General features: G+C 38.1%; 65 protein-coding genes and 1 pseudogene (1 of these 66 cut by a window edge). 51 read left to right on the plus strand and 15 right to left on the minus strand.

Annotated elements, in window-relative coordinates; all coding sequences use genetic code 11:
* Positions 1-188: 188 nt before the first annotated feature.
* From V6255_RS19250 to V6255_RS19255, 5 genes and pseudogenes are all read left to right on the plus strand, one after another.
* Positions 189-318: pseudogene (locus V6255_RS19250) on the plus strand (type I restriction endonuclease); the annotation flags it as partial.
* 114 nt (positions 319-432) lie between these two features.
* Positions 433-2,199: a hypothetical protein gene (locus V6255_RS00005; protein ID WP_341626313.1), complete on the plus strand. Its 1,767-nt coding sequence runs from the start codon at positions 433-435 to the stop codon at positions 2,197-2,199.
* Positions 2,199-2,897, plus strand: a complete 699-nt coding sequence (locus V6255_RS00010) for an OmpA family protein (RefSeq protein ID WP_341626314.1) — start codon at positions 2,199-2,201, stop codon at positions 2,895-2,897. Before V6255_RS00005 ends, V6255_RS00010 begins: the two co-directional genes overlap by 1 nt.
* The gene (locus V6255_RS00015; RefSeq protein ID WP_341626315.1) at positions 2,897-4,045 is read left to right on the plus strand and encodes an HNH endonuclease signature motif containing protein; all 1,149 of its coding nucleotides are present in this window, start codon (positions 2,897-2,899) and stop codon (positions 4,043-4,045) included. The genes V6255_RS00010 and V6255_RS00015 overlap by 1 nt, the downstream gene beginning before the upstream one ends.
* Before the next feature lie 39 nt (positions 4,046-4,084).
* Entirely contained in the window at positions 4,085-4,243 is a 159-nt protein-coding gene (locus V6255_RS19255; RefSeq protein ID WP_425355893.1) for a phytase, read from the plus strand.
* 133 nt (positions 4,244-4,376) lie between these two features.
* Here the strand turns inward: V6255_RS19255 and V6255_RS00020 are convergent, their stop codons facing one another.
* Positions 4,377-5,633 carry an adenylosuccinate synthase gene (locus V6255_RS00020; protein ID WP_341626316.1) on the minus strand — a complete coding sequence of 419 codons (1,257 nt, stop codon included), beginning with the start codon at positions 5,631-5,633 and terminating at the stop codon, positions 4,377-4,379.
* 133 nt (positions 5,634-5,766) lie between these two features.
* Here V6255_RS00020 and V6255_RS00025 point away from each other — a divergent pair, with 133 nt between their 5' ends.
* Entirely contained in the window at positions 5,767-6,657 is an 891-nt protein-coding gene (locus tag V6255_RS00025; protein WP_341626317.1) for a LysR family transcriptional regulator, read from the plus strand.
* Between the two features lie 62 nt (positions 6,658-6,719).
* Here the strand turns inward: V6255_RS00025 and V6255_RS00030 are convergent, their stop codons facing one another.
* Positions 6,720-7,685 carry a cache domain-containing protein gene (locus V6255_RS00030; protein WP_341626318.1) on the minus strand — a complete coding sequence of 322 codons (966 nt, stop codon included), beginning with the start codon at positions 7,683-7,685 and terminating at the stop codon, positions 6,720-6,722.
* 341 nt (positions 7,686-8,026) lie between these two features.
* Between V6255_RS00030 and msrA the strand changes: the two genes are divergently transcribed.
* On the plus strand, positions 8,027-8,617 hold the full coding sequence (gene msrA / locus V6255_RS00035) for a peptide-methionine (S)-S-oxide reductase MsrA (protein WP_341626319.1): 591 nt from the start codon (positions 8,027-8,029) through the stop codon (positions 8,615-8,617).
* A 430-nt stretch (positions 8,618-9,047) separates the two neighbouring features.
* The gene (locus V6255_RS00040) at positions 9,048-9,851 is read left to right on the plus strand and encodes a MetQ/NlpA family ABC transporter substrate-binding protein (RefSeq protein WP_341626320.1); all 804 of its coding nucleotides are present in this window, start codon (positions 9,048-9,050) and stop codon (positions 9,849-9,851) included.
* Between the two features lie 94 nt (positions 9,852-9,945).
* Here the strand turns inward: V6255_RS00040 and V6255_RS00045 are convergent, their stop codons facing one another.
* The 3 genes from V6255_RS00045 to V6255_RS00055 form a co-directional block, all read right to left on the minus strand.
* Entirely contained in the window at positions 9,946-11,181 is a 1,236-nt protein-coding gene (locus tag V6255_RS00045; RefSeq protein WP_341626505.1) for an L-lactate MFS transporter, read from the minus strand.
* Positions 11,182-11,347: 166 nt separating this feature from the next.
* Complete coding sequence (locus V6255_RS00050) at positions 11,348-12,073, minus strand: LytTR family DNA-binding domain-containing protein (protein ID WP_341626321.1); 726 nt, start codon at positions 12,071-12,073, stop codon at positions 11,348-11,350.
* Positions 12,067-13,746: a LytS/YhcK type 5TM receptor domain-containing protein gene (locus tag V6255_RS00055; protein WP_341626322.1), complete on the minus strand. Its 1,680-nt coding sequence runs from the start codon at positions 13,744-13,746 to the stop codon at positions 12,067-12,069. The genes V6255_RS00050 and V6255_RS00055 overlap by 7 nt, the downstream gene beginning before the upstream one ends.
* 322 nt (positions 13,747-14,068) lie before the next feature.
* Here V6255_RS00055 and V6255_RS00060 point away from each other — a divergent pair, with 322 nt between their 5' ends.
* Together V6255_RS00060 and V6255_RS00065 are read left to right on the plus strand one after the other, a co-directional pair.
* Positions 14,069-14,440 carry a hypothetical protein gene (locus tag V6255_RS00060; RefSeq protein ID WP_341626323.1) on the plus strand — a complete coding sequence of 124 codons (372 nt, stop codon included), beginning with the start codon at positions 14,069-14,071 and terminating at the stop codon, positions 14,438-14,440.
* 48 nt (positions 14,441-14,488) lie between these two features.
* Positions 14,489-14,800 carry a cupin gene (locus tag V6255_RS00065; protein WP_341626324.1) on the plus strand — a complete coding sequence of 104 codons (312 nt, stop codon included), beginning with the start codon at positions 14,489-14,491 and terminating at the stop codon, positions 14,798-14,800.
* A gap of 29 nt (positions 14,801-14,829) precedes the next feature.
* On the opposite strand, the gene V6255_RS00070 is transcribed toward V6255_RS00065, so the two are convergent.
* Entirely contained in the window at positions 14,830-15,048 is a 219-nt protein-coding gene (locus V6255_RS00070; protein ID WP_341626325.1) for a hypothetical protein, read from the minus strand.
* Positions 15,049-15,131: 83 nt separating this feature from the next.
* Between V6255_RS00070 and V6255_RS00075 the strand changes: the two genes are divergently transcribed.
* Positions 15,132-16,010, plus strand: coding sequence for a DMT family transporter (locus V6255_RS00075; protein ID WP_341626326.1), 879 nt, complete (start codon positions 15,132-15,134; stop codon positions 16,008-16,010).
* Positions 16,011-16,143: 133 nt separating this feature from the next.
* Positions 16,144-16,674, plus strand: coding sequence for a hypothetical protein (locus tag V6255_RS00080; RefSeq protein ID WP_341626327.1), 531 nt, complete (start codon positions 16,144-16,146; stop codon positions 16,672-16,674).
* A 112-nt stretch (positions 16,675-16,786) separates the two neighbouring features.
* Here V6255_RS00080 and V6255_RS00085 read toward each other — a convergent pair whose 3' ends face one another.
* The 4 genes from V6255_RS00085 to V6255_RS00100 all read right to left on the minus strand — a co-directional run bounded on the left by V6255_RS00085 (position 16,787) and on the right by V6255_RS00100 (position 19,947).
* The gene (locus tag V6255_RS00085) at positions 16,787-17,563 is read right to left on the minus strand and encodes a hydratase (RefSeq protein ID WP_341626328.1); all 777 of its coding nucleotides are present in this window, start codon (positions 17,561-17,563) and stop codon (positions 16,787-16,789) included.
* 514 nt (positions 17,564-18,077) lie between these two features.
* Positions 18,078-18,491, minus strand: coding sequence for a biopolymer transporter ExbD (locus V6255_RS00090; protein WP_341626329.1), 414 nt, complete (start codon positions 18,489-18,491; stop codon positions 18,078-18,080).
* Positions 18,488-19,171, minus strand: coding sequence for a MotA/TolQ/ExbB proton channel family protein (locus V6255_RS00095; protein ID WP_341626330.1), 684 nt, complete (start codon positions 19,169-19,171; stop codon positions 18,488-18,490). The genes V6255_RS00090 and V6255_RS00095 overlap by 4 nt, the downstream gene beginning before the upstream one ends.
* A 2-nt stretch (positions 19,172-19,173) precedes the next feature.
* Positions 19,174-19,947 (minus strand): energy transducer TonB, encoded by a 774-nt coding sequence (locus V6255_RS00100; protein WP_341626331.1) that lies wholly within the window; start codon positions 19,945-19,947, stop codon positions 19,174-19,176.
* 329 nt (positions 19,948-20,276) lie between these two features.
* Here V6255_RS00100 and V6255_RS00105 point away from each other — a divergent pair, with 329 nt between their 5' ends.
* From V6255_RS00105 to V6255_RS00125, 5 genes are all read left to right on the plus strand, one after another.
* Entirely contained in the window at positions 20,277-20,813 is a 537-nt protein-coding gene (locus tag V6255_RS00105) for a pyridoxamine 5'-phosphate oxidase family protein (protein ID WP_341626332.1), read from the plus strand.
* A 149-nt stretch (positions 20,814-20,962) separates the two neighbouring features.
* Positions 20,963-22,165 (plus strand): SAM-dependent methyltransferase, encoded by a 1,203-nt coding sequence (locus V6255_RS00110; RefSeq protein ID WP_341626333.1) that lies wholly within the window; start codon positions 20,963-20,965, stop codon positions 22,163-22,165.
* 416 nt (positions 22,166-22,581) lie between these two features.
* Complete coding sequence (locus V6255_RS00115; protein WP_341626334.1) at positions 22,582-23,871, plus strand: thiolase family protein; 1,290 nt, start codon at positions 22,582-22,584, stop codon at positions 23,869-23,871.
* Positions 23,871-26,000: a 3-hydroxyacyl-CoA dehydrogenase NAD-binding domain-containing protein gene (locus tag V6255_RS00120; RefSeq protein WP_341626335.1), complete on the plus strand. Its 2,130-nt coding sequence runs from the start codon at positions 23,871-23,873 to the stop codon at positions 25,998-26,000. The genes V6255_RS00115 and V6255_RS00120 overlap by 1 nt, the downstream gene beginning before the upstream one ends.
* A 48-nt stretch (positions 26,001-26,048) precedes the next feature.
* Positions 26,049-27,938, plus strand: coding sequence for an acyl-CoA dehydrogenase family protein (locus tag V6255_RS00125; protein WP_341626336.1), 1,890 nt, complete (start codon positions 26,049-26,051; stop codon positions 27,936-27,938).
* Positions 27,939-28,098: 160 nt separating this feature from the next.
* Here the strand turns inward: V6255_RS00125 and V6255_RS00130 are convergent, their stop codons facing one another.
* The 3 genes from V6255_RS00130 to V6255_RS00140 are packed head-to-tail and all read right to left on the minus strand — an operon-like array spanning position 28,099 to position 31,185.
* The gene (locus tag V6255_RS00130; RefSeq protein WP_298939400.1) at positions 28,099-28,422 is read right to left on the minus strand and encodes an MGMT family protein; all 324 of its coding nucleotides are present in this window, start codon (positions 28,420-28,422) and stop codon (positions 28,099-28,101) included.
* Entirely contained in the window at positions 28,409-29,101 is a 693-nt protein-coding gene (locus V6255_RS00135; protein WP_298939401.1) for a pseudouridine synthase, read from the minus strand. Before V6255_RS00135 ends, V6255_RS00130 begins: the two co-directional genes overlap by 14 nt.
* Positions 29,101-31,185 (minus strand): GNAT family N-acetyltransferase, encoded by a 2,085-nt coding sequence (locus tag V6255_RS00140; RefSeq protein WP_341626337.1) that lies wholly within the window; start codon positions 31,183-31,185, stop codon positions 29,101-29,103. Before V6255_RS00140 ends, V6255_RS00135 begins: the two co-directional genes overlap by 1 nt.
* Before the next feature lie 308 nt (positions 31,186-31,493).
* Between V6255_RS00140 and rpsJ the strand changes: the two genes are divergently transcribed.
* From rpsJ to rplQ, 28 genes are all read left to right on the plus strand, one after another.
* Positions 31,494-31,805: a 30S ribosomal protein S10 gene (gene rpsJ / locus V6255_RS00145; RefSeq protein ID WP_025563085.1), complete on the plus strand. Its 312-nt coding sequence runs from the start codon at positions 31,494-31,496 to the stop codon at positions 31,803-31,805.
* 15 nt (positions 31,806-31,820) lie between these two features.
* Positions 31,821-32,459 carry a 50S ribosomal protein L3 gene (rplC, locus tag V6255_RS00150; RefSeq protein WP_166372635.1) on the plus strand — a complete coding sequence of 213 codons (639 nt, stop codon included), beginning with the start codon at positions 31,821-31,823 and terminating at the stop codon, positions 32,457-32,459.
* 14 nt (positions 32,460-32,473) lie between these two features.
* Entirely contained in the window at positions 32,474-33,079 is a 606-nt protein-coding gene (gene rplD, locus V6255_RS00155) for a 50S ribosomal protein L4 (RefSeq protein ID WP_025563083.1), read from the plus strand.
* The gene (rplW, locus tag V6255_RS00160; RefSeq protein WP_025563082.1) at positions 33,076-33,375 is read left to right on the plus strand and encodes a 50S ribosomal protein L23; all 300 of its coding nucleotides are present in this window, start codon (positions 33,076-33,078) and stop codon (positions 33,373-33,375) included. The genes rplD and rplW overlap by 4 nt, the downstream gene beginning before the upstream one ends.
* 11 nt (positions 33,376-33,386) lie before the next feature.
* Positions 33,387-34,214, plus strand: a complete 828-nt coding sequence (gene rplB, locus V6255_RS00165) for a 50S ribosomal protein L2 (protein ID WP_025563081.1) — start codon at positions 33,387-33,389, stop codon at positions 34,212-34,214.
* A gap of 14 nt (positions 34,215-34,228) precedes the next feature.
* Complete coding sequence (gene rpsS / locus V6255_RS00170) at positions 34,229-34,504, plus strand: 30S ribosomal protein S19 (RefSeq protein ID WP_025563080.1); 276 nt, start codon at positions 34,229-34,231, stop codon at positions 34,502-34,504.
* Between the two features lie 8 nt (positions 34,505-34,512).
* Complete coding sequence (gene rplV / locus V6255_RS00175) at positions 34,513-34,848, plus strand: 50S ribosomal protein L22 (RefSeq protein WP_025563079.1); 336 nt, start codon at positions 34,513-34,515, stop codon at positions 34,846-34,848.
* Positions 34,849-34,851: 3 nt separating this feature from the next.
* On the plus strand, positions 34,852-35,541 hold the full coding sequence (gene rpsC, locus V6255_RS00180; RefSeq protein ID WP_025563078.1) for a 30S ribosomal protein S3: 690 nt from the start codon (positions 34,852-34,854) through the stop codon (positions 35,539-35,541).
* Positions 35,542-35,553: 12 nt separating this feature from the next.
* On the plus strand, positions 35,554-35,964 hold the full coding sequence (gene rplP / locus V6255_RS00185) for a 50S ribosomal protein L16 (protein WP_025563077.1): 411 nt from the start codon (positions 35,554-35,556) through the stop codon (positions 35,962-35,964).
* Positions 35,964-36,155 (plus strand): 50S ribosomal protein L29, encoded by a 192-nt coding sequence (gene rpmC, locus V6255_RS00190; RefSeq protein ID WP_025563076.1) that lies wholly within the window; start codon positions 35,964-35,966, stop codon positions 36,153-36,155. Before rplP ends, rpmC begins: the two co-directional genes overlap by 1 nt.
* Positions 36,155-36,406 carry a 30S ribosomal protein S17 gene (rpsQ, locus tag V6255_RS00195; protein ID WP_160064692.1) on the plus strand — a complete coding sequence of 84 codons (252 nt, stop codon included), beginning with the start codon at positions 36,155-36,157 and terminating at the stop codon, positions 36,404-36,406. The genes rpmC and rpsQ overlap by 1 nt, the downstream gene beginning before the upstream one ends.
* Before the next feature lie 175 nt (positions 36,407-36,581).
* Positions 36,582-36,950 (plus strand): 50S ribosomal protein L14, encoded by a 369-nt coding sequence (gene rplN / locus V6255_RS00200; RefSeq protein WP_025563074.1) that lies wholly within the window; start codon positions 36,582-36,584, stop codon positions 36,948-36,950.
* A 10-nt stretch (positions 36,951-36,960) separates the two neighbouring features.
* Complete coding sequence (rplX, locus tag V6255_RS00205) at positions 36,961-37,275, plus strand: 50S ribosomal protein L24 (RefSeq protein ID WP_341626338.1); 315 nt, start codon at positions 36,961-36,963, stop codon at positions 37,273-37,275.
* A 12-nt stretch (positions 37,276-37,287) separates the two neighbouring features.
* The gene (rplE, locus tag V6255_RS00210) at positions 37,288-37,827 is read left to right on the plus strand and encodes a 50S ribosomal protein L5 (RefSeq protein WP_025563072.1); all 540 of its coding nucleotides are present in this window, start codon (positions 37,288-37,290) and stop codon (positions 37,825-37,827) included.
* Positions 37,828-37,838: 11 nt separating this feature from the next.
* Complete coding sequence (gene rpsN, locus V6255_RS00215) at positions 37,839-38,144, plus strand: 30S ribosomal protein S14 (RefSeq protein WP_341626339.1); 306 nt, start codon at positions 37,839-37,841, stop codon at positions 38,142-38,144.
* Positions 38,145-38,169: 25 nt separating this feature from the next.
* On the plus strand, positions 38,170-38,562 hold the full coding sequence (rpsH, locus tag V6255_RS00220; RefSeq protein ID WP_025563070.1) for a 30S ribosomal protein S8: 393 nt from the start codon (positions 38,170-38,172) through the stop codon (positions 38,560-38,562).
* Between the two features lie 10 nt (positions 38,563-38,572).
* Positions 38,573-39,106 carry a 50S ribosomal protein L6 gene (rplF, locus tag V6255_RS00225; protein ID WP_298939406.1) on the plus strand — a complete coding sequence of 178 codons (534 nt, stop codon included), beginning with the start codon at positions 38,573-38,575 and terminating at the stop codon, positions 39,104-39,106.
* An 11-nt stretch (positions 39,107-39,117) separates the two neighbouring features.
* On the plus strand, positions 39,118-39,468 hold the full coding sequence (gene rplR, locus V6255_RS00230; protein ID WP_025563068.1) for a 50S ribosomal protein L18: 351 nt from the start codon (positions 39,118-39,120) through the stop codon (positions 39,466-39,468).
* Positions 39,469-39,479: 11 nt separating this feature from the next.
* A complete protein-coding gene (gene rpsE / locus V6255_RS00235) occupies positions 39,480-39,980 on the plus strand; it encodes a 30S ribosomal protein S5 (protein ID WP_025563067.1) in 501 nt (166 codons plus the stop codon).
* A 6-nt stretch (positions 39,981-39,986) separates the two neighbouring features.
* A complete protein-coding gene (gene rpmD, locus V6255_RS00240; protein ID WP_025563066.1) occupies positions 39,987-40,169 on the plus strand; it encodes a 50S ribosomal protein L30 in 183 nt (60 codons plus the stop codon).
* Between the two features lie 2 nt (positions 40,170-40,171).
* Positions 40,172-40,606 (plus strand): 50S ribosomal protein L15, encoded by a 435-nt coding sequence (gene rplO, locus V6255_RS00245; RefSeq protein ID WP_025563065.1) that lies wholly within the window; start codon positions 40,172-40,174, stop codon positions 40,604-40,606.
* A 6-nt stretch (positions 40,607-40,612) separates the two neighbouring features.
* Positions 40,613-41,941 carry a preprotein translocase subunit SecY gene (gene secY / locus V6255_RS00250; protein ID WP_025563064.1) on the plus strand — a complete coding sequence of 443 codons (1,329 nt, stop codon included), beginning with the start codon at positions 40,613-40,615 and terminating at the stop codon, positions 41,939-41,941.
* 35 nt (positions 41,942-41,976) lie between these two features.
* Positions 41,977-42,090, plus strand: a complete 114-nt coding sequence (gene rpmJ, locus V6255_RS00255) for a 50S ribosomal protein L36 (RefSeq protein ID WP_011770886.1) — start codon at positions 41,977-41,979, stop codon at positions 42,088-42,090.
* Positions 42,091-42,229: 139 nt separating this feature from the next.
* Positions 42,230-42,586: a 30S ribosomal protein S13 gene (gene rpsM / locus V6255_RS00260; protein ID WP_025565958.1), complete on the plus strand. Its 357-nt coding sequence runs from the start codon at positions 42,230-42,232 to the stop codon at positions 42,584-42,586.
* 11 nt (positions 42,587-42,597) lie between these two features.
* Complete coding sequence (gene rpsK, locus V6255_RS00265) at positions 42,598-42,987, plus strand: 30S ribosomal protein S11 (protein ID WP_019613697.1); 390 nt, start codon at positions 42,598-42,600, stop codon at positions 42,985-42,987.
* A 33-nt stretch (positions 42,988-43,020) separates the two neighbouring features.
* Entirely contained in the window at positions 43,021-43,641 is a 621-nt protein-coding gene (gene rpsD / locus V6255_RS00270) for a 30S ribosomal protein S4 (RefSeq protein ID WP_025565959.1), read from the plus strand.
* A gap of 25 nt (positions 43,642-43,666) precedes the next feature.
* Positions 43,667-44,653, plus strand: a complete 987-nt coding sequence (locus tag V6255_RS00275; protein ID WP_025565960.1) for a DNA-directed RNA polymerase subunit alpha — start codon at positions 43,667-43,669, stop codon at positions 44,651-44,653.
* A gap of 35 nt (positions 44,654-44,688) precedes the next feature.
* Complete coding sequence (rplQ, locus tag V6255_RS00280; RefSeq protein ID WP_137297931.1) at positions 44,689-45,069, plus strand: 50S ribosomal protein L17; 381 nt, start codon at positions 44,689-44,691, stop codon at positions 45,067-45,069.
* A 264-nt stretch (positions 45,070-45,333) separates the two neighbouring features.
* On the opposite strand, the gene oxyR is transcribed toward rplQ, so the two are convergent.
* A complete protein-coding gene (gene oxyR / locus V6255_RS00285; RefSeq protein WP_341626340.1) occupies positions 45,334-46,236 on the minus strand; it encodes a DNA-binding transcriptional regulator OxyR in 903 nt (300 codons plus the stop codon).
* A gap of 390 nt (positions 46,237-46,626) precedes the next feature.
* Here oxyR and V6255_RS00290 point away from each other — a divergent pair, with 390 nt between their 5' ends.
* The 5 genes from V6255_RS00290 to V6255_RS00310 all read left to right on the plus strand — a co-directional run bounded on the left by V6255_RS00290 (position 46,627) and on the right by V6255_RS00310 (position 54,108).
* A complete protein-coding gene (locus V6255_RS00290) occupies positions 46,627-49,629 on the plus strand; it encodes a hypothetical protein (RefSeq protein WP_341626341.1) in 3,003 nt (1,000 codons plus the stop codon).
* A 138-nt stretch (positions 49,630-49,767) separates the two neighbouring features.
* Positions 49,768-50,355: a superinfection exclusion B family protein gene (locus V6255_RS00295; protein ID WP_341626342.1), complete on the plus strand. Its 588-nt coding sequence runs from the start codon at positions 49,768-49,770 to the stop codon at positions 50,353-50,355.
* A 186-nt stretch (positions 50,356-50,541) separates the two neighbouring features.
* A complete protein-coding gene (gene trmH / locus V6255_RS00300) occupies positions 50,542-51,228 on the plus strand; it encodes a tRNA (guanosine(18)-2'-O)-methyltransferase TrmH (protein WP_160064678.1) in 687 nt (228 codons plus the stop codon).
* A 17-nt stretch (positions 51,229-51,245) separates the two neighbouring features.
* Positions 51,246-52,715 carry a DUF2868 domain-containing protein gene (locus tag V6255_RS00305; RefSeq protein WP_341626343.1) on the plus strand — a complete coding sequence of 490 codons (1,470 nt, stop codon included), beginning with the start codon at positions 51,246-51,248 and terminating at the stop codon, positions 52,713-52,715.
* Complete coding sequence (locus V6255_RS00310; protein ID WP_341626344.1) at positions 52,708-54,108, plus strand: GTPase/DUF3482 domain-containing protein; 1,401 nt, start codon at positions 52,708-52,710, stop codon at positions 54,106-54,108. The genes V6255_RS00305 and V6255_RS00310 overlap by 8 nt, the downstream gene beginning before the upstream one ends.
* Positions 54,109-54,120: 12 nt before the next feature.
* Here the strand turns inward: V6255_RS00310 and V6255_RS00315 are convergent, their stop codons facing one another.
* The gene (locus tag V6255_RS00315) at positions 54,121-54,984 is read right to left on the minus strand and encodes a phospholipase A (protein ID WP_341626345.1); all 864 of its coding nucleotides are present in this window, start codon (positions 54,982-54,984) and stop codon (positions 54,121-54,123) included.
* Between the two features lie 128 nt (positions 54,985-55,112).
* On the opposite strand from V6255_RS00315, the gene recG reads away from it, so the two are divergent.
* Positions 55,113-56,227 carry the 5' portion of an ATP-dependent DNA helicase RecG gene (gene recG / locus V6255_RS00320; RefSeq protein WP_341626346.1) on the plus strand. The gene runs 958 nt beyond the window's last position, so only the first 1,115 of its 2,073 coding nucleotides appear in the window; the start codon lies at positions 55,113-55,115; its stop codon lies beyond the right edge, outside the window.

The following is a 56,227-nucleotide window of genomic DNA, read 5'->3' on the forward strand; positions in this document are numbered from 1 at the left end:
TATATTTTATATTTTATATTTTATATTTTATATTTTATATTTTATATTTTATATTTTATATTATGTTTTGATGTTTTTGTGCCTCCTGCTAATCTTCATTTATGAAGGAGGCTTATTAATTTGTGATTCAGAAAGACCTTGATGAGCAACGAGCAAGGGTTACAGAAACGGACATTATTACATTTATCATGCCAGCCATTAAAAAAGCAGATTTCAATGATATGACGTAAATTCACTCAGAAGTGAAATTGCGTGATTGTAAAGTGATTGTGCGTGGCCAATAGCATGCATAAAACGGTTAAGTCTGCTGTCATCGTGCGACCAATTCAAAGCCTATTTAAATTAAGCCCAAACCACTCAACCACACCTGACTGTCGCCATCGTCGAACAGGCTATTTTACATCAAGCCTTAACCTATAAAGAAAGAAGTATATGGACATATTAGAAAGTTTATTACGTAGTTTAGATACACAATTGACAAGTAGTGTGATTTTAGTATTGATGGTTATAGTGTGTGCATTAGGGTTGTTTTTTACCAAACAAGCAAAACAAGTTGAATTCGTCAATTATGTGCCGACCTTATTAACGACTATGGGTATTTTTGGTACGTTTTTAGGTATTGTTTTAGGCTTATTAGATTTCAATCAGCTTGATATTGAGGCCAGCATTCCACCTTTACTTGAAGGGTTGAAAACTGCATTTATTACCAGTTTGGCAGGTATTCTACTCTCGTTAGTTTTCAAAACATTATCAACATTTTCTTTCTTAAAACCCAAGCAGGTTGAAGAAAGTACGTCTCATGCTACGCCTGAAGCGATATTGGGTGCAATGCAGGCACAAGTGATTGAAACGCGTGTTTTAAAAGATGCGCTTGTGGGTAATGAAGAATTCACTTTATTTGGGCAACTTAGAATTTTGCGTAGTGACATAAACGATAATGCCAAGCTGTCGCTAAAAAATCTGCAAGAACAATCCATTAAACAGCAAGAAAAGTTTGATGGATTCTCTGAAAAGCTGTGGCTTAAACTGCAAGACTTTGCTGACACGTTATCTAAATCCGCTACTGAACAAGTGATAGAAGCCCTAAAACAAGTTATTACAGATTTTAATCATAATTTAACAGAGCAGTTTGGCGATAACTTTAAGCAATTGAATGAGGCTGTGATTAAGCTTGTTGAATGGCAAGAAAACTACAAATTACAACTTGAACAAATGCAACTACAATATGCTCAAGGCGTTGAGTCAATTTCAGCGACAGAATCTTCAGTTGCGCACATTAGTGAGCAAAGTAAAATCATTCCGCAATCAATGAATGAATTAAAAGATGTCATGGAGGTGAATCAGCATCAATTGGCTGAACTCGAACGTCATTTAGAAGCGTTTAAGTTAATGCGAGATGAAGCTGTTAAAGCAGTGCCAGAGATTAGGGCTCAAGTGCAAAGCACCGTAGAAGATATATCCGCAGCAGTGACTACTGCCAGTGACCATTACAAATCACTTCTATCTGAATCCGATGATTATATTAAAGCGCATGCTCAAACGTCTAATGAATTACTTGAAAAATTTGCTAGTGAAACCGAAAAAGGTATTAATAGTGTTGGCGAACGTTTAATTGAAAGCTCGGAAAAAATAGGCAAAGAAATTGAAACCGCAGGTAATGAGTTTACAGACAACACAGCCCGAACAAACGAAAGCTTACAAACAAGTTCTGATTATCTGCAAACACAGACGGAAGTTATTAAGCAGCATTTACAAGACGCGGTAAGTGACCTTAACAGCACTATGCGTGACATGATTGAGAAGTTAGTTGTAGATGCTAAAGACATAAATTCAACAATGAAAGAAGCCAACAAAAACTTGGTAACTGACACTGAGCTTGTTCGAGATACGGTGGTTAAGTCAGCTGAAAAATTACAGCAACGACTAAATGAAGTGATTGATGATGCAGCAACACAACAGATTAACCAAGCTAAGCGTACGTTTGATGCCATGGAAGAGCAAGTTAAACAACAGGTAGGATTTACCGCTGAAGCTGTCGATTCACAACTTAAGCTGATTGATACAGCAATGCAGCAAGAAATAAATCGAGTAATGAATGAAATGGGTCAAGCTTTAGCTCAAGTCAGCGGTAAGTTTGTTGAAGACTATATTAAATTGACTCAAGCTATGAATGAAGTTGTTAATCAGCGAGTAGTCTAATGGATAAAATATTTGGCACTAACCACAGAGCACAGGAAAGTGGTGAGCATTGGTTGACTGTGTCTGATTTGATGGCTGGTTTAATGATGGTTTTCTTGTTCATCGCTATTGTTTTTATGATGATAACGCAAAAAGAAAACGACAAAATCAAAGATGTGGCTGTTGCATATCAAGAAAACCAAGTAGCTATTTATCAAGCTTTGGAAGATGAGTTTGAAAAGGATCTTGATAAGTGGGGCGCGACTATAGACAAGGAAACATTGGCCTTCAATTTTCAATCACCAGATGTATTGTTTGCTAATAATGAAACCCGTTTAAGTGATGCATATAAAGAGATTTTGAATGATTTTTTCCCTCGTTATATTAGGGTGCTTGCACCATATAGAGATTCATTAGATGAAATTCGAATTGAAGGGCACACGTCAAGTTTAGGCTTGCGTGGTTCATCAAATGCAGAAGCATATTTCTATAATATGCAATTATCGCAAGGCCGCACTCGTTCAGTATTAGAGTATGGCTATTCGTTGATGCCAGATGATGCCGAATGGATTAAAGCAAATATTGCGGCAGTTGGTTTTTCATCATCACGTTTAGTTTTGAATGATGGTGTTGAAAATGAAGCAATGTCTCGTCGAGTTTCGTTTAGAGCAATAACTAACGCTGATATTCAAATTAAACGGATATTAGAGGCTCAATAATGAAACTAACCGTTGATTTAAGTGCATTGCATCGAGCGGTTGCGCCACTAGGAAAAGTCGTCACTCATTTTAATATTAGTAGCCGTTCAACAGAGCTTGAGAGTATTGGAAGTCATTTAACGAAAGGATTAATTCTCGGAAAAGATATCCAACTTGACCAAATTGATGGCTCCGATGGAATTTTGAATTATGACGGTCATCAGGTCATGCTTTATATTCCTGATCAGGGAAATAATATTCAAAATGTTTTGAGTAATGGTAAAGAGAAGTGGGCCAAAAGAGTTCACGTTGCAGAATGTAAAACAATTATTGGTATGAGAGAGAAGGGAAGGTTTAATGACCGTTACGATGTAATAAATCGTATCGATGGGTTTTTCCCTGTTTTTGGTATTGAATCTCACAGTAAACAAGAAATAAATGGAGAAGCTGAGTTAGCTGTCTGCCAAAACTGTTTAACCCTCATTAATCATAATAACTTTCCTTTGTTATCTTGGGGAGACAAGACTGTATTTATACAAAACTTTTTATATTCTAAGTTTTTTGAATCATATAGCTCTTATTTTAAGGCTCTGCCTAAATCTACTGCGGGTTTTCAGTCCGCAGGTTATACATCTGATTGGCCATCAATTTCATCTAAAATTAGACTTGAACTTGATTATACCTGTGAACAATGTGGCGTTAATTTAATTAATGAATCTAAGCTTTTACATGTACATCATATTAACGGAAACAAAGCTAATAATAATCGCGATAACTTGCGAGGACTTTGTGCTGATTGCCATAAAAAACAACCACATCATGGGCATTTATATGTAAGTAATGAAGATATTCTAAAAATAAATCGATTACGCCGTGAACAGCATAAGTTTGATGTATTTGATTATAATAACCTAAGAGAATATGCAGATACAGCATTGGATGGTCTGTTGCAAAAATGCGAGTCAATGAGGTTACCTGGTGCAGAGTTAGGTGTCGTCATCAATGATAAAAACAATATGATTGCTATAGATTTATGCTGGCCTAGACGTAAAGTGGCCGTGTTAATCAACATGTCTAATGCTAAAGCTTTGAGGGTGCATGGTTGGAATGTACTTACAGTATTTGAAGCATTAAACAACTTTGATTTATTTCAGGCACAAGTTAGATAAGAGATTTAGTGTGTTTTTGCAAGGTTTTATAAATGTTAAATTCATAACAAATATGCTACTACATTCAACTTAGGAGAAGCTTACCCTCAAGGTGTGTTTATTGATCAAGATTGGTATAACTTAAGCGATAAGCCTCAGCCTTTAAACCAAAACTTTAAAATTGTGGATTGGCGTGACTTTCAGAAAATATTAAAATAATAAAAGTGACGCTTAAGAGATGATTTAGTCACTGTTTAATTAAGGTTTTCCTTTCAAACTAACTCCCCGATTTAATGGCGTTATTGTCAATAAATCGGGGAGTTTTTATTGTGTTCAATTATCCTAAAGCGGCTTATCGAATAATCATCTGCTCACGTTCAGGGCCTACAGATACCATGCTCACAGGTACGCCCATTAGCGCTTCGATACGGGTTACGTAATGTTGTGCGGCGATTGGCAGGCTGTCAAAGGTGCGACAACCACTGATATCTTCACTCCAACTTTGCATCTGCTCATAAACAGGCGTTAATGCGGCTGTTTGTGGCCAAATTGGATTTTCTGGGTGTTGGCCTTCATAAGCAACACAGATTTTTAAATCTGCCATACCTGATAAACAATCAATTTTAGTTAATGCTATTTCAGTAGCGGCTTGTAATTCAACACCATTACGCGTCGCAACTGCATCAAAGAACCCCATATCACGTGGACGACCTGTTACTGCGCCATATTCGTTTGCACTTTCACGGAAGTTATCTTGATGTTCCATTGCTGTTACTAGTGTGCCAGTACCTACTGATGAGCTAAATGACTTAGCTACAGCAACAATACGCTCAGGATATAAAGCCGGTAAACCACTGCCGATACCAGCATAAGCAGCGGTTACATTAGATGACGTTGTCCATGGGTATTCACCGTATACTAAATCTCTACCTGCGCCTAACTGTGCTTCGAATAACAGGTTAGCTTTTTCTTTTTGCAGTGCTTTTAGCGGCTCTGTTACGTTACAAATGAATTGGCGCCAAGGTGCTGTGACGTCTAACAACCAGTTGGTCATCTCTTTTGCCGTTTGGTTAAAGTCACTGTCAGGGTAAAGGGCTTTCAGTTGAGGTAGTTTCCAATCAAGTAAGAATTGAATACGTTGTTGTAGCACTTCTGGTTGGTTTAACCAGCCAACTAAAATACCTTTTTTCATTACACGATCGCCGTAAGCAGGTGCGATACCTTGCCTTGTTGAACCGTATGCAGCATCACCAAGGCGTTGCTCTTCTAAGGTATCTTCTAACGCGTGTAATGGTAAACAAAGCGTTGCACGGTCTGATATCTTTAGGTTTACATCGATGTTTGATGCTTTAACTTCGCTAATTTCTTCACTTAAAGCAGCAGGGCTGATCACCATTCCTGGGCCAAGTACTGCAATACAATTAGGGTTAAATATGCCGCTTGGTAATTGGTGTAGTTTGAAAGTACCGAAATCATTAACGACAGTATGACCAGCATTATTACCGCCTTGAAAACGAATACTTGCGCTCGCGTCTTCTGCTAAAAAATCAACGATACGACCTTTACCTTCGTCGCCCCAGTTTGCACCTACAACCACTATTGATGTCATACTTTACCCCTTGAATGATGAAAAGGGTATGCTACATAACTGTCGATAATATGATAAATTAATAATAGTTATTACATTGATAAGTATTCCATATGGCTGGCTATGTATTAAATTGAGAGGTTGGAAGGTAATTATGCTTGATATTAATTGGTTAAAAACGTTTGTTACATTAGCTGAATTACAACATTTTGGTAAATCTGCCTTAGCATTACACATGACCCAACCCAACGTCAGTTTGCATTTAAAACAATTAGAGAGGGTGACTCGCACCAAGTTAATAGAGCGCAGCCCGTTTAGGTTGACCCAAGCAGGGCAACGTTTATTAGCGAGCAGTCAAAAAACCTTACAAGAGTTAAAAGTGTGCCAAGCAGATATTAATGCCTTGAATGACCTTCGCCAAGGTACATTGACTATTGCTGCCAGCGATATCATTTCCAGAGCACTGTTGATTGAACCCTTTCAATTATTTAAACAAGAGTATCCAAACATGGATCTTGCCCTTTTTAATACAACTTCATCGCAAGCTTCTTCATTAGTTAAAAGTGCAGATGCAGAATTAGGCTTTGTGATTGCCCAGAAAGAAAGTTTACCGCTGCATTTTACAGAGTTAAAAGCAGTGCATTGGTGTGCGGTTGGGCATCAATTAGAATTAGTACAAGGTGAAGTGGTGCAAAAAGATAGTGCGGAGTCTCCCACGTTAATTTTACTTGGTCATGATACGCGAACCCGTGATTTGATTGACCTTGCTTTGCCTTCTTTAAATCTACCGCGCTATCGAATCATGGAAGTAGGCAGTGTCGATGCGCAAATAGATTGGGCTGAGGCCGGATTTGGCACCGCCATTGTTCCTGATTTTTCTATTTATAATAGAGAAAATTTAAAAGCGGAGGTGGTGACGCTTCTCGATTTCCCTTGTACTAGTTTGGGGTATGTTGTTCGAAAAAACCAAGTGCTGTCTAAGGCCGTTAAGCATCTTTTACGCTTAGTCAGTAAAAAGATTGCTCTTAATAAACAACCTTCGTAATTGGATTTTTGTTATACCAATTATATTAAATAAGTGATCTAAATTTTGCACAGAAAAATGATTTATTGATTCTTTGTTGGTGCAAGTGAAGGAGTGGCTTCAAGTGGCTTCAAAATAATACGAATACCTTCGCCATTTTTAAATATATCCTCTAAAGATTGAGAATAATTTATTGATTCTTTTTCTGCTACTTCTTGATATTTACTACGGCCAGTTAAATACTTGCTCCAAGATTTTTTAGGATCAGGATGAATAAGCACTTCGCTATCAGCATCTACTAGATACACCAAAAAATCAGTAGACTCAGTTAAATAACCGATAACATTTGTCATATCTAAGTTGATGATAACCATGCCAGAAAATTTTCCATCAACATAAACTGGAGATGAAATCCTATAAGTAGGGTTAATTAGTTGCTCTATTTCTCCTAGTTCTCTATTTAAATCAAACGATGAGTACCATAAGCCCCCAGCTGGTGTTTTTTTAGTTTCCGAGAAATATTCTCGAGCGCTTTTATTCTGTAGTGCTTCTTTTTTTACGACAATAGGTGCTAATCCCTTAGTTGATTGCTCAATACGAATCTTTTCTTGGCCATGCCCATCTATAAAACGAACTTGCATATAGTGCTTATTGATAGTGGCAGCGGTAAGAAACAATTCATTCAAGCTTTCTCGAGCTAATACTTCATTTTTAGATACATAAGAAGCCATAAAGGGAGTATTGACTAGTGAGGTAACTAGCCTTTCCTGTTGGCTAATAATGTGCTGTAGGTACTCTCGTTTGATTTCAATCTCTGAAGATGCTTTTGTTGAAATGGTATTTTTGCTTTCAGATGCATTCACTTTAGTAATGACTAATCCGTTAGCAGAGAGCATCGAAAATATTATGAGTAATAATGGACTTTTTAAACGACTACATATCCATAAATGAGACCTTTTAAGCTTACTATAAGCGTTTAAAATGAAAGAGAGTAAGTTTAGCAATGAAGCGACTCTTGGTATGGCTATATGTTTATTTTGATATGACATTTTATGCTTTTCCTAATGAATTAGTGTCGATGATAACTAATCTTTTCATTTACTGGCGTAAAGCGAATAAGTTGTATTTTTGAAGTTTAAGATTGATTTGCTCTTAATGGTTGTAATGTGTTTAATTATTGCTCAATAAAACGACTATATCCTCAAAAAAGTATTAGAACAACTTTATGTCAATATATTGAGATGACAGAGACTAAAGCTTCTAAAGCCTCTTGGTCTATCCTTGAAATGAGTTATTAATGAAATAATTATTATTAATAATGGGTCTAGTTATATATATCCGTTACCGTTCAAGGTGTTTTGTCTATTCATCACGTCAATAAGAGAATTTTATGAAAAAAATATTAGGGTTAATTTTATCAACATCGATGCTTTTTTATGTGTCATTAGCTAATGCAGATAAGGCCGTATTAGCGGGTGGTTGTTTCTGGTGTATGGAGTCTGATTTCGAAAAACTACCGGGTGTGACTGATGTTATTTCAGGCTTTACCGGTGGTGAAGTGGAGAATCCAACTTATCGAGGAAATCATGAAGGGCATTATGAAGCCGTTGAAATAACTTACGATGCTAAAGAGGTAAGCTACCAAGAAATATTAGATCATTATTGGGTTAACATTGACCCGTTTGATGCAAGAGGTCAGTTTTGCGATAAAGGAACCAGTTATTTAAGTGCTGTTTTTGTTGCTAATGAGCAGGAACGAACACTTGCTGAGAAATCTAAACAAGCAGTGATTGACGAGTTTCCTAATAAAACCGTCGTGACACCTATATTAACTGCGAGTACTTTTTATCCTATTAAAGGTAATGAAAGCTACCATCAAGATTATTACAAAAATAACCCTCTACGTTACAATGCGTATCGCTGGAATTGTGGTCGCGACCAACGTTTAAAAGAAATTTGGGGTGATAGAGCAACTCATTAATCCTATTTGTATTGAATGTATGGTTTGAATATTTTCATTGAGAAGTAATTTAATAGTCATTATTAAAAGACTGAATACTAAAAAGCAGCTAACTCAAACGATTAGCTGCTTTTTTTGTTATTTAACCTCAATTCAGGTTAACGCAGAAATTCGCTTAAATAGCCGTGTTGTATCGCTTTTCTTATTCGGAATTGAGGTTATTTACTTTAAGAAAAATATTTTAAGCAAAATCTACACTCTTAATTCGTTCTTTGAATAGCTTATCTATTACATCAAATCAAAAACTAAATCATACCTTCATAAAATAAACTTAAATTTACTCATAAAGCAGCGATAAAATAATCACCAAAAAAATTATGTATATTCTATTGTTTATTGTACTATTCTTATTTAGCCGTCTATACGTCCATTATTTTTGAAGGAATTGAAAATGTTTAATAAGAAAATTTCAAGGTTATTTTATATTTTACCATTAGTGCTTGGATTAGCTGCTTGTGGGCAAGAAGATGATACTCAAGTGATCAAAGTAGGTGCAACTGTTGGCCCTCATGCTGAAGTTGTTGAAGCCGTTGCTGCGGAAGCCGCAAAACAAGGTTTGAAAGTTGAAGTGGTTATATTCTCTGACTATATCACCCCTAATGCTGCGCTTGCCGATGGTAGTCTTGACCTTAACAGTTATCAACATCAACCGTTTATGAGTAACTTTAATAGTAATAGTGAGCAAAAAATCGTTTCTATTGGGCACTCTATTTTAATGCGTATGGGTATCTACTCAAGCAAATACAAATCTATTAATGATTTACCGGATAATGCAAAAATTTCAATTCCTAACGACCCTACTAACGGTGGACGTGGTTTACTCTTATTGGCTGATGCAAAGTTAATTACCTTAAAGCCTGATGCGGGTGCAAAAACAACGGTTTACGATATTGTTGATAACCCTAAAAACTTTGAATTTATTGAAGTGGAAGCGGCTCAGTTACCACGTACATTAGATGATGTTGATGCCTCTGTTATTACGATGAATTACGTTATGTCTGCGGGCTTGAGCCCTGCTGAGCAAGGTATTTACCTTGAAGCGAAAGATGCTGAGTTTGCTGTCATGAATATTGCGTCGCGCGTTCAAGATAAAGATAATGAAACTTACAAAAAGTTTGTTGAAATCTTTCAAACACAAGCGACGCGTGATTTTCTAGATAAGACATATAAAGGCACGATAGAAGCTGCTTTTTAATTTTATACTTTAGCCTTGAAGCATCACCTTATTCACTTAGCTAATAAGGTGATGCTTTATAAAGGTTAATCCTCCCTTAAATCAAAACTCTTTATTATATTGTTTGTTGTGTGGTTAACTGTTGACGGTAAGCTTTTCTCTTAGCTGGGTGTTTCATTAATAACGTCAGTACTAATGATAGGGTGAGTAATGTCATTATCACGTAAAAAGTGGGTACAAAACCACCGAAGATAGACGCAACAATCGATCCCGTAATACTACCGATACCAAACCCCAAGTAAATCACACCATAGTTTTTGGTTAAATTATTTAAGCCAAAGAAGTCACTTATGAGTGAAGGGAACACCGTAATGGTGCCTCCGAAACTAAAGGCAATACAAGCAACGGCAAAGTAAAATACATTGCTGCTAGGTTCGCCAAAGATTAAAGAAGCAACGCCTGCAAAACTCACTAATATGGCAAACGAAATCACTTTTATTCTTTCAACTTTGTCTGACAATACACCTAATACAAGTCGACCTGCTAAATTTGCAATCGCAATAACTGCAACCGATGTTGCGGCAGAAGTGACTGATAAATGAATGTAGTTTTCACCAATATCTTTAGCGACGCCAATTACATACAAACCACTCATACAGATTGATAAGAAAACAGTTGCTAGCATCCAGAATTGAGGCGTTCTTATTGTTTGCGATAAGGTAAATTCACCGGAATTGGTTGGCAGTTTGTGTTGTTTGTTTGTTGTTGCTTCGACAGTCTGTTTCGGAGCATCACTCATTAATAAACCACCGAAAATAACCATTACCATGGCAATCATTCCCCAAGCAGAAAAGGCTTGAGCTAAGCTAAAGTGCGTTAGTAAGTACATATTAATAAATTTAAAACCAAGGCTACCTAAACCATAGGCTCCAATCGCACAGGCAGATACCAATCCTTTATGTTGTGGGAAGTATTTAACACAGTTAGATAGAGTCATTAAATAGCCCGTACCATCTGCAAAGCCAACTAATAAACCGATGCAAATATACAGTGATATTAAGTTGGTTGCGTGAGAGGCGAGCAATAAACTCGCGCCAAGTAACACACCTGCACCAATGGTGACATTTTTAACGCCAAATCTATCTTGTAATTTGCCCGAGATAGAAGAAGCAAATGCGAGAGCTAAACTAAGAATACCGAAGGAAAATGCAATTTGGCTAACAGGCTCATTAATTTTTTCAGCGAGAGGGGAGTTAAATAAGCTCCACGTATAAACCGAACCTAAGGCAAATTGTGCAATGACGGTGCCTATTAAAGTAAGCCATTTTTTTTGATGTGACGCGATAGTAATCATAATGTGAACCCCAAAAGTTTAAAATATTAAAAAGTGGATGAAGACGATTTTCTCGCTTCTGATAGGTTCAAAATACAACGTCTGAAAAGCATTACAATATGTGTGGGAAAGTAAAAAATGAAATGCAATTCAATCACCATGAATTGCATTATTTGGGCGTGAATTACAAACTCATGATTTTTCGAAACTCTTTTATATTACCTCTACTGACTGATATTTTAGTTGGGTGATGATGAAATTTAAGTAAGTAGGTGCTATTCACCCAAGGGATGATCTCTTCTATACGCTTTAAGTTTACACAGTAAGAGCGATGACAACGAAAAAACTGGCGTTGTGGTAGTTTGTTGACTAGTTCGCTAATGTTATAAGGCGCAATAAAAATACCTTCTTTAGTATGTACTTCAGTGAGTTTCTCTTTTGCTTCTGCGTAAATAATGTCATCTATTGGCATGACCCGTATGCGATTATCTCGAGATAGATTAATGGTATTGGTTGATGTTTGTATAGGATCCTCAGCCATTAAAGAGGTGGCATGGGCTTCAAGCTTTAATAACAGACGCTTTACTCGTTGTTCATCTAAAGGCTTAAGTAGGTAATCAAACGCTTCTAGCTCAAAAGCTTCTAATGCATGTTCTTTATAAGCCGTGGTAAATACAATTTGTGGAGGTTGTGCGAATTGATGGATATTACGCGCTAATAACATGCCGTTAATAGAAGGAATGTTAATATCAAGAAACACGATATCAACCGTATTGCTTTGTAAGTAAGTAAAGGCCGCTAAACCGTCGTCAAAGGATTCTATTACTTCAATACGACTATAGGTCTTAATTAAGTAGTTAAGCTCTTCACGGGCTAGGTATTCATCTTCAACGATGATTGCTTTTAACATGCTTCCTCCTGAGTATCATTGGCATCGAAAGAAACACTCGTACCAATGTCTTGACGTTGAATCGTCAGGCCTGAACCATAAAGTAGGCCAACACGCTGATGTACATTAACCATTCCTATGTGATGACTGCCCATCGAGCCTTTATAAATCCGTTCGATAACCTCTGTTTTTATGCCTACGCCGGTATCGGTAACTGTTACTTTTACCGTTTCTTCTTGTTGTTTCACTGAAATGGTCACTGTACCGGGTGTACGAGAAGGCACAATGCCATGTTGAATTGCATTTTCAACTAACGGTTGAATCAGTAGAGAAGGAATCTTGATATGGACAGGGTCGATATCAAATATTACCGTTAACTTATTACCAAAACGTGCTTGTTCAATAGCAACGTAATCTTGTACTTGTTGAATTTCTTCTTGAATATCAATTAATTCATTGCCTTTTTCTAAATTGAAACGTAAAAAGTTGGCAAGGTTTGCAATCAATTGTCGTGCTTGATCTGGTTTAATCCGTACTAAGGTAGAAATTGCATTTAATGCATTGAATAAGAAGTGTGGGTTAATTTTATTTTGTAAGGCTGAAAATTCAGCTTTGCTAGCCATGGTTTTAAGTTGTTCCATGTTCGACACTTCGATTTGTGTTGAGATTAGATGGGAGAGACCAATAGCCATTTCACGTAACGCATGACGAATTTGATGTGGTTGGCTGTAGAAGATCTTGAGAGTGCCTGTCACTTTGCCATTTCCCCATAACGGAATAATGAGCAGTGAATGAAACTCATGCACATTAAGATTGTTGTTAATGATTTGTTTGCCTAAATCCACTGCTTGTTGTGTCATGTAACTTATCTGATGATGGGAATCGAGAAAGTTTTCTTCACCGACCCCTACATAAGCTTTTACATTACGAGTATCAGTGATGGCAACGGCATCAGCACCTGTTTCTTGTTTAATAATTTCACAGACTTTAACTAAAGAATCACGATCGTTTTTTCGGAAATGGGGTAGGGTTTTATTTGCAATATTAAGCGCTTGTTTAGCTTGTAGTGCTGCGACTTTATCTTTTTCATCATCAATACTTTGCACTAAAGTAATGATCAAACCAATGCATAAGGTGCCTGCGATCATTGGGATTGAGATTTGTTCAACGATTGAGATAGCTAATGCTGAATTTTTGTTAAGCAACAAAATTAATATCATAGTGAGTAGTTCACACAACATACCTGCGGCAATACCATATTTTGCATAATCTTTTTTATCACAACGCTGGTGGATCCAGGTTGCAAGTAAACCAGCTAGAATGCTGGTAATAAGGCACGCGAGTGATGTTGGGCCATCAATGTCTATCCAATACCGATGGACACCTGAGATTAACCCTGCTGCAATCCCAACCCAAGGTCCAAATAGAATACCACCACAAATAATGGCAATGATTCTTACATTAACCACGGAGCCATAAACATTAATCCCGGTGTAAGTGCTGAATACCGCAAAGCAAACAAATAATAATAGGATAATGGTAATTTCTTTGGGGGTGCGCTGACGTTTACTGATGATTTTTTGAAAAAGCTGAGTTCTAGTGAGTAGAAAGAGTGCCATTAGCATTAATGCGGCACGTTCAAAAACAGCAAGTAGCATGGTGAGTTGGTCTAAATACAAATTAACCTCGAACAATAATAGATAATGCCCCCTAGTTTAGTGCTTGTATGTCTGGCACGTTATGAGGAGGATCAAGTGATAGTTTTGAAAAAACGAATAGATAAAAATTTACAGAATTTCAAACACATTTAAATTATTTAACTTTAACGCTATGAATAATTAACGTTTTCCCTGATTCATTTCATCCATTGTATGCTTTTTATTTTATTCGTAACTAAATTAACTCGATTACATATTGATTAAAACCTTCATGTTGTTATGGTCAGGCAAACGGTAGCGACTTTATCTAGGAAGTTACTCTATCTTATTTTCTTCTTCATTCAGATTAGGTTGTTTTATGATATTAGGTTGGGTACAGCTCATTGTCGGCGTTATGTTGTGGGTTCTTGCTATTGCAGCAGGCATTGCATGGATCGGCTTTTGTTTTGGTACGATCATCATTGGTATTCTGCTTTTATTTTTTGCTCCTCGTATTCTTATTTTCCCTACCGCCTTTATTTCTGTGTTTGCTAATGGCTTTTTACTGGTTGGGCTAGTTAATATTAAGAAAGGGGCGCGAGATAAAGATATTATCGATTCAGAAGCTGAATGGGTTAAAACAGATGACGATGATGATTACAACAATGACCATAGTGATAACAAGAACAATGGTCATAATAATAAAGAACCAATCGCAGGGCTTCTTGAAAATAAGAAAGATAAAGAATAAAACTTGATAGATTATTAAGCTAAAAATAACAGCTAAAATGGAAGAACAATGGAAATAACCAGAGGCAAGGAATTCAAGTCAGATAAAGCTTGGGGCGCTAAAGACATTGCTAATATGAATGGCATTACGACCCGTTTACATTGGACAGACAAAGCCTATAAATGGCACGTAAACGATGGGCAAGAAGTGTTTGTGGTGTTAGATGGGGTTGTTGAAATGTTTTATAAAGAAAATGGAATAGAGCAATCTTGCATTCTTAATTCAGGAGATATTTTTTATGCGTCTATTGGCACAGAGCATGTTGCCCACCCAAAAGGAGAAGCAAGAATATTGGTTGTTGAGTCAGAAGGTAGTGTCTAACTCATCTGTTCATTATTGGCAGTACTAAGCTATAACTCTTTCTGGCATTCCTTAACACTAAGGCCTTTTAGAAAGCTTTGTTTTATTTTTTGTTCTTGTGATTCTGATAGTATGAATGGCATTTGTTTACTGTTAGCCGCTAATTGGCGGATAATACGACGACGGTATATTGCTAAACGATTGATGTGCATGAATAAACCTGATCCTGCAAATACGAGTACGCCACAAATTATATAAAAAATTAGCATGTTATCTCCTTCGTTTATTTATACTTAGAGCAGTGTCTCACATCATTTTACTTAGTTAAAACTTTATTCAAGGAAGAAGAAGTATGTCGTTAGCGAGCGTATTACGATTAGTATTGTTAGCTGCTATTTGGGGTGGATCATTCTTGTTCATGCGTCTAACTGCAAATAGCTTAGGCCCTGCAGTGTTAATTGAAGGGAGAGTATTCGCTGCTGCATTATTTTTGTTGTTAATAAGCCTTTATCTTGGGCGCACATTACTTTTTACTTCCCATCTTAAGCATTTCTTTATTATTGGTGCGTTTAATACCGCTCTGCCTTTTTTGATGTTCGCTTATGCAGCGCAAACATTAAATGCATCCACCTTAGCGATTCTTAATTCAACAGCTCCACTTTTTGGTGCTGTTATTGCTAGTTTATGGCAAAAAGAACCTTTGAAATTAAAAGCAGGTCTTGGGTTATTAGTTGGTATGTTAGGTGTGTCAGTATTAGTCGGTCAGCATGCAATGACGCTGGGTGAAGAGGGGCTATTAGCTATTTTAGCCTGTTTATTAGCTGCTTTTATGTATGGTGTGTCTGCTAATTATACCAAGGTAGCTCCAGTTGTAGCTCCGTTTGAAAATGCACATGGCAGTCTGTGGGCTGCGGTGATTATAGTGTTACCTTTATTGCCTTTTATGCCAATACGAGATCCTATTACCTTACCAATTAGTATGTCTGTATTAGCATTAGGTATTGTATGTACTGGTTTTGCTTATTTATTATACTTTCGATTGGTGAAAGATGACGGTCCTGCTTCTGCTTTGTCAGTGACTTTTTTAGTGCCGTTATTTGGAATTGTATGGGGGCATCTTTTTTTAGAGGAAGCGATCGGCTTAAATACTTTATTAGGGGCTTCATTAGTTATTATCGGTACTATTTTGGTAACTGGTTTTTCCTTTAAAAAGGCGTTAAAGAAACGTTGAATATTCAGTACAGTAGTATAGTCTGGATAATTATTTTTATGTTTACACTATTATGTTAAGTAACAGATAAATTTAATATGAAAATTTTATTATTTATAATAAATTCATCTACTTGCTATAAATGGAATTTAATTTGCAAAATATATTGTTTGTTCGTTTAAGACTTTTCTTAATTATTTTATCAGGTGTTTTGTCAGCGCCTTCCATAATGGCTAATCCCTTCGATTTATTCTCAGTTAATACGGGGTCATTTCTGTATCATGCACTTCCACCTGATTCAGATTCAACTCAATACTTTAATAATCAATACTTTTCTATAGAGCGTAAGCTTAATGCGGATTCTGATTACAGTATATTAGTGGGTACCTTTATCAACAGCCAAAATAATCGCTGTGCGTTGTTAGGTGTCCGTAAAGATTGGTATCGAATTAATGATAAGTTGGTGATTAAAGGTGTTTATACTTATGCTGGTGAGTTTTTTATAGATGCTTTTGATAATTGTGGTGATGATGGCTTTTATCAAGATATGAAAGACAATACAGGTCTTGCTTTTGCCCCATATATTTATCATGCCGCTCAATACAACTTTACTGATTATTTTGGTGTCGAAGGAGGGGTAATATTACCTGGTATTTTATTGATGAGTGTACAGTGGAGTTTTTAATCACATTGTTGTATTAGTTGGTTATTTTAAAAAATACTGAATCCTATAAGTGCTTAATTTAAAGCTGATTAGGTGTCTGATAAACAACCACAGACACCTTTCAAAAACTATTTTATAGCGCTTTAAACTCTACGTTATACTTTCCTAAACCTTCATATTTAATCTCTGTTGATTTGATTGGTACTTCAATCGCGCCAGCATAAGAACCAGTAATAATAGCTTGGCCTTTTTCTAGGTTTAAACCATTTTTACACATGAAATCAACGAACCAGTAAATTGGTGCTTGAGCTGATAGGTTAGGATGTTTACCGTCATAGCTTGCGTCATCGATAGATAACTTAATTTCAGCAGCATCGTATGCTTGTGCTTTAGTTATTTCTGGCCCTACAAAAATACCTTGGTTTAATAGGCAGTCTGCTTGTCTATCAGCGAAGATAAGGTCGTCGTTAGGTGCATAGCGGCGTTGTAATAGCTCTAATGCCATATGTGTTGTTGCAATTGCAGCGTCAACTTCTGCATTTGTATAACCTTCTGCGCGTGCAGGTAAATCAGTACCTAGTACAAATGCGATTTCAGGTTCGATTAATGTTTTACCTGGTTCTGTTGATTTAACGAAACAGGTGCTACCTTGTTGTACTGTGCCTTCTAAAACAGGACCAACAATAATTTGTTCTGGGTTTAATGGAACTAAACATTTCCAACCAGCTATCTTTTTACCACTCGCTTTAACGGTTGCTGCTTGAATTGCAAGTGCATCTTCAAAGTTAGTTGGACGACATGCATCAGGTAAAATACCACCTTTTTCATTGCTCTCGCGGCGAGCTAATAATTCCGATGCAGCTTGTAAACAAGCTTCTTCGCTTAATGTTTGAGTATTTTTATTAGTCATTTTAAGTCTCTTTTAAATACAGGCTATCGCCATGAACTGTGAATTAATTATAAGTATATTAACGTCAAAGCGATCGAAAAGTTAGTATTTGTATGACTTTTTAAATAGTTTGTTATCAAAATTAGATTTAAAGCGTAGTGATGGAACTAATGCAGACAGTTTTTCATTGAAATTAGATGTTCTTTGGCTGTTTATTTATCATGAATCTTGTATGAAAGTTTAGTGGTGCTTTTGTTCGTCTTTTTATCGATGATTTTTTATATGATCAGGCATGGGAAAGGGGTGATTGGTAAAAAGATATTTTGGGTGATTTTTTCAGTGGCGTTATATAGAAGTATCATAGATAGTTGACTGTTAAGCTCGCTATCATTAGTAATCACAGTGATTAGCGACGACTTACTAACAAGTTAAATAATGGACTATCTAACTTGTTAGTAACGTGACAGAGAGAAAGTTAAGGTTGTTTTATCTAGCCAGTTTTTACATTTGACACTACCTAAACAATTCTTTTTTATTACTCTTCTTCTATTAGTAATTGTGTTGCTTGAATATTATGCTGCTGTAAAAAACCTAATAGTTTCACCATATGTTGTACTTCAGTTGTTTTATCGGCAGCAATAACCCATTGTGTTGCTGGCTTTTCTTGTACTATTTGTATTAGTTTTTGCTGGAAGACTGACCAGTCGGGAAGTTTTTCTCCATCAATAGCCCAATGTGGTTCTGAGCTTAGTATGTTAATGGTCACTGCTTTATTATCGACGACTTGAACAGCACTTGTATCCGTTGTTGGCAAATCAACTTGTAAAGATTGTAACTTAATATTCGCAGAGAGCATTAAAAACACCATTACAATAAAAATAATATCCAATAACGGAGTAAGATCAACCTGCGGCAGCTCTGATTGATTTGGACGTTGACTGCGTATCACGATTTTACTTCCTCAGCTTTTATTGCTGTTTTAGCGGTACGTTTTTGTTCTGGGAAGCTCACACCTTGTAACCATAGATTACAAAAGTTAAGCGTAAACTCTAAACGATAAGTTACTTTATTTGCCCATAAACCTAATAGCTGTGCGCCACAAATAGCAGGTAGAGCAATTAATAAGCCAGCAGCTGTTGTACGCATCGCGATACCTAAGCCATCAGCTAAGTCATTTGGTGTTACAGAGCCAGTTGTTAGTGCAATGGCTTTAAACATTTCAATTAATCCTAATACGGTCCCTAATAAACCAAGTAATGGACTGATAACGCCAATTAAGGCTAATAACTTTAAGCCACTATGCAATTCTTGACGCTTATCTTGTACCCAAATACTAGCGGTGTCTTCACGTAATTGTTGGCTAAAGTGTTGGTGTGCAAATAGCATTGCAATGCCACGCTTAGCGAGATTCTTTTCAGTTTTTAGTTGTTGGCTAAGTAACTCTAGTTGTTCGCTTTGTTTTGGATCATGTCCTGTTAATAACTTCTTTATTTCTTTCTTACTTAATGAGCCTGAACTCAATAGTTTTAATAAACGTTCACTAATAATCATCAGTGTTAATAGAGAGCAGATAATTAAAGGCCAAGTCATTAAGCCTAGTTGTTCTTGTACTATGTTGAATAAAGTCATTGTTAATCCAGTTTAAAGCTAATAGGTATGTAAATACGGTGTGCGATACTTTTGCCATTGATGGTGTGAGGAGAAAACTTCCATTTTTTAATTGCTTTTAGAGCAGCTACATCAAGCACTTTTGCGCCTGATGAGTCCTTCAGCAATAATTTCACTTGTTTGCCTTTTTCATCTAACCAGACTTCATAGGTAACCGTTCCCTCTATGCCTTTACGCTTAGCTAAACGCGGGTATTTAGGAGGTGTTGGTTTACTTAAAAAACGGCTTTTTTGTATCAGTTGTGGTTTTTCTTGTAAGCCATCACTTTTTTTCACAGTTTGTTGTTTATTATCTGTGATTTTTTCTTTCGGTGCTTTTTTGGTTTCAGTCGGTGCTGCTTTAGCAATCGGCTCTTTAGGCTCAACTACTTTTTCAGTTGGTTTCTTGACGGGTTCCGGTTTCTTTTCAACTTTTGCTATGACTTTTTTAGGCGTTTCTTTTTTAACTTTTTTAGTGACTGTTTTTTGTTTAACAATACGCTTTTTGACTGTTTTTTTAACCGGTGTTTTCGTTTCAACTTTTTTAGGTGTCGGTGTTTCGACAACCGGTTGAGGTTTCTCTGGAACAGGCGTTTCTACTTTTTTTGGTGTAGGCTTTACTGGCGTCGCAAAACTAATGCTGACGCTTTGTGTTTGCTGGCTGAGAGGCATCGCCATTACTGGTTGATCTAGTAATGGTGAAAAGATTAAAAAATGGATCGCAACAGATAAAAAACCCGCACTGATATAACGAAACATAGGGCCAGAACTCCATACAAAAAACAAAATAGATGTAACGATACTTATTATCAACTAATTCAATTATGAGATCAATTATCATTTACATTATCTTTTTGTCTTTAATGAGATATTTTTACTTTTATAGTGATAATTCGTATTCTTTTTGTTTTTTAATGGAATTTACTGGCTAGTGTAGCTAATTCATACTTTATTAAACTATATTGAGTGATGTCTAAGCTAGTTTAAGTGAGTTTACAGATCGTTTGATTTGAAGTTTAAAGTGTGAATTTTTTTAAATACATCGTCGAATTGAATCAATGTCAGTGTTTAAATAATAGGAAAGTGTAATGGGGCAGTCTTCAAAAAAACAACAGCATTTACGTGAACTATTAGAGCCTGAAATTCGTGCTTTTATGAGCAGTAAAAAAACATTACAGCTAGCCACAGTGGATGCTAATGGGCGATCTAATATTAGTTATGCACCATTTATTCATGATGCAGACGGTTATTATGTATTAATTTCAGAAATGGCTCGACATACTCAAAATATATTCGTTAATCCAGTCGCTTCTTTAATGATGATTGAAGATGAGTTAAACACGAGTAATTTGTATGCAAGAACGCGATTAACTTTTGATGCGCATGTGCAGATAGTTTCACGTGAAACTGATAAATGGTCTGAAATAATTCCTTTGATGATTGAAAGGTTAGTTAATACTGCTGAATTGTTGGCTCAACTTGGTGACTTTCATTTAATTAAGTTAAAAACCGAGGATGGATTATTTGTTAAAGGGTTTGGGCAAGCATATAAAGTGTCATCGGATGATTTAGTGGATTTTGTACACTTAAAAAAAGGCCATACTTCACTTGATGAAAATGATTAAATATTTGTAAAGGTGACTTAGAAAAAAGAGTAAGCCTTTTATACAGCGGTTGTGTTTCTTCTGCTATCACCAAATTGCACGTTTATTCAGATAGCTTAACTGTTAGAATGCGTTTCGTTATTTTATTTTAGACTATCTCGGAAACTACTATGTCAGAAGCTACGCTTAATACCATTGAAGATTTTTATGTATTGTTATCAAAAAGTATTGAAAATAATCAGGTCGTTAAACTGTTATTAAGCAAATATAGAGGCGCAGATAAGAGTTTAAACCGTGTTGCTATTCGCCCTATTACTTTACAAAATGAAGCGGTACTTAGCTTTGTATATGAGCATCAAACCAACCATATTACTAAAAACTATAGTTATAAGTTGGCATTGTCTGAAATTAAATCGTTAGTCGGTGAGGATTTCAAAAGCGCTTATTTAACGTTATTAGATGTAGAAGTGCAGATCGAATTTAGTAAAAAAGGTAAATTGAAAATCTCACAACATCAAGCAAAAAAACAACAAACTGCCGTCGCAACTCATAACCGTGAAAAGAATCGTTTTGTTGATATACAACGTCCATTTTTAACGGCATTAAAGGTGACGGATAAACAGCAAAAACTGATCCCTGCTATGTCTAATAAGTGGAAGCAAATCAATAAGTTTATTGAGGTGTTTAGCCAGGCATTGGATGTTTCCCCACATGATAAAACAACACCACTTAATGTCGTTGATTTTGGTTCTGGTAAAGGTTATTTAACGTTTGCCATTCATGATTACCTTCGTCATACCTTAAAGAATGACGCGCAAGTGACGGGAGTGGAGTTACGCCAAGCATTAGCTGATTTATGCAATGAAACTGCATCTACTTTGGATCATCAAGGTTTAGACTTTGTTTGTGGTGATGTAAAAACGCATGCACCAAAACAAACAGATGTAATGATTGCATTGCATGCTTGTGATGTCGCTACTGACTATGCCATTCATTATGGTATTCGTGCGAATGCGAGCATTATCATGTGTTCACCTTGTTGTCATAAGCAAATTCGTCCGCAAATGCAAAGCCCTGAATTATTCCAGCCAATGTTGCAATACGGTGTTCATTTAGGTCAGCAAGCGGAAATGGTGACGGACTCATTACGTGCGCTGTTATTAGAAGCCAATGGCTATAGCACGAAAGTATTTGAGTTTATTAGCTTAGAGCATACTAATAAGAACAAGATGATCTTGGCAGTGAAAAAATCCAAAATAAACCCTAAAGAACAAGCTAAAACGTTGACTCAAATTGCTAATATTAAAGCGTATTATAGCATTACAGATCATTGTTTAGAAAGCTTGCTAAAAGAAAGTGCAGTGCAAGTTTAATGGCAATTTTCATTCTAATTAAAGTACTTTAATGCCCTCTTTTCTGATTTAAACTTTTCAAATATAGCGATGAAATTATTTATTTAAGATTGTTTTGTCGCTTGTTTTATCTACAATTTCTGCGATGCTCATCGCGAATCCAATAGGGTTATTTTTATTTCACTTGCTCAAAAATAAAGCAACTCTATACTGATTAAAGTGTGTATTTTTAAGTGATGTAGAAAAAGGATCATAGAATACTCAACCCTCACCATATTATGATGTTCATTTTCTTTAGCTCTTTTAATTCACTATAAATAATTAATATTTTCCTCATACGCTTAATTTAAGTATTAGTTTAATAAGCTATTTTAGGGAAAAAATTTATTGTTTTTGCTCATTACTAATGGACATCGCTACGATGTTGGAGGTGGTTAATGAAAGAAAGACTAGCAATAATAGAGGGTGGGCGTAGTCCATTTTGTAAAGCGGGTTCAGCGTTAAAAACAATGCAGGCTGACCAATTAGGGGCGGTGGTTGTTAGAGAGCTAATGGCACGTTCTGTACTTGATTATCATGATATAGACGAAGTGATTATGGGTAACGTTGCACAGCCTGGTCATGCCGCTAATATCGCTCGAGTAATCGCGTTACAAGGCGGGTTTCCTACTAGTACTTGTGCTTATACAGTGAACCGAAACTGTGCGTCGGGCATGGAAGCAATGACAACGGCTGCGAATAAAATATTTGCAGGGGAAATTGAGACCGCGTTAGTTGGCGGTAGCGAGTCGATGTCCAGCATTCCTTTATTGTACAGCCCGCAAATGACTCAGTTTTTTATGCATATGATGCAAGCAAAAACGCCGGTCGCTAAACTCAAAGTACTTTCTCAATTTCGTTTACCTTTTCTAAAACCAATCATTGGTATTGAACTAGGCTTAACCGATCCCGTTTGTGGCTTGAATATGGGCGAAACAGCGGAAGTATTAACCCGTGAGTTTGGCATTACTCGAGAACAACAAGATCAGTTTGCTTTAAATAGTCATCAACAAGCGATTAAAGCACAGCAAGCAGGTAAGTTTGAAGATGAAATAATCAGCATTGCTGTCGCACCTAAATACCAACATATTCAACATTTAGATAATGGTCCACGTGAAGATCAAACGTTGGCTAGTTTGGCGAAGCTTCGTCCTTATTTCGATCGCTTAACGGGCTGTGTGACCGTTGGGAATGCATGTCCAATTACTGACGGCGCTGTTGCCTTGACGGTAATGTCGGAATCTAAAGCAAAAGAAATGGGATTAACGCCATTAGGTTATTTAACAGATTATAGTTATGCAGGCTTGGAAGGTAGTCGCATGGGGTTAGGCCCTGTTTATGCGACGGCTAAATTATTACAAAAGTCAGGTTTAGCAATAAGTGATTTTGACCTAGTAGAATTGAATGAGGCTTTTGCCGCTCAAGTGATTGCTAATCAGTATGCTTTCGCAAGTAAATCATTTGCTCAACAGTATTTACAGTCATCGCAAGCTGTTGGTGAATTAGACCCAAGCAAATTAAATGTTAATGGTGGTGCGATTGCATTAGGTCATCCTGTTGGTGCAACGGGTGGGCGCTTAATATTAACCTTATTACATGAACTAAGACGCCAAGGTTTACAGCGTGGTTTAGCGACTTTATGCATCGGTGGTGGTCAAGGCGCTGCATTAGTATTGGAGGTCGAATAATGAAACACATTCAAATACAAAAGAATGATTGGTTAATTCGAGTTACGTTTGATTATCAAGATCAGGCTATAAACAAGCTTTCAGCTGAACTAATGAAAGAGTTGTTTGATGTTATTAAAGATATCGAAACTGCCCCACAAAAGGTGGTGAGTTTTGAGAGTGCTAAAAAAGATATCTTTATTGCGGGTGCAGCTATCGAGGAGCTACAGAAAATAGATAGTATTGAAATGGCAAAAGAGAAAGCACAACAAGGATTAAAAATTTTTAAAGCCCTTGAACTATTGCCACAAACAACCGTCGCTATTATTGATGGAGCCTGCGTTGGCGGTGGTTGTGAGCTCGCATTAGCATGTAATTTCCGCTTAGCCACCGATAACCCAAAGACTAAGATAGGTTTACCTGAAGTTAAGTTAGGTATTATTCCTGGGTGGGGCGGTACACAGCGTTTACCTCGTTTAGTCGGTTTACCTGAAGCATTAGCCATGATCCTACCTGGTAAGCTATTACCCGCAGCAAAAGCTTATCGTATTAAGTTGGTCGATAAAGTTATTTCATCTATACAGCTTGAACAACAAATAGATCAATTTTTAGAAGGCTTGAGAAAGACTCGCTTTCAAGAAAGCTTGCTTAGCAGGAGAGAGCCTAAAAGTATTGCACAAAAAACAATGGCTGTTGCAATGGACTCGCATTTAGCGCGTTTATATATTTTGAAAAAAGCCCATCAGAATGTCATGAAAACAACTAAAGGTTTATACCCTGCACCATTAGCTGTTTTGGAGGTTTACCGTAAAAAGTGCAATTTTGAAGAGGGTATTCAACGAGAGCTTAGTGCTTTTTCTAACTTAGCGTCTACAGATGTCTGTAAAAATCTTATTTCGTTATTTTTCCTTAACGAACAAGTTAAAAAGGAGCAAAGAGAACGTTATCCACAGCCTGAAACGTTACCCTCTTCCGGCGCTGTTTTAGGGGCTGGCGTTATGGGAGGAGGAATTGCTTGGTTAATGAGTTCTAAAGGGTTATCGGTTCGTATAAAAGATATTAACTGGGAATCTATTCAATTAGGTTATCAGCAAGCCGCTGATTATTTTAATCAACTTAAAAAACGCCGTCGAATTAAACAAGCAGGAATCGATACTGCGATTAATCGCATCGGGGCTGCTCTCGACTATACGGGATTTAACCATGCGCAAATTGCTATTGAAGCCGTTATTGAAGTTATGCAGGTCAAAAAGCAAGTATTAAAAGAGGCTGAAGCAGTGTTACCAGAAAGCAGTTTGCTATGTACCAATACGTCCGCGTTATCAGTAACAGAGATGGCCTCCGTGTTAACTCGCCCCTCACAATTTTGTGGTATGCATTTTTTTAATCCTGTTAATCGTATGCCATTAGTAGAAATTGTTAGAGGTGAGCAAACCAGTGAAGAGACGATTGCTAAAGCTGTTGCGATCAGTAAAGCCTGGGGGAAAGTGCCTATTGTGGTTAATGATTGTCCTGGTTTTTTAGTTAATCGTATTTTATTACCTTATTTAAATGAAGCCGCTTATTTATTACAAGAAGGAGCTGACATTGAAAAAGTTGATTCTGCAATCACTACATTTGGTATGCCGATGGGACCTTTTCAGTTAGCTGATGAAGTAGGTATAGATGTTGGTTATAAAGTAGCTGCTATTTTAGAAGCTGGTTTTGGAGAGCGGATGGCGGTTGCAACTATACTAGAGCATATTCATGGTTCCTTAAAACTTTCAGGTAAAAAAGGCGGGCGTGGTTTTTATCATTATAAAAATAAAGAAGTCGAAGTGAACCAGTTGTTGTATCAAGCTGCCTGTGTTGCAAGTAGCAAAGACTTTAGTGACCAAGATATTATTGATCGTTTAATGCTAGTGATGGTCAATGAAGCGGCACATTGTATTGATGAAGGTATTGTCGAAAATGCTGGACAGCTCGATTTAGCAATGATCATGGGAACTGGGTTCCCTGCTTGGCGAGGAGGTTTGTGTTGTTGGGCCGATAGTATTGGCTGTAAAGAAGTTGTGCAACGATTAGATAAATTACAACAACAAGTGGGTATTCGTTATCAAGTTTCGCCTTATTTACAGAAGTGTGCAGATGAACAGCGTAGTTTTTATTAATAAGAATTGAAAGAGTGACTAATTTAACTATTTAAATAAGGAGCTGTTATGAGTTTTCCTGAAGACAAAAAAGTAGTGATTGATACGTCTAAAATGAGCGATGAGAAAGCATCATCGTTGAACCTTACCGAAGCTGCACGTGATTCAGTGTGGGAACACCCAAGTTTTGCAAAATCTTTATTCATGGGGAAGTTTAAATCTGATGCTATTTTCCCTTTTCCTGAGCAAAGTAAAGAAGATAAGTTCGTAGGAGACCAGTTAGTAAAAGAAGTGGGAGTTGTACTCGCTGAGACCTTAGATGCTGATTTAGTTGATGAAACTCGCACTATCCCCACTGAAGCAATGCAAGCCCTCGCTAAAGTCGGTGTTTTTTCGATGAAAATACCTAAAGAATATGGTGGGTTAGGATTATCTCAAGTTAACTATAATCGTGTCCTTATGGCGATCGCCAGTCATTGTGGCTCAACTGCGGTACTTGTTTCTGCCCATCAAAGCATTGGTGTGCCGCAGCCTATTAAGTTATTTGGTACAGACGATCAAAAACAACGATTTCTACCATTATTTAAAGATGGTGCTATTTCTGCCTTTGCATTGACAGAGCCAAGTGTTGGCTCCGATCCCGCTCAAATGGAAACCACTGCAACTTTAAACGCAACTGGTACACATTACCTTATTAATGGTGAAAAGCTTTGGTGCACTAATGGTCTCATCGCAGATTATTTAGTGGTGATGGCTTGCACTGCCCCTAAAGTTATTGGTGATAAAGAAGTTAAACAAATTTCAGCTTTTATAGTGAAAGGCCAAAGTCCGGGGATTAACATTAAGCATCGTTGTGATTTTATGGGGATACGTGGCATTCAAAATGGTTTGATTGAGTTCAAAGATGTAGAAGTGCCTATTGAAGATAGAATTTTAGAAGAAGGCCAAGGTTTAAAAATAGCATTAGCGACGCTAAACACAGGTCGTTTAACGATTCCTGCGGCTAGCACCGGTATGGCAAAGCAATGCCTTAATATGACTCGCCGTTGGGGAGGGAAACGTGTGCAGTGGGGATTGCCTATTGCAAAACATGAAAAAGGCTCAAATCGTATTGCTTATATAGCATCAACAACTTTTGCCATGGAAGCCGTTACTTGGGTAACGAGTTTTATGGCGGACAAAGGCGATGTTGATATTCGTATGGAAGCTGCCATGGCCAAGTTATTTTGTAGTGAGATGGCATGGAGCGTGATGGATGAAACAGTGCAAATGTTTGGTGGTCGAGGTTATGAAAAAGCCAGTTCATTAAAAGCCCGTGGTGAATTACCTTTTCCGGTAGAGCGCATGTTACGAGACTGCCGTATTAATCGCATTATTGAAGGCACAACAGATGTAATGGAATTATTTTTAAGCAGAGAAGCATTAGATACTCATTTATCTTTGGCTTCTGATTTAATTAAACCTAATGCTGATTTTACGACTAAACGAGATGCGGCTTTTAAGTTATTTAAAGAATATGCTGCTTGGTATCCTTCACAAATTATCAATAAAGAGTTTATTGAGCAATTTACGCATAGTGGAAAACTAGTTGAACACATTAATTATTGTCAGCGTACTTCACATCGCTTAGCAAGGGTGTTGTTTGAGCAAATGTTAGTGCACCGAGAAAAGCTAGAGTTACGCCAAGAAACGTTAGGGCACCTTATGACCATCGGCTGTGAAATCTTTGCGATGGCCGTGACTTGCTCTTATGCGAAAAGCCAAGCAAAAGCCGGTAATACTAATGCCATTTCATTGGCAGAACATCATTGTGTATTAGCATCAGAAAGAATAGAAGAACATTTTAAAGCGTTATCAACTCCTCAACGAGAGACCGCAAAAGCAATTGCCGACGATATTTTGAGTAATCAGTATCAATGGTTGGAAGAGGGGATTTATCCAGTTGCACCAGAACAATAGTATTTGCAGAATGAGGCATTATTGTTAGAAGACGTTTAAAGGAAGGCATGGTTATTTAACACAATACCTTCCTTTTTAACGTTATTGCTGTGCTTTATTATTAATGCTGTTAAATATTACTAATAAAGCTAAATTTACTAACATAGGTAAATGCTGAGACTTACTTAAATGTATGACGTTGTTTATTTAAGTTAACTACTTTTGGATTCTCTGTATCAGTATTAATAATAATGCCTTCTTGTTTTAGAAGCGCTATTTTCTTATCCGTGCCTAATGCAAACTTTCCGATGTTGCCGTTACTATTGACCACTCGGTGGCATGGAACGACGATTACATCTGGATTTTTTGCCATCGCATTGCCCACCGCTTGATAGGCTTTACCACCAAGCTGATGAGCTATATCTGCATAAGTTACCACTTTACCTGCGGGTATTTGACGCAGTAAGTCGTAACATTGTTGATTAAAAGATTTATTTGAATCCATTGACCTCTTGCTCCGTTAAAAAGCGCGATTCTCCTAACGCTAGGTTATGATCTAATTCGACTTCACCTATTTGCTCTCTGTGTAGTTTAGTCACATAGTTACCTACTGCTGCAAACATACGCTTAACTTGGTGGTATTTACCCTCACTAATCGTTAACAGTACTTCTTTTTCACTGAGTACTTCTAATTTTGCTGGTAAACAAGCTTGGCTTTCACTTTTAAGTTGAATGCCTTCAGCAAAAAGTGAGATAGCATCGTCACTGATTGGATCTTGCAACGAGATGCGATAACGCTTTTCACATTTCTTACGAGGACTGGTTACCTGATGCGACCATTGACCATCATCAGTGATTAAAATTAACCCTGTTGTATCTGCATCTAAACGACCCGCAATAAATACGTTTTGTTTTTTTTCTATATCGATAAGGTTTAATAAACTAGGCATTTGCTCATCAACGTTTGAGCTAATAAACCCAGCTGGTTTATTAAGCATAATGTAGCGAAACCCTCGCGTTGTAATTACCTGTCCTTTAAATTCAATAATATCGTCGGCAACGATTTTGTAAGAACCACTACGTAATGTGCCAGCCTGATTGCTGATTAAGCCTTTACGAATAGCACTTTTTGCTTCGCTACGTGTCAATTCTGTTGATTCACAGATAAATTTGTCGAGTCTCATTATGTTGTGTGTTCTCTTATTTGTTGCGTAAGTAAGTCATCAATGCATTTTTTTATAAATGCCTGCGCTTGTTTTTGTCCAGTAAAATGGTGTTCTTGTATTATTTCTTGCCAACTATGGTTTTGAATTACTTTTTCTATTAAACATCGTTGCTGCTGATTGTTTAAACTCGCTAATGATGAGCTATATAATAATTCAATTAATAAATACTCAACATTGTCGTAACTACGATTCGCATTGACGTAACCTGATAGAGCTTGTTGTGTTGATGCTTTCAATGGTTCGAATGCAATATTTGGCCATAATGTGATAATTAATGATGAGTCTAATTGTCTAAGTTGTCGACTAACTTGTACTTTAACCTGTTTATGGAAGTCAGTCTGTATTTGATGCTGTAATTCTTTACCTTGTGGACTTAAAGGTAAGTTAACCATAAATGAATGTTGTCCGCTGCTTTTATCTTTACGGATTCCAATACGTACAACTTGTAGTTGATGGCGTAACCAAAATTGTAATAAATTATCGCTTGCTGCAAAGCTAGCACTTAAATGATCAAATTGCTGTGTAGCCGCCCAATTAATGATCCATTGTAGTAATTTACTACCTAATTTTTTTCTTTGTAATATTGGTTGTACTGCAATACGTTGAATACGAGCAAATGAATGAGTCGCTGCATTCTTAAACCCACTGTGGAAAGTCAGTGATTGAGCAATTAAGTGCCCGTTAGGTCTGCGTTTTCCTTGATAGATTTGTTCACTTGTTGTTTGATCAAATTTTCCTTCATGGTTTATTAATGAAACCGCTATTATTTCCTGATCTTGTTGCATAGCAATAATCGTTAAGTTTTGATTGTTTAATAAAGAAGCTAAGTCTGAAGGTTTAGTTTGATAATGGGCATTAACTAAAAGTGAGAATAATTGGTTCAATAGCTCAGGCTTTTCAAGTAACGCTGTTTGTTTAATGATCGAAATAGTTGGTTTAAGGTCTTTATCATTGATTGCAGTTTGCGCCGATTGTTCAATTAAGCATAAACTTGAAAGAGTAAATGTTTCAACAGGATCATTTTGAGCCCAACGTATTGGGTGAGTAAGCTGAAAAGACCGCCATTCTGGGGCTATATTATTTAGCTGCTGTTGAAAGCGTAAAGCAAATCCTCGTCCTGAGCCTTCATAACCAAACTGTGTTGTTGCAAAGACAATTCGTGAATAGCGCTTTGTAAACGAAATTAACAACTTAAGAGGAATCGCAGCGGCCTCATCAATTATTAGTAAGTCACACTCTGGTTGCTCATAATTTAAGGCATCGGGAGGCATGAAAATCATCCGTTGCAAATTTTCCTCATCCATTAATGTTAGTGTTGCATGTTTATATATAGTGGTAGTCGCTTGCTTGCTTGGCGCACAAATTATAATTTTAGTTAAACCTTGGTTAATCAAGGTTGCCGCAGCAATACCTAAACTCGCTGATTTTCCTCTTCCTCTATTGGCAGTAATAACTAACGGTCGGCGTCGATGCCCTTTAACCGTGTTAATGATTTGTTTAATCGCCTGTTGTTGCTCTTCTATATATAAGTATTGATTAGAAGTAGGGAAGGTTAGCTGTTCATCTATTAAGAGAGGTTGTTGAGTGTTTTTCAATATAGGGATTTGATGCTTAATAAGTTGTTTCTGCATATATAACGAAAAATTATCATTTACCGTGTTTTGCTCAGGTAGCAGTAAAACAATAACGGAACCACCACATACCGCGCCTTCTGCTGCTGCAAACATATTGGCATCGAATTGTTGATGCATATTCATAAATAACAAATGAACATCTTGCCCTAGTAAAGATAGATAATGACAAGCTTCAACTGAAGTAGGGCTTTCACCGCACCATTTATAATCATTATTTTCAAATTCAATAATTGTTGAAGCTTGCTCAAAGCACCATTGTAACGTTCCTTGAATACAACACAGCTGTCGGTGGTTAGATTGCTTGGCTAAATATTTAAGTTGTTGGTAAAATTGAGTGACGACAGACACAAGAGATCCTAGTGGTGATAAAATGAATAATAAACATCGAATAAGTATAAAATGTAACATAAAAAAGGATCGCTAATATCAGTAACGAAGGGATCCTTGTGGTTATAGAACCAAGCAGATCCTTTTGAATGTTTTTTAAACAAACTTACAATAAATACTTGCCTTAGTTTATAGATAATGTATTATACGCCCACTTGCCAATATGGCGGGTGGGTTTTTTAACCCCATAGCCAGATTTTAATATTGGCTATCAAAAATGTCTCCCAATTGGGGAGCTACTAGTTTGAATATACACTTGAGATCTATTTATAATAGGTGGTCAGGTGTATATTTGTATGTTGTATTTTTAACTATTGGAGTTTTGGTCCATGCAGAACCAAAGAATCCGTATCCGCCTTAAAGCTTTTGATCATAAATTGATCGATCAATCAACGGCGGAGATCGTTGAAACTGCAAAGCGCACAGGTGCTCAGGTACGTGGTCCTATCCCACTACCTACTCGTAAAGAGCGTTTCACAGTACTAACTTCACCGCATGTTAATAAAGATGCGCGTGATCAGTATGAGATTCGTACTCACAAGCGCTTGATTGATATCGTAGAACCAACTGAAAAGACTGTTGACGCACTAATGAAGCTAGATTTAGCTGCTGGCGTTGATGTTCAAATCAGTTTGGGTTAGAGAGGAGTTATCGTAATGACAATCGGTCTAGTAGGTCGTAAAGTTGGTATGACTCGCATCTTCACTGAAGATGGTGTCTCTATTCCAGTTACAGTTCTAGAATGTTCACCAAACCGTGTTACTCAAGTTAAATCACTTGATACTGATGGCTACCAAGCTATTCAAGTAACAGCTGGCTCTAAAAAAGCAAGCCGTGTAAACAAACCTGAAGCTGGTCACTTTGCGAAAGCAGGTGTAGAAGCAGGTCGTGGTTTATGGGAATTCCGCCTTGGTCAAGACGAAGGTGCAGATATTCAAGTTGGTGCTGAGCTAAGCGTTGAGTTGTTCAACGAAATAAATAAAGTAGATGTTACTGGTCAATCTAAAGGTAAAGGTTTCCAAGGTGCTGTTAAGCGTTGGAATTTCTCTATGCAAGATGCGACTCACGGTAACTCTATTAGCCATCGTGCTCCAGGTTCAATTGGCCAATGTCAAACACCAGGACGCGTATTTAAAGGCAAGAAAATGGCTGGTCATATGGGTGCTGAGCGTGTTACGACTCAAAACCTTGAAGTTGTTCGCGTAGACATTGAACGCAATTTACTGCTCGTTAAAGGTGCAGTAGCTGGTGCGAAAAATGGCAACGTATTCATCAAACCTGCTGTTAAAGCATAGCCGAGGAGTTAGTAATGGAATTGGTATTGAAAGATGCACAAAGTGCTCTTGAAGTTTCTGACACTACCTTTGGACGTGAATACAACGAAGCCCTTGTACATCAGGTAGTCGTTGCATATGCAGCCGGTGCTCGTCAAGGTACTCGTGCTCAGAAAACCCGTAGTGATGTTCGCGGTGGTGGTAAGAAGCCATGGCGTCAAAAGGGTACTGGTCGCGCACGTGCAGGTACAATCCGAAGCCCAATCTGGGTAGGTGGTGGTGTAACTTTTGCAGCTCGTCCTCAGGACCATAGCCAAAAAGTTAACAAAAAAATGTATCGCGGTGCTGTAAGAAGTATTCTGTCTGAGTTAGTTCGCCAGGATCGTCTAATCGTTGTCGAAAAATTTACTGTAGAGGCTCCTAAAACTAAAGAGCTTGCAGCTAAATTAAAAGACATGGATCTTAAAGATGTTTTGATTATCACTGAAGAGTTAGATGAAAATCTATTCTTAGCAGCGCGTAACTTGTATAAAGTTGACGTTCGTGATGTTCAAGGTATTGATCCAGTAAGCCTAATCGCGTTTGATAAAGTTTTAGTAACTGCTGATGCAGTGAAAAAGATTGAGGAGAGCCTAGCATGATCAGTGAAGCACGTTTACTGCAAGTTATTCTAGCCCCGCATATCTCTGAAAAGGGAACTTTATCTGCTGAAAACCATAACACTATGGTATTCAAAGTTGCAGGTACTGCGACTAAAGCAGAAGTCAAAGCGGCAGTTCAGAAGTTATTTGATGTTGAAGTAACTGGTGTTCGCACACTTAACGTGAAGGGTAAAACCAAGCGTTCAGGTCAACGTATGGGTCGCCGTAGCGACTGGAAAAAAGCATACGTTTCTCTGGCTGAAGGTGCAGACATTAGTTTCGATGGCGCTGAGTAGAGGAATTATAGATGGCTATTGTAAAATGTAAGCCTACGTCTCCAGGTCGTCGCCACTTAGTTAAAGTGGTAAACAACGATCTGCATAAAGGCAAGCCATACGCTCCACTTTTAGAGTCAAAATCTAAATCTGGTGGTCGTAATAATGGCGGTCGCATTACGGTTCGACATATCGGTGGTGGTCACAAACAACACTATCGTTTAGTTGATTTTAAACGTAATAAAGATGGTATCCCGGCAAAAGTTGAGCGTTTGGAATATGATCCAAACCGCAGTGCAAATATCGCACTAGTACTTTATGCTGATGGTGAACGTCGCTACATCCTTGCCCCTAAAGGCCTGGTTGCTGGTGATATGATCCAATCTGGTGAAGATGCATCAATCAAAGCAGGTAACTGTTTGCCGATGCGTAACATCCCAGTAGGTACAACAGTACACGCTGTAGAAATGAAACCTGCTAAAGGTGCACAAATTGCACGTTCAGCTGGCTCATACAGCCAAATTATAGCTCGTGATGGTGCTTACGTTACTCTACGTTTACGTAGTGGTGAAATGCGTAAAATCCCTGCTGAGTGTCGTGCAACAATCGGTGAAGTTGGTAATGCAGAACATATGCTACGTCAACTAGGTAAAGCTGGTGCTACGCGTTGGCGTGGTGTTCGTCCTACCGTTCGTGGTGTTGTAATGAACCCAGTAGATCACCCACATGGTGGTGGTGAAGGTAAGTCATCGGGTGGTCGTCATCCTGTGTCTCCTTGGGGTGTTCCAACTAAGGGTTACAAAACTCGTAAGAACAAGAAAACTGATCAGTATATTGTTCGTCGTCGCAATAAGAAATAAGTAGAGGTATCGCCATGCCACGTTCTCTCAAGAAGGGTCCTTTTATTGACCTACACTTGCTGAAGAAGGTAGAGAAAGCGGTTGACAGTAACGAGAAAAAGCCTATTAAGACTTGGTCTCGTCGCTCTATGATCATTCCTGATATGATTGGTCTAACTATCGCTGTCCATAACGGGCGTCAACACGTGCCAGTATTCGTAACTGATGAAATGATCGGTCACAAACTGGGTGAATTTGCACCAACTCGTACTTACCGTGGCCATGTCGCGGATAAGAAAGCGAAGAAATAGAGGTAATTATGGAAGCTTTAGCTAAACATTTATACGCTCGTTCTTCGGCTCAGAAAGCGCGTTTGGTGGCAGATCAAGTACGTGGTCTTCCAGTAGAAAAAGCACTAGAACTTTTATCATACAGCCCTAAGAAAGCCGCTGTTTTGATTAAGAAAGTTGTAGATTCTGCAATTGCAAACGCCGAGCATAATGAAGGCGCTGATGTTGATGAGCTAGTTATCACAAAAATTTGTGTTGACGAAGGTCCAACAATGAAGCGTATCATGCCGCGTGCGAAAGGTCGTGCCGATCGCATAATGAAGCGTTCTTGCCATATCACAGTAGTGGTATCAGACAGGGGTTAAACAATGGGACAGAAAGTTCATCCTAACGGTATTCGCCTAGGTATCACTAAAGCATTTAGCTCTACTTGGTATGCAGGCAAAAAAGATTTTGCAGATAACTTATACAGTGATTTTCAAATCCGTAAATTCTTAACAGAGAAATTGAAAAACGCTTCTTTGTCTAAAATTACTATTGAACGTCCAGCGAAAAGCGTACGTGTGACTATTCACACAGCTCGTCCTGGTGTTGTAATTGGTAAGAAAGGTGAAGATGTTGAGTTACTACGTACAGCTATTGCTAAAATGGCCGGCGTTCCAGCTCAAATCAATATCTCAGAAGTTCGTAAACCTGAACTTGACGCAAAACTAGTAGCAGATTCAATCTCTTCTCAGTTAGAGCGTCGTGTTATGTTCCGTCGTGCTATGAAGCGTGCGGTACAAAATGCTATGCGTCTAGGCGCTAAAGGTATCAAAGTTCAAGTTAGTGGTCGTCTTGGTGGTGCAGAAATCGCTCGTGACGAATGGTATCGTGAAGGTCGTGTACCTCTGCATACTCTTCGTGCCGATATTGATTACTCAACATCAGAAGCATTGACTGTTTACGGTATCATTGGTGTTAAGGTTTGGATATTTAAAGGCGAGATTCTTGGTGGTTTACCACTTCAACAAGAAGAAGCGCCAGCTAAACCAAAACGCAAAGGTCGCGGTAAGTAGGAGTAAAATCTAATGATGCAACCAAAACGTATGAAGTTCCGCAAAATGATGAAAGGCCGCAACCGTGGTCTTTCTAAAGGCGCGGAAGTAAGCTTTGGCGAATTTGGCTTAAAAGCAACTGGTCGTGGTCGAATTACTGCTCGTCAAATCGAAGCAGCACGTCGTGCAATGACTCGTCATGTTAAACGTCAAGGTAAAATCTGGATCCGTGTGTTTCCTGATAAACCGATTACCAGCAAACCGTTAGAAGTGCGCCAAGGTAAAGGTAAGGGTAACGTGGAATATTGGGTTGCTCAAACTCAACCAGGTAAAGTTCTTTATGAAATGGAAGGTGTTCCAGAAGCATTAGCTCGTGAAGCATTTGCTCTTGCAGCAGCTAAATTGCCAGTGGCAACAACTTTCGTAACTCGTAAGGTGATGTAATGAAAGCTAACGAACTTAAAGAAAAAAGCGTTGAAGAGCTTAATGCTGAACTTCTAAACCTATTACGTGAGCAATTTAACTTACGTATGCAGTTAAACACAGGTCAGTTAGAAAAGCCGCACTCAGTTAAACAAGTGCGTCGTGACATCGCCCGTGTTAAGACAGTATTAAATCAGAAGGCAGGTGCGTAATGAGCGAAAAAAATACTCGTACTCTTCAAGGTAAAGTAATCAGTGCAAAGATGGAAAAATCTATCGTTGTAGCTATTGAACGTAAAGTGAAGCACCCGTTATACGGTAAATTCATGAAGCGTACTACTAAGCTACATGCACATGATGAAACAAACCAGTGTAATGAAGGCGACTACGTAGAAATTAGTGAGTGTCGTCCTTTATCTAAGAATAAATCTTGGACATTGGCAAAAATCGTAACCAAAGCATAATTATCTGATTTTAGATAATTTAATTTGATTACATAAGCTAAACGGTACTCATTTTTTGAGTGCCGTTTTTTTAGACTATCTTTCTAATAAAGTTGGTGGTATGATGCCGCTCCCTGAAAATATGGGGAACACGACTCGTTTAGAGAGTATTAATAGTAAATAGCGGAGCACTATAATGATCCAAATGCAAAGTGTGCTAGATGTCGCCGACAATAGTGGCGCTCGACGCGTAATGTGTATTAAGGTCCTTGGTGGCTCGCATCGCCGTTATGCAGCAATCGGTGACATCATCAAAGTTTCTGTGAAGGAAGCAATTCCTCGTGGAAAAATTAAAAAAGGTGATGTTCATTCAGCTGTGGTAGTGCGTACCAGAAAAGGTGTACGTCGTCCCGATGGTTCTGTAATTCGTTTTGATCGCAACGCTGCGGTTATCTTGAATGCAAACAACCAGCCTGTCGGTACACGTATCTTTGGCCCTGTAACCCGTGAGCTTCGAAATGAAAATTTCATGAAGATAGTCTCGCTGGCGCCAGAAGTACTGTAAGGAACCGAAAATGGCAGCAAAAATAAAACGTGACGATGAAGTAATTGTTATTGCCGGAAAAGATAAAGGTAAAACTGGGAAAGTTTCTCAAGTTTTAGCTAACGGTAAAGTGATTATTGAAGGTGTAAATATTCAAAAGAAACACCAAAAGCCAAACCCACAAGCGGGCGTAGCTGGCGGAATCATTGAACAAAATGCACCGATCGAAGTATCAAATGTTGCGATCTACAACTCGGCAACGAGTAAAGCAGATCGTGTTGGATTTAGATTAGAAGACGGACAAAAAGTACGTTTCTTCAAATCTAATAACGAACTTGTGAAGTAACTGGAGTTTACGATGGCGAAACTGCATGATTTCTATAAAGACAACGTGGTGTCTGATTTGCAAAAGCAATTCGACTATACGTCTGTCATGCAAGTCCCTCGAATAGAGAAAATCACCCTTAATATGGGTGTTGGTGAAGCACTGGCTGATAAAAAAGTCCTAGAGCACGCTGCGTCAGATATGGCAGCAATCTCAGGTCAAAAGCCAATGATCACTAAAGCACGCCGCTCTGTGGCAGGCTTCAAAATTCGTGAAGGCTACCCGATTGGTTGTAAAGTAACACTACGTGGAGCACGTATGTGGGATTTCTTTGAGCGTTTGGTAACAATCGCTATCCCACGCGTACGAGATTTCCGTGGCCTGAATGCTAAGTCATTCGATGGTCGTGGTAACTACTCTATGGGTGTTCGTGAGCAAATCATTTTCCCTGAAATCGATTACGATAAAGTTGATAAAGTACGTGGTTTAGATATCACAATTACTACTTCAGCTAAGTCTGACGAAGAAGCACGCGCACTTTTGTCTGCGTTCAACTTCCCATTCCGTAAGTAAGGAGTTAAAAAATGGCTAAGCAATCAATGAAAGCGCGTGAAGTAAAACGTGAGAAGCTAGTTGCAAAGTTCGCTGAAAAGCGTGCTGCGTTAAAAGCAACTATTAGTAATCTAAACACTGCCGACGAAGATCGTTGGAATGCAGTTTTAGAGCTTCAATCGCTACCTCGTGATTCAAGTTCAGTTCGTCAACGTAACCGTTGTAACGTAACTGGCCGTCCACATGGTTATCTTCGTAAATTTGGCATGAGCCGTATTAAGGTTCGTGAGCATATGATGCGCGGAGAAATCCCTGGCCTGAAAAAAGCCAGCTGGTAATCAATTAATCACGGAGTAAATAGTTATGAGCATGCAAGATCCTATTTCGGATATGCTAACGCGTATTCGTAACGGTCAAGCAGCAAGCAAAGTATCTGTTAAGATGCCTTCTTCTAAGCAAAAAGTTGCAATTGCAGCTGTGCTTAAAGCAGAAGGTTATGTTTCAGATTTCGCTGTTGCTGGTGACACAAAGCCTGAATTAGAAGTTACTTTAAAGTACTTCGAAGGCAAAAAAGTAATCGATACTATCAAACGAGTAAGCCGCCCAGGTCTTCGTATCTATAAAGGTGCAAATGATCTTCCTAAGGTTATGGCTGGTTTAGGTATTGCGATTGTTTCAACTTCTCAAGGTGTTATGACTGACCGAGCTGCGCGTAATGCAAGCATCGGCGGTGAGATCATCTGTTACGTATCTTAAGGAGTAATCTATGTCTCGTATAGCTAAGGCACCGATTACTGTTTCTGCTGGCGTAGAAGTAAAAGTAAATGGTCAAGAGATCACTGTTAAAAGTGGTAAAAGCGAATTAGTTCGTACTCTTAATGATGCTGTTATTGTTAATTTAGAAGATGGCGTATTAACTTTCGCACCTGTTGAAGGTGTTAAAGACGCATGGGCACAAGCAGGTACTGCACGTGCTAACGTTAACAATATGGTTGTAGGTGTAACTGAAGGCTTTAAGAAGACTCTTCTTCTTCAAGGTGTTGGTTACCGTGCACAAGTTAAAGGTCAAGATGTAAACCTAACTTTAGGTTTCTCTCACCCTGTTGTATATACATTACCTCAAGGTATTTCTGCTACGGCGCCAAGCCAAACAGAAATCATCATTGAAGGTTCTGATAAACAACAAGTAGGCCAAGTAGCTGCAGAGATTCGTGCTTTCCGTCCGCCAGAGCCTTATAAAGGTAAAGGTGTTCGTTACGCTGATGAAAATGTGCGTCGTAAAGAAGCGAAGAAAAAGTAAGGTAAGACACTATGGATAAGAAAGCATCTCGTCTTCGTCGTGCTACCCGCACACGTAAGAAATTGCAAGATCTTGGTGCAACTCGTCTTGTGATCAACCGTACACCTCGCCATACTTACGCGCAGGTAATTACAGCAGACGCACAAGTCGTAGCAAGCGCTTCTACATTAGAAAAAGAAGTGATTGCACTAGTTAAGAACGGTGGTAATAAAGAAGCAGCTCAACTAATTGGTAAATTAGTTGCAGAACGCGCGGTAGAGAAAGGAATTTCTAAAATTTCTTTTGATCGTAGCGGTTTCCAATACCACGGTCGTGTTGCAGCACTAGCTGACGCAGCTCGTGAAGCTGGTCTACAGTTCTAAGGGTAAAGATTATGTCAAAAGTAGAATCTCAAACCGGTGATCTGAACGAAAAGCTAATCGCAGTAAACCGTGTTTCAAAAGTAGTTAAAGGTGGTCGCATCTTTAGCTTCACAGCACTAACAGTTGTTGGTGATGGTAATGGTCGTGTTGGTTTCGGCTATGGTAAGGCGCGTGAAGTTCCAGCAGCTATTCAAAAAGCTATGGAAAAAGCACGTCGCAATATCAGCGAAATTCAATTAAAAGGTAACACTCTGCAACACCCAGTTAAGGGCCGTCATTCTGGTTCTAAGGTGTACATGCAACCAGCATCGGAAGGTACTGGTATCATCGCAGGTGGTGCAATGCGTGCCGTGTTAGAAGTTGTTGGTGTACAGAACGTATTATCAAAAGCTTACGGCTCAACTAACCCAATTAACGTTGTCCGCGCTACGATGGATGCACTAGAGAGCATGAACTCTCCAGAGCAAATCGCAGCTAAGCGTGGCTTAAACGTTAGTGATATTCTGGGGTAATTCAGCATGGCTACTAAAACGATTAAAGTAACTCAAACCAAAAGTGCAATTGGCCGTTTACCAAAGCACCGTGCAACATTAACAGGTCTAGGCCTGCGTCGCATCGGTCACACAGTAGAGTTGCAAGATACTCCTGCTGTACGTGGTATGGTTAATAAAGTTTACTATATGGTTAAGGTTGAGGGGTAATTATGAAACTAAATACTCTATCTCCAGCTGCTGGTTCTAAACCAGTACGTAAACGTGTCGGTCGTGGTATCGGTTCTGGACTAGGTAAGACAGGTGGCCGCGGTCACAAAGGTCAAAAATCTCGTTCAGGCGGTACTGTACGTCCTGGTTTTGAAGGCGGTCAAATGCCATTAAAACAACGTTTACCAAAATTTGGTTTCACATCTCGTAAATCTCTAGTTAGCGGTGAAGTTCGTTTGAACGAAATTGCTAAAGTAGAAGGCGATATTGTGACACTAGAAACGTTGAAGCAGGCAGGTCTACTAACAAACACAACTAAGTTTGCTAAAGTAGTTCTATCTGGTGAAATCTCTCGCTCAGTAACAGTACAAGGCCTTGGTGTAACCAAAGGTGCTCGTGCTGCGATTGAAGCGGCGGGCGGAAAAATCGAGGAATAATAGGCAATGGCTAAGAAACCAGGATTAGATCCAAAAGCGGCACAAGGAAGCAAATTGAGCGAACTTAAAACACGTTTATTGTTTGTTTTAGGCGCTATATTAGTGTTCCGTGCAGGTTCTTTTGTTCCAATTCCTGGTATTGACGCCGCTGTCCTAGCTGATTTATTCCAACAGCAAAAGGGTACCATCATAGAAATGTTTAACATGTTCTCTGGTGGTGCGCTTGAGCGTGCTTCTATCTTTGCATTGGGTATAATGCCGTATATTTCTGCGTCAATTATTATCCAATTGTTAACGGTAGTTCATCCTCCTTTAGCTGAGCTAAAAAAAGAGGGTGAGTCTGGTCGTCGTAAGATAAACCAGTACACACGTTACGGTACTTTGATATTAGGTACTTTCCAAGCAATTGGTATTGCAACCGGTTTGCCAACGATGATGCCTGGACTTGTTGAAAATGCAGGTCTGAGTTTTTACATTACGGCAGTTGTAAGTTTAGTGACAGGAACTATGTTCCTAATGTGGCTAGGTGAGCAAATAACCGAGCGCGGTATTGGTAATGGTATTTCTATCATTATCTTTGTAGGTATTATTGCTGGGTTGCCATCGGCAATCGGGCAAACTGCAGAGCAAGCACGACAGGGTGAAATTCATCTTCTCGTGTTACTCGCATTAATTGTTATCGTTTTTGCAACTACTGCTTTTGTAGTATTTGTTGAACGTGGTCAACGACGTATTGTTGTTAACTACGCTAAACGCCAACAAGGCCGTAAGGTTTTTGCTGCTCAAAGTACTCACTTGCCATTGAAATTAAATATGGCTGGTGTAATCCCTGCAATTTTTGCTTCGAGTGTTATCTTATTTCCTGGTACTATTGCCCAGTGGTTTGGTCAGACTGAAGGTTTAAGCTGGTTATCGGATGTTTCTTTGGCTTTACAGCCGGGACAACCGTTGCATATGATGTTATATGCTGCTGCTATTATCTTCTTTTGCTTCTTTTATACTGCACTTACGTTTAATCCACGTGAGACGGCAGATAATCTGAAGAAAAGCGGTGCCTTTATCCCAGGAATTCGTCCAGGAGAACAAACATCACGTTACATTGATAAAGTAATGACGCGTCTAACATTAGCTGGTGCGTTATATATTACCTTTATCTGTTTGATTCCCGAGTTTATGATGGTTGCAATGAATACACAGTTCTACTTTGGTGGTACGTCGTTATTAATTATTGTTGTTGTTATCATGGACTTTATGGCACAGGTGCAGACTCATTTGATGTCTAATCAATATGACTCTGTCTTGAAAAAAGCTAACTTGAAAGATTACGGTAAATAAACCGGGTCTGATAGTTATAATCACGGAGTGTTGCAATGAAAGTTCGTGCATCCGTTAAAAAAATCTGTCGTAACTGCAAAGTTATCAAACGCCACGGTGTGGTGCGAGTTATCTGCGTAGAGCCAAAGCATAAACAACGCCAAGGCTAATCCACAGAGATTTTGGATATATCAACAGCTTAGGTGATTAATTTCACCTAAGCTGTGTTTTGTTTGCTAATTTATCATTTGTCGAGTATCCTACCGGGCTTTTCACAAATGAATCGTTAACCTTAAAGGAGTGTGCATAGTGGCCCGTATCGCTGGCATTAACGTTCCTGATCATAAGCATGCAGTTATCGCATTAACTGCTATTTTTGGTATCGGCAAGACTCGTTCACAAATTATTTGTGCTGAGTCAGGTATTGCTGAAAATACTAAGCTTAAAGATCTGGATGAAACACAAATCGAAGCTCTTCGCACAGAAGTAGCTAAATTCGCCGTTGAAGGTGATTTACGTCGTGAAGTATCTATGAGCATCAAGCGTCTAATGGACCTTGGTTGTTACCGTGGACTTCGTCATCGTCGCAGCTTGCCTGTACGTGGACAGCGTTCTAAAACGAATGCTCGTACCCGTAAAGGTCCGCGCAAAGCAATTAAGAAATAGGGTAAGAGATCATGGCTAAAACACCAACTCGTGCTCGCAAGCGCGTTAAAAAGCAAGTGGCTGATGGTATGGCTCACATCCATGCTTCTTTCAACAACACAATCGTCACTATTACAGACCGCCAAGGTAATGCTCTTTCTTGGGCTACTGCAGGTGGTTCTGGTTTCCGTGGTTCTCGTAAATCTACTCCGTTCGCTGCACAGGTTGCTGCTGAACGTGCTGCTGAAGCAGCAAAAGAGTATGGCCTTAAAAACGTAGAAGTTTTTGTAAATGGACCAGGACCTGGTCGTGAATCTTCGATTCGCGCACTAAACGCGGCGGGTTTCCGTGTAACTAACATTACTGACGTTACACCGATCCCACATAATGGTTGTCGTCCACCAAAGAAACGTCGCGTTTAATCGCAACTTTCTAAGGTAATTGGAGAAAGAACAATGGCAAGATATTTAGGTCCTAAGCTTAAGCTTAGCCGTCGTGAAGGTACTGATTTATTCTTAAAATCAGGTGTCCGTCCGATCGAATCTAAGTGTAAAATTGATAACGCACCAGGTGTACATGGTGCGCGTAAACCTCGTCTATCAGACTACGGTTTACAATTACGTGAAAAGCAAAAAGTACGTCGTATGTACGGTGTATTAGAAAAGCAATTCCGTAACTACTACAAAGAAGCTGCTCGTTTACAGGGCAACACTGGTGAAAACTTACTTCTTTTATTAGAAGGTCGTTTAGACAATGTTGTATACCGTATGGGTTTTGGCGCTACACGTGCTGAATCACGTCAACTAGTTAGCCATAAAGCTATCCTAGTGAACGGTAAAGTTGTAAATATCCCTTCATTCAACGTTAAACCTAGCGATGTTATCGCAATCCGTGAAAAAGCTAAAAAGCAAACACGTATTGGCGCTGCATTAGAAATCGCTGGTCAACGTGAAGCCCTTGCTTGGGTTGAAGTTGATACAACGAAGATGGAAGGCGAATTTAAGCGTCAACCTGAACGTTCAGATTTATCTGCTGAGATTAACGAACAGTTAATCATCGAGCTTTACTCTAAGTAAAGTTAACTGCTAAGAGAGGACACAAATGCAGGGTTCTGTAATTGATTTTCTAAAACCAAGATTAGTTGATATCGAGCAAATTTCAACAACTAGAGCAAAAGTGGTTCTTGAGCCACTAGAACGTGGTTTTGGCCACACTTTAGGTAATGCTCTTCGTCGTATTTTGTTATCGTCTATGCCTGGCACAGCCGTAACTGAAGTCGAAATTGATGGTGTACAACATGAGTACAGCACCAAAGAAGGCGTGCAAGAAGATATCCTAGAGATTCTTCTTAACCTTAAAGGTCTAGCTGTAAAACTTGAAGGTAAAAACGAAGTTTTAGTTAGTTTAACTAAATCTGGCGCTGGTCCTGTTACTGCAGGCGACATCATTCATGATGGTGATGTAGAGATAGTCAACCCAGAACACGTGATCTGTAATTTAACGGGCAATGCTGAAATCAGCATGCGTATTAAAATTGAATCAGGTCGTGGTTATGTTCCAGCTTCATCTCGTATTCATAGCGAAGAAGATGAGCGTCCAATTGGTCGTCTATTAGTAGACGCGACTTTCAGTCCTGTTGAGCGTATTGCTTACAGTGTTGAATCTGCTCGTGTTGAACAACGTACCGATTTAGACAAGCTTGTTATCGATATGGAAACAGATGGTACTTTAGAGCCTGAAGAAGCAATTCGTCGCGCAGCTACAATTTTAGCTGAGCAGTTAGACGCATTTGTTGATTTACGCACTACTTATGAAGTACCTGTAGTTGATGCGAAACCTGAGTTTGATCCAATTCTTTTACGCCCAGTAGATGATTTAGAACTAACTGTTCGTTCTGCTAATTGTTTGAAAGCAGAGTCGATTCATTATATCGGTGATTTAGTACAACGTACTGAAGTTGAACTTCTAAAAACGCCTAATTTAGGTAAGAAGTCTCTAACTGAAATCAAAGATGTGCTTGCATCACGTGGATTGTCTCTAGGCATGCGCTTAGAAAACTGGCCACCAGCAAGTTTAATCGAAGATTAGTCTAAAACCGACTTACGAATAATAAGGATTAGGTTATGCGCCATCGTCAAAGTGGACGTCAACTTAACCGAAACAGCAGCCACCGTCAGGCTATGTTTCGTAATATGGCAATCTCTATTGCTACGCACGAAGTTATTAAAACTACCGTGCCTAAAGCAAAAGAATTGCGTCGTGTAATTGAGCCATTAATTACACTAGCTAAAGTGGATAGCGTTGCTAACCGTCGTTTAGCGTTTGCTCGTCTTCGTGATGATGCAACAGTAGCAAAATTGTTTAATGAACTAGGTCCTCGCTACGCGACTCGTCCTGGTGGATACACTAGTATCATTAAATGTGGTTTCCGTACTGGCGATAAAGCTCCTATGGCTTACATCCAGTTCGTTGACCGTCCAGTTGTAGCGGACGAAGAAGCGTAAGTTTCTTTATAGTTGCAATAAAAAAGCCGAACTTATGTTCGGCTTTTTTGTATCTGCGATTTCTATGAAAGAACAGTTTATATGGCTGGGTTTAATACTAAAAGTACGAAATAGACCTTCCTTAGATATTGAAATTACCTTTAACTACCTTGTTTTTTGAACAAAAATAACTCGCTTTTGTACTTAATAACCTGACAATGGCAATTTAATTAATCAATCTGTATTCGCTTAATGGTATATCTTTTATTATTCAGGTTAGGTTTATTAATATTCATCTAGACGAGTTTGTACTGCTTTATTAATTAACGTCGCTAACTGATCAAAACAGACTTGTCGTGCGCTGTTATTACGGCTTAGTAAGGTAATATTACGTGATGGTGCCGGTGCGTTAAATGGAATGTATTTTACGCCTGATTGATAACGATTTAACGGGATGGCTAATTGTGGTAACAGTGTTAAGCCATTTTCAGCACTGATCATATGTCTTAGCGTTTCTAAACTCGTTGCTTTAAAGCTATTATCTTCAATTGCACCTGCTGCAAAACAGAACCCCATCGCTTGATCTCTTAAACAATGGCCATCTGCTAGCATTAGAACATGCTCACCACTCAGCTCTTGCAAATTTATTTGACGTTGTTCTGCCCATGCGTGTTTATCTGATAACGCCAATTCTAGCGGTTCTTCATATAAATCTAGTTTTTTAAACTGTTCCATGCCCGGTAGTAACGCTAATATTAGGCAGTCTAATTCACCTTCCTCTAATTGTTTGATGAGGACTTGTGTCTGATTCTCGTGTAAGTAAAGTTGTAAATCTGGAAATGCTTCTTTCATTGCAGGAACAATTAATGGTAATAAATAAGGTGCAACTGTTGGAATTAAACCAATATGCAAAGTACCGCTCATAGGTTCATTATGACTTTTTGCTATTTCTTTTAATGATTTTGCTTCTAATAAAATAGTTTTCGCTTTTGCAACAATATCAATACCTGCAGGAGTAAAAATGACTTTACGAGATGAACGTTCCATTAACTGAACATTTAACTCTTCTTCTAATTTTTTTATCTGCCCACTCAACGTTGGTTGACTAACAAAACATTTATCGGCTGCTTTACGAAAATGTTTTAATTCTTCAAGTGCAATTAAATATTCTAAATCTCTAAAATTCATTATGGTGACCTTACATGAAATACATCTGAGCAAATAATACCATACTAATATCGACTATTATTTGATAACAAAAATAGGGCAATACAAACAGTATCTATTATTCTCAATAGTAAAAGAAAAATGATATTTTATTTTATAATCGAATATTCAATAAAATCATTAAAACATCTTATTTTGAATTAAATAAGGTATAAATTACAGGTAATTCTAGTTAGTATTAATTTATTTTGTGTTAATGTTTAATTCATATAAATCGTTTAAGTTCATTTATTTTATTAGAAATGATTAACACCTTTTAATTGTTTAAATATTGTTCGCTTATACCCTTTAACTATTGCTAAATTCAGGTTGAATTTACGCTAAAATATTATTTTCGAAAAGGAATTCCCAATGAAATGGTACCAAATTTTGTGCGTAGCGCTACTTTCATCTGTGCTTTTTGCGTGTGGCGGAGGTAGTGGTGGAGGGTTGAGTTTTAATGAAGGTAGTACCGACTCTGCAGATTCAACTGACGGTACAGATGATAGTACAGACTCTACTGAGTCACCTGACGATACGGATGATAGTACTGACTCAGTCGATGTAGAAGGTGTTACATTAAGTATTTCATTATTAACATGTCCAACTGACTTGGGTGCTCAATCTAGCGATATATCTTTATGTACCGAAACAACTGAAATATCTGAATCAGAACCTGGTTATATTACTGTCTCATTTTCTTTAGACGGTGAAACTGTTTCGAATGGCAGAGAAGCTATTTATGTCGAAACAACTAAAGGTACATTTGAAATTGATAGCACTTTAACAGATGAAAATACTGGTATTGCATATTTTAAATTGAATGCTGGTGATGATCTAGGTGTAGGTATTATAACTTTTACTTCAGATGCCTATGATGGGAGTTTAAGTTCGACTCTGACATTTTTAGCTGTGTCTGAACCTGTCAATACTGATGAGCTTCAATTGAGTGCTTCTTTATTTACTTGTCCTAGTGGATGGAATAGCAATTCTGATGATATTTCCTTATGTGAAACAGCTACTGAAATAGCTGAATCTGATACTGGTATCATATCCGTAACTCTTTATTTAGAAGATGAAGCCATTGTAGGTAGCCGACAAGCTATCTATGCAGAGACAAACAAAGGTACCTTTGAAGTTGATAGTACATTAACTGATGAAATAACTGGTACAGCGTATTTTGAACTTAACGCAGATACGGTGTTAGGCGTTGGTATTGCCACTATTACAACCGATGCCTTTGGTGGTGATGCGTCTACCGAAGTTATTTTTGAAGTGATAGAGTCAGACGTGCTTGTAGTCGAAGATGAAGAAGTTAAACTTAGCGCATTATTATACAGTTGCCCAAGCAACTGGTCTAAAAATGATGGAACAGATTCTTGTGCTACAGTCTCTAATTTCTCCGCAGTTGAAGAAGGAGTCGTATCAGTAATATTAACTCAGGGTGGAGAAACTGTTACTGATAACCAACAAATAATTACCGCATCGAGCACTCTAGGTGAATTCTCTACATCGACAGCATTAACCAACACTGATGGTATTGCATACTTTACTATTTCTGCTAGTGATGCTGTAGGCGCTGGTCGAATTACTGTAACTACAGATGCCTTTGATGTAGATACTAGTACGACATTAAACTTTGAAATTGTAGAGGCTAATTTTACAATGACGATAGCAAATCTATTGAACGATGAGCTATTAGCACAAAGTGCAACAACATTAATAACAGTTAACTTGACGCTTGATGGTGAAGCCTATACCACACCAGTTGATGTCAGCTTTTCATCAATATGTGCGATAGCTGGTACCTCAAGTTTAGACGACACAGTGACTACTACTAATGGTACGGCACAAGCAACTTATCAAGCTGCAGGCTGTGTTGGCGAAGATACTATTACGGCTTCTATCGATATTAATGATTTATCAATGAGTACGACTATCAATATTGCAAGTTCTGATGCGGATAGTATCCGTTTTATAAGTGCGACACCTACTGATATAGCTATCGCTGGAACTGGTGGCTCTGGTCGCCAAGAAACATCGACAGTGTTATTTAAAGTTGTTGATATAAATGGAGTTGCAAGCTCATTACAAGATGTAACTTTTGCGTTTGAGAGTGCACCAGTAGGGACTACATTAAGTAGTGAAACAGGCACAACAGATGATAATGGGGAAGTTTCAGTCGTCGTTAAATCGGGAAAAATCGCTGGTACTGTTCGTGTTAAGGTTGAAATAGAAAACGAAGACTTTGTTGTTTCAAGTATTTCAGATCAATTAAGCATTTCGACAGGTTTACCTGATCAAGATAGTTTTTCATTTTCTCTTGAAGATCATTCCCCAGAGTCTCTTAATATCGATGGGGTAACAGTATCTGCTAGTGTTTTACTTGCTGATCGATTCAATAATGCAGTACCTGATGGTACAACAATCTTTTTTGATACAGAAGGTGGTGCTATTCGAGATGCTGAAACTGGTACTATAGGGTCATGCATCACATCAGGTAGTGGTTGTTCGATAAACTGGGTATCACAAAATCCTCGACCAGAAGGTAATACATTGACCAGCTTTAATAGTCTAAATCAATGTGGTTATTACGAATTTGCTCCAAGTTCAAATAATAATACAGGCCCTTGTATTACTGATGATGATGGTGATGGGATTGTTGGTATGGGAAGCCCTTGGGGTGGGCGTGTCACTATGACTGCTTATACAGAAGGTGAAGAAAACTTTATTGATAATGATGGCGACGGTTGGTTTAATCTTGCGAATGGTGATGCTTTTGTTGCAACAACAGATCTAGGAGAAGTGTTCTTCGATTATAATGAAGATAGTCAACATACTGTAAATGAAGAAGAGTATCGAGATATCGATGGAAGTGGTAATTACACTGATGGAAATGGTATCTATAACGGACTTTTATGTTCTGATGAAAGTAAGGAGCTAGGTAATTGTTCAACAGATCTAGTAAATGTTCATGATCAACAAATTTTAATCATGGCTTCTAGCGACCAATATATTCGAGTACAACACGATAGCGCGGATATTGGGGAAGTTGATTTAGCCCCTAATGATGAAGGCACTGGTGAAGATGTTATTCTTGAATCTTATAAAGTGAAAGCTTACTTTGCAGATATCTATAATAATAGACCTCCAACAGGAACTACAATTTCTGTATCAACAGAAAATGGTGAATTATCTGGACAAACTTCATGGGTATTGGGTAGTAGCTCTGCAATTGGACCTTATAGTATTGAGTTTACGCTTGTTCAAGAAGAGTCACCAAACGACAAAACTTTTGGTACCTTGTCTATTGAACTAGCAACCCCAGAAGGCGGAACTTTAACTTTCGAAATGGACGTTCGTGACGCGGGTTAATATCTGCTAGATTTAGATCTCTACATAATTAAGGAGCTTCGGCTCCTTTTTTATTGTCTATTAATGCGCCTCTTATTTTTTTTGGCACACTTCCTGCTTTCTTGTCTTTGTACAACAAATTATTGGCAGGAGCTAACAATGAAAACATTCTTATACCGATTTATAGACCAACAAAGTATTACTATCACTATTATGTGGATGTGTTTTAGTTGCGCAGTCTTATTAGTGATCCCAAGTTCATTATTCTCGGTCAGTAACTCAGATGTCCTTCCTGATACCTATGCTCCTTATCTTTGGGTGCTTACGCTTTTAACAGGTTCTTATTTATTAACACGTTTGCTTTCTTATTCATTTGCAAGGTTGAGTGAATACTACGCGAGCCAACGTTTGTTGATTCGCCGTAATAAAATGATCCGTCAATTAGACTTTGAAGAAAAGGCCTTATTACGTGAATTCATTATTCAACGTAAAACAGTACTTTCTTTACCGTTGAACGAACCAGCTGTTAGTAACTTATTAGCATCGGGTGTATTGGCCCCGGCATTTGAAACACAGGAAATCAAAGGTAGTAGCCGTATTATTAAGCTATCTATCGCTATCGATGCTCGTGAGCAGCTTACACATAGAGTGATTGGTTTACCTGTCGGAAAATTGACAGAGACAGAAGCTGAAGTATTAAAAACTGCTAGACCTAAATACGCACGTAACAACTACATCGCTTTATAATAAGTGATTAACTAATAATTAATAAAAATTAACACATGATCTTAACTACTAAATGAATGCTTAAGGTCATGTATTTTAAACCTCTTTTAGAATATAAGAAATCGCTCCATTTTTTTGACACTGCTTTAGCCTCCGTCAATTATTATATATAATGACCTCTTTTATAACTTCCCTGTGTGAGAGAGTATGACTCCTGAACGTTTTACCCGAATTACTTCCATGTTAAATCGTCGCCAACCCGATCTCACTATTTTCATGGAGCATGTGCATTTGCAACATAATTTAGCGGCCATTGTTCGCACAGCAGATGCTATGGGGATTAATAACGTACATGCCACTTGGGATGAGGATACAACACGTATTTCTCGTAACGTTGCTTCAGGGAGCCAAAAGTGGGTTAATTTGCATTCTCATGAGACAACTCAAGAGGCGATAGCTGTGTTACGAGAACAAGGCATGCAAATTATTGCCACAAATCTTTCTGCGACAGCGATTGATTTCCGAGAAGTTGATTATACAAAGCCGACTGCGATTATCATGGGACAAGAGAAATTTGGTATTAGTGATGAAGCATTAGCTCTAGCGGATCAAGATGTCATTATTCCTATGGTTGGCATGTGCCAGTCTTTGAATGTTTCAGTGGCTTCAGCGCTTATTATGTATGAAGCACAGCGTCAACGTGAACTCGCAGGCATGTATGATCAAGTTTGTCGTTTACCTGAAGAAGAGCAGCATCGTATTTTATTCGAAGGCGGTCACCCTATTTATCGTCAATTATGTCGTGAAAAAAGTTTACCTTATCCGCCACTGGATGACGAAGGACAAATCGCTGCATCTGATGATTGGTGGAATGCTATTCGTGGTCGTAAATAATTGAAGGAGAGCGTTTAATGAGCCTATACCAAGACCGTTTATTGACGGAAGGCATACGAATCATTGAAAAAAATGCTCCATCGGATAGCTTTAATGCGGATTATAGTGCGTTAACTTTTCAGGATGCATTATTCAAACGTACTCAACTGGCGGAATTGCGCTATCAAACTGCACCTGTTTTTAATCACCTTAAAAAATTAGTAAAGCTATTTTGTAGTGTCATGTGCTTATTCTTCTTTATGATCGGTGCAACGAGTGTCTCGACCTTTTTAGTCAGTGAAACAGGTGCTCAAATTAACTTCTTTTGGGCTATCGTCTTATTTATTGCGCCTAATATAGTATCTTTGGTTATTTGGCTTTTTTTATATTTTAAGAAAAATGCGATTAATAACACTTGGGTAACTAATTTAAGTTTATTATTAATTACACTGCTTGATAAATTGCATCATAAAATAAGTAATAAGCATCCTCATTATATTGCGTTATTTGAGTATTACTTTGAACATCGATTTGGCCATTACTTAGGGCGCGCACAATTATCTTTAATTAGTCACTTGTGGTGGAGCTGTTATTTATTAGGCGCTACATTATCTTTGTTATTGGTTCTGGCAACACACCAAGTTGATTTTATATGGCAGACAACGATTTTAAGTGAAGATGTTTTTGTACAACTGACTCAAATATTAACGACAGTCCCACACCTTTTAGGAATTAATGTACCTAGTGCAAGTGATGTAAGTAATGCCACTATTGGTTTAACTAACCCATTACCGTTAGCACAAGATAGCCGAGTTAGCTGGTCTAATTTACTTATATTTAGCTTAACGATTTACGCTTTATTGCCACGTCTTATTCTTATGCTGTTTTTTCAGCGTGCGGTTAAAAGCCAACAAAAACAATTTAGCCTTAATCTATCATTACCTTATTACGTTCAATTAAAAAGTCTTTTACATCCGATTGTGAATACGAGCTTTATTAGTGATCCAGACAGGGTTCATAATAATCAAAGTACGAGAGGGACAAATCAAACTATAAACCGTAAAGGTTATGAAGCGATCTTACTTGTGCCTAAAAATGCTTATCCTCTAGCAATCGAGTTAAATCATTCACGTTTTCAACAAGCGAATATACATGCAGCAGAATATGCTGTTACGCGTTTAATTAATGTTGTCGATAGTGACAGTCAACAAATGGCTTTATTACAAATACAATCAGGTAGCGTATCGAATATTGTATTGTATGCCGATTTAAAACGCTTACCTGACCGTGGTTGGTTAAGTTTAGTTAAAAAGTGTCATTACCAGTCCAATGTGCAAATTTATTTAGTTTTATTAAGTGAGAAACCAATAGAAAAAAATGGGCCGTTATCATCTCGTTTGCAAGACTGGCTTGAAATGGCAGCGCAAGCGAATATTACAGAACAGCATATTACTTATATCTTCGATGATCTTGCCACTATAAAAACTAATGAGGTGGAAAATGGATAAACAATTATTATCTGTCGCTGTTGTTGGCCATGCTAATACGGGTAAGACATCTTTAATTCGTACTTTATTACGTGATGCTAGTTTCGGTCAAATTGCAGATAAAGCCGGCACTACACGCCATGTTGAAGGGGCTGAAATCCGTGTTGATAACAATCAAAGCCTGGTTATCTATGATACGCCTGGTTTAGAAGACTCGATTAACTTATTAAGTGTGCTCGATGCTGAGCCCTCTATTGAATATCAAGATGGCATCGATCGTTTATTAGCCTTTATTAAACGTGAGAATGACTTTCCGGAGTTAAACCAAGAGTTAAAAGTATTAAAAGCTTTATTAAGTAATGACATTCTATTTTATGTCATTGATGTGAGAGAGCCTATTTTAGGTAAATACCGCGATGAATTAAAAATTCTCAGTTATGCGGCTAAACCTATCATTCCCGTGCTTAATTTTATCGAAGCGGGTCAGGAAAATATCCGTGCTTGGCAAACGCAGTTAGCGCGTTTAAATCTTCATGCTTTTGTTAGCTTTGATAGTGTTGTATTTAGGTTTTCAGACGAATTAAAGATCTATCAAAAAATGCAGACGTTATTAGCGCATAGAGAGCAACAACTTGACGCGTTAATTACACAGCGTAAACAACAATGGCAAGAACGAGAAAGCGCTGCACAACAATTAATTGCTACTTTGTTAGTTGAAGCTGCCGCATGTCGCTTTAAAGCTGACAATAATGAAAAGAGCATCGGCCTTGCTAGTGAACAATTACAATCAGCCATTCGAGAACTTGAAAAGCAAACGCTAAATCAACTATTAGCTCTATACCAATTTAAACAACATGATATCGACCAATATGATTTACCTATTCAACAAGGCCAATGGGAGTTAGATCTTTTTTCATCGGATAACTTACAAGAGTTTGGTGTTAAAGCGACCAGTAATTTTGTGAAAGGCGCAGGGATAGGTGTTGCTGTTGATTTAGTGGCTGCAGGTATGACATTAGGTGCGGCAGCAGTCGCCGGTGGAGTGATGGGGGTGTTGTGGGGTGTAAAACAACGTTATTACGATGAAATTCACGCTAAAGTGAAAGGGCATCGTTATTTATGTGCCGATGATTTAACGCTACAAGTATTATGGATGCGCCAACTTAGCTTATTAATTGCGTTGCAACAGCGTGGTCATGCGAGTGTGGCTAAAATGTCATTAGCTGATGTAAAAATAGATAAAATCGAGTTACCTAAACAATGGAGTAAGTGGCTTAAAAATGCACGCCAACATCCTCAGTGGTTAATTTCAAACAAGAGTGAACAGCCTCTTTTGCGAGAAAAAAAGCAGCTATTAATTGATCAAGTTGTTAATAGCTTAATCGTTATTAGCCATGAAAAAAGTGAAAAATAATTGATGCTGGCTTTATAAAAAGTCAGCAATCGAGATGCCTAAACCTACTGCATTGGTGTATTCATTATATTCGACCAAACTGTTGCCATAACCTGAAAATACCTGTACGTAACCTTTTACTTGCCCGTATAGCGGGAAGCTCCAAGATGCTTCTATTGAACCTTGACTAAAATTACTTTCGATATTGTTACGACTTGTCATAGAAAAAACATGTTCATTATATTTATAAGCAGTAATAATTTGTCCATGACCGTAATAGTCTAATAGATCAGGATTATCATCATCTGAATCTTCAAATCGGTACCAAGGGTTCACTGCGATAACTAAGTTGTCATTATCAAATATCAAGCTGCCGTTAAGACGGTTCCAGCTTCGTGATGTTGGTTCAGTTTTACCATTAGATTGATGTGTAAAACCAAAGGTTCCCGCTTTAAACCTCCAACCTAAGCCTAACTCTTGGCTTACATCCCATACTAAAAAAGCTTCGGGCTCATAATTTGTTTCACGAAAGGGCGAGGAATACTCAGTGTTATAAGCTTGCCAATAAGAAAGTTGGGTATAAGCAACATAACCGGAGATAGGTAAACTACCAATTTGGTGAAATAGCGGTACTTTAAAGCTAATTTGAAACTTCACTTCTAGACGTTGTGAGGTACTGTCGTTTTCTTGAAGTTTTTCATTAAAATAAAACGGCAATAAATAGTTTGGTTTATGCGGTATAATTGAGAAGTTATAGCGTGCACTCCTAACTTCATCTTCTATACGTTCATCAATTGCGCTGGTGTCTTCAGATGTATTTATTACAGGTTCATCGTTTATTGTTTCAGAAAATACTGTGGAGCTAAAAACAATTAATATAAAAAAAATAAAGCGCATGCTTTTCACCTTAAAAACATTATTAGTGGATAGTAGTTTACGCATAAACTATGGTTGATACAGATTAAGTCTAAATTATTGTCAGTATACGCACAGAAGATTAAACAGATAAGTCATTAAGGTAAAAAATGAAGCTAAATAAAATACCTTTATCAGCACTTAAAGGTGTTGGTGCTAAAGTTGCCGAAAGGCTCAGCAAAATAGGCTTAAATTCAGTCGAAGATATGCTGTTTCATTTACCGTTGCATTATCAAGATCGTACTCGACTATATCCAATTAAAGATATTAAAGATGGTATGCAAGTAAGCGTGCAAGGTGAAGTGGTTAGTTGCCAAGTACAATTTGGAAAACGTCGTATTTTAAAGTGTAAGATCAGTGACGGTGAAGGTATTGCCACATTAAACTTTTTTCATTTTAATGCAGGACAAAAAAATGCATTTAAAGAAGGACAGTGGATACAATGCTTTGGTGAATTTAAACGAGGCTATCAAGGTTTAGAGGTTACTCATCCTGAATATTCATTAGTGGGTGAAAACGCGGCTACATCAGTTGAAGAAGCACTAACGCCTATTTACCCAAGTACTGAGGGGTTGAAACAAAACAGCTTAAGACAGTTAACCGACCAGGCATTACAACATTTGCAACAAAACCAAGTTCAAGAGCTTATTCCCACTGCTTTATTGTCTCATCCCATTAGTTTGTATGATGCGTTAATGACGGTTCATCGTCCGCCTCCTTCTGCCAGTATTGAACAATTAGAAGATCGCTCACACCCAGCACAGCAGCGTTTAATTATTGAAGAGTTATTAGCGCAACAAATTAGTATGTTGGCATTACGTCAGCAAGCACAACAGCATCATTCGCCTGTGCTTAAGCAAACTGACCAATTATCAAAACAGTTATTAAAAAACTTACCTTTTTCGCCAACGGGAGCCCAACAAAGGGTTAATGTAGAAATTCAACAAGATTTAATGAAAGATATCCCGATGATGCGATTAGTACAGGGAGATGTAGGTTCAGGTAAAACATTAGTGGCTGCTTTAGCCGCATTAACCGCAATTGAAGCTGGGTATCAAGTCGCATTAATGGCACCCACTGAATTGTTAGCAGAACAACATTTATTAAACTTTCAGAATTGGTTTGAACCTTTGGGTGTTCGAGTCGGCATGTTATCTGGAAAAATGAAGGTAAAAGAAAAGCGTGATCAATCTGAGAATATTACGTTAGGTTTATCAAAGATGGT

Source organism: Psychromonas arctica, assembly GCF_038155225.1.
Lineage (GTDB): Bacteria > Pseudomonadota > Gammaproteobacteria > Enterobacterales > Psychromonadaceae > Psychromonas > Psychromonas arctica_B.

Excerpts from the sequence above, each read along its gene's own strand:
- trmH (WP_160064678.1), top strand. The coding sequence starts at position 50,542 with ATGACTCCTGAACGTTTTACCCGAATTACTTCCATGTTAAATCGTCGC.
- V6255_RS00115 (WP_341626334.1), top strand. The coding sequence starts at position 22,582 with ATGAAAGAAAGACTAGCAATAATAGAGGGTGGGCGTAGTCCATTTTGT.
- rpmD (WP_025563066.1), top strand. The coding sequence starts at position 39,987 with ATGGCTACTAAAACGATTAAAGTAACTCAAACCAAAAGTGCAATTGGC.
- rplR (WP_025563068.1), top strand. The coding sequence starts at position 39,118 with ATGGATAAGAAAGCATCTCGTCTTCGTCGTGCTACCCGCACACGTAAG.
- rpmC (WP_025563076.1), top strand. The coding sequence starts at position 35,964 with ATGAAAGCTAACGAACTTAAAGAAAAAAGCGTTGAAGAGCTTAATGCT.
- V6255_RS00100 (WP_341626331.1), bottom strand. The coding sequence starts at position 19,947 with ATGTTTCGTTATATCAGTGCGGGTTTTTTATCTGTTGCGATCCATTTT.
- V6255_RS00065 (WP_341626324.1), top strand. The coding sequence starts at position 14,489 with ATGGAAATAACCAGAGGCAAGGAATTCAAGTCAGATAAAGCTTGGGGC.
- rplV (WP_025563079.1), top strand. The coding sequence starts at position 34,513 with ATGGAAGCTTTAGCTAAACATTTATACGCTCGTTCTTCGGCTCAGAAA.
- rpsE (WP_025563067.1), top strand. The coding sequence starts at position 39,480 with ATGTCAAAAGTAGAATCTCAAACCGGTGATCTGAACGAAAAGCTAATC.
- V6255_RS00075 (WP_341626326.1), top strand. The coding sequence starts at position 15,132 with ATGTCGTTAGCGAGCGTATTACGATTAGTATTGTTAGCTGCTATTTGG.
- rplD (WP_025563083.1), top strand. The coding sequence starts at position 32,474 with ATGGAATTGGTATTGAAAGATGCACAAAGTGCTCTTGAAGTTTCTGAC.
- V6255_RS00130 (WP_298939400.1), bottom strand. The coding sequence starts at position 28,422 with ATGGATTCAAATAAATCTTTTAATCAACAATGTTACGACTTACTGCGT.
- rpsC (WP_025563078.1), top strand. The coding sequence starts at position 34,852 with ATGGGACAGAAAGTTCATCCTAACGGTATTCGCCTAGGTATCACTAAA.
- V6255_RS00315 (WP_341626345.1), bottom strand. The coding sequence starts at position 54,984 with ATGCGCTTTATTTTTTTTATATTAATTGTTTTTAGCTCCACAGTATTT.
- rplW (WP_025563082.1), top strand. The coding sequence starts at position 33,076 with ATGATCAGTGAAGCACGTTTACTGCAAGTTATTCTAGCCCCGCATATC.
- rpsN (WP_341626339.1), top strand. The coding sequence starts at position 37,839 with ATGGCTAAGCAATCAATGAAAGCGCGTGAAGTAAAACGTGAGAAGCTA.
- V6255_RS00025 (WP_341626317.1), top strand. The coding sequence starts at position 5,767 with ATGCTTGATATTAATTGGTTAAAAACGTTTGTTACATTAGCTGAATTA.
- rplF (WP_298939406.1), top strand. The coding sequence starts at position 38,573 with ATGTCTCGTATAGCTAAGGCACCGATTACTGTTTCTGCTGGCGTAGAA.
- V6255_RS00105 (WP_341626332.1), top strand. The coding sequence starts at position 20,277 with ATGGGGCAGTCTTCAAAAAAACAACAGCATTTACGTGAACTATTAGAG.
- rplO (WP_025563065.1), top strand. The coding sequence starts at position 40,172 with ATGAAACTAAATACTCTATCTCCAGCTGCTGGTTCTAAACCAGTACGT.
- V6255_RS00005 (WP_341626313.1), top strand. The coding sequence starts at position 433 with ATGGACATATTAGAAAGTTTATTACGTAGTTTAGATACACAATTGACA.
- V6255_RS00305 (WP_341626343.1), top strand. The coding sequence starts at position 51,246 with ATGAGCCTATACCAAGACCGTTTATTGACGGAAGGCATACGAATCATT.
- rplX (WP_341626338.1), top strand. The coding sequence starts at position 36,961 with ATGGCAGCAAAAATAAAACGTGACGATGAAGTAATTGTTATTGCCGGA.
- V6255_RS00120 (WP_341626335.1), top strand. The coding sequence starts at position 23,871 with ATGAAACACATTCAAATACAAAAGAATGATTGGTTAATTCGAGTTACG.
- V6255_RS00135 (WP_298939401.1), bottom strand. The coding sequence starts at position 29,101 with ATGAGACTCGACAAATTTATCTGTGAATCAACAGAATTGACACGTAGC.
- V6255_RS00050 (WP_341626321.1), bottom strand. The coding sequence starts at position 12,073 with ATGTTAAAAGCAATCATCGTTGAAGATGAATACCTAGCCCGTGAAGAG.
- rplC (WP_166372635.1), top strand. The coding sequence starts at position 31,821 with ATGACAATCGGTCTAGTAGGTCGTAAAGTTGGTATGACTCGCATCTTC.
- rplE (WP_025563072.1), top strand. The coding sequence starts at position 37,288 with ATGGCGAAACTGCATGATTTCTATAAAGACAACGTGGTGTCTGATTTG.
- V6255_RS00085 (WP_341626328.1), bottom strand. The coding sequence starts at position 17,563 with ATGACTAATAAAAATACTCAAACATTAAGCGAAGAAGCTTGTTTACAA.
- rpsH (WP_025563070.1), top strand. The coding sequence starts at position 38,170 with ATGAGCATGCAAGATCCTATTTCGGATATGCTAACGCGTATTCGTAAC.
- V6255_RS00040 (WP_341626320.1), top strand. The coding sequence starts at position 9,048 with ATGTTTAATAAGAAAATTTCAAGGTTATTTTATATTTTACCATTAGTG.
- rpmJ (WP_011770886.1), top strand. The coding sequence starts at position 41,977 with ATGAAAGTTCGTGCATCCGTTAAAAAAATCTGTCGTAACTGCAAAGTT.
- V6255_RS00095 (WP_341626330.1), bottom strand. The coding sequence starts at position 19,171 with ATGACTTTATTCAACATAGTACAAGAACAACTAGGCTTAATGACTTGG.
- V6255_RS00290 (WP_341626341.1), top strand. The coding sequence starts at position 46,627 with ATGAAATGGTACCAAATTTTGTGCGTAGCGCTACTTTCATCTGTGCTT.
- V6255_RS00125 (WP_341626336.1), top strand. The coding sequence starts at position 26,049 with ATGAGTTTTCCTGAAGACAAAAAAGTAGTGATTGATACGTCTAAAATG.
- V6255_RS00015 (WP_341626315.1), top strand. The coding sequence starts at position 2,897 with ATGAAACTAACCGTTGATTTAAGTGCATTGCATCGAGCGGTTGCGCCA.
- V6255_RS00070 (WP_341626325.1), bottom strand. The coding sequence starts at position 15,048 with ATGCTAATTTTTTATATAATTTGTGGCGTACTCGTATTTGCAGGATCA.
- secY (WP_025563064.1), top strand. The coding sequence starts at position 40,613 with ATGGCTAAGAAACCAGGATTAGATCCAAAAGCGGCACAAGGAAGCAAA.
- V6255_RS00140 (WP_341626337.1), bottom strand. The coding sequence starts at position 31,185 with ATGTTACATTTTATACTTATTCGATGTTTATTATTCATTTTATCACCA.
- oxyR (WP_341626340.1), bottom strand. The coding sequence starts at position 46,236 with ATGAATTTTAGAGATTTAGAATATTTAATTGCACTTGAAGAATTAAAA.
- rpsD (WP_025565959.1), top strand. The coding sequence starts at position 43,021 with ATGGCAAGATATTTAGGTCCTAAGCTTAAGCTTAGCCGTCGTGAAGGT.
- V6255_RS00030 (WP_341626318.1), bottom strand. The coding sequence starts at position 7,685 with ATGTCATATCAAAATAAACATATAGCCATACCAAGAGTCGCTTCATTG.
- rplP (WP_025563077.1), top strand. The coding sequence starts at position 35,554 with ATGATGCAACCAAAACGTATGAAGTTCCGCAAAATGATGAAAGGCCGC.
- rpsK (WP_019613697.1), top strand. The coding sequence starts at position 42,598 with ATGGCTAAAACACCAACTCGTGCTCGCAAGCGCGTTAAAAAGCAAGTG.
- V6255_RS00060 (WP_341626323.1), top strand. The coding sequence starts at position 14,069 with ATGATATTAGGTTGGGTACAGCTCATTGTCGGCGTTATGTTGTGGGTT.
- msrA (WP_341626319.1), top strand. The coding sequence starts at position 8,027 with ATGAAAAAAATATTAGGGTTAATTTTATCAACATCGATGCTTTTTTAT.
- V6255_RS00310 (WP_341626344.1), top strand. The coding sequence starts at position 52,708 with ATGGATAAACAATTATTATCTGTCGCTGTTGTTGGCCATGCTAATACG.
- V6255_RS00020 (WP_341626316.1), bottom strand. The coding sequence starts at position 5,633 with ATGACATCAATAGTGGTTGTAGGTGCAAACTGGGGCGACGAAGGTAAA.
- rpsJ (WP_025563085.1), top strand. The coding sequence starts at position 31,494 with ATGCAGAACCAAAGAATCCGTATCCGCCTTAAAGCTTTTGATCATAAA.
- V6255_RS00010 (WP_341626314.1), top strand. The coding sequence starts at position 2,199 with ATGGATAAAATATTTGGCACTAACCACAGAGCACAGGAAAGTGGTGAG.
- rpsS (WP_025563080.1), top strand. The coding sequence starts at position 34,229 with ATGCCACGTTCTCTCAAGAAGGGTCCTTTTATTGACCTACACTTGCTG.
- V6255_RS00295 (WP_341626342.1), top strand. The coding sequence starts at position 49,768 with ATGAAAACATTCTTATACCGATTTATAGACCAACAAAGTATTACTATC.
- rpsQ (WP_160064692.1), top strand. The coding sequence starts at position 36,155 with ATGAGCGAAAAAAATACTCGTACTCTTCAAGGTAAAGTAATCAGTGCA.
- V6255_RS00110 (WP_341626333.1), top strand. The coding sequence starts at position 20,963 with ATGTCAGAAGCTACGCTTAATACCATTGAAGATTTTTATGTATTGTTA.
- rplQ (WP_137297931.1), top strand. The coding sequence starts at position 44,689 with ATGCGCCATCGTCAAAGTGGACGTCAACTTAACCGAAACAGCAGCCAC.
- rplN (WP_025563074.1), top strand. The coding sequence starts at position 36,582 with ATGATCCAAATGCAAAGTGTGCTAGATGTCGCCGACAATAGTGGCGCT.
- V6255_RS00275 (WP_025565960.1), top strand. The coding sequence starts at position 43,667 with ATGCAGGGTTCTGTAATTGATTTTCTAAAACCAAGATTAGTTGATATC.
- rplB (WP_025563081.1), top strand. The coding sequence starts at position 33,387 with ATGGCTATTGTAAAATGTAAGCCTACGTCTCCAGGTCGTCGCCACTTA.